This window comes from Grimontia hollisae CIP 101886, assembly GCF_000176515.1.
Lineage (GTDB): Bacteria > Pseudomonadota > Gammaproteobacteria > Enterobacterales > Vibrionaceae > Enterovibrio > Enterovibrio hollisae.
In genome coordinates, this window is the sequence record NZ_ADAQ01000009.1 from 115011 (window position 1) to 172681 (window position 57671).

Consider the following 57671-nt stretch of genomic DNA (forward strand, 5'->3'; position numbering starts at 1 on the left):
ATCCCATCCTTGATGGCAACGTGAAACGCACCCTGTCCCGACACTTTGCGGTAGAGGGCTGGCCGGGGAAAAAACCGGTGGAAAACCGCCTTTGGGAACTGGCCGAAGAAAACACGCCCGCCGAGGGCGTGCAACGCTACAACCAAGCGATGATGGACATGGGGGCGATGATCTGTACCCGCAGCAAACCCAAATGCTACCTCTGTCCTGTCAACCACAGCTGCGAAGCCAATGCCATGAGTCGCCAGAGCGATTTTCCGGGCAAAAAGCCAAAGAAAACCCTGCCGGAAAAAGAAACCTGCTTTGTCCTGTTCCAATACCGGGATCAAATCTGGCTGGAGCAACGGCCACCAGCAGGATTATGGGGTGGCCTGTGGTGCCTGCCGGAAACATCTGAGCAAACCGCAGCCAGTTTTGTTGCCAGTAAACTGGCTGCCAGCAGCTTTGAAACGCCAGAACACCTAACCGCGTTTCGCCACACCTTCAGCCACTTTCACCTTGATATCGTGCCGATTCGCGTCAAACTGCACCATAAACCCGATAACATTGGGGATAACGGGATCATGGAAGGCAACCGCGGGCTTTGGTATAACTTAAACCAACCGGCGAAAGTCGGGCTGGCAGCACCGGTACAAAAGCTGCTGGAAAGCCTGACCCGAGAACTCAATAACTAGGAGCTTAATAATGAGCCGCACTGTATTTTGCCAGCGTCTGAAAAAAGAAGCAGAAGGTCTGGATTTTCAACTGTACCCGGGTGAGCTGGGTAAACGCATTTTCGACAACATTTCCAAAGAAGCCTGGGCGCAATGGCAAGGTAAACAAACCATGTTGATCAATGAGAAGAAACTCAACATGATGGAACCAGAACACCGCAAGCTGCTGGAAGACGAAATGGTGAAATACCTGTTTGAAGGTCATGACACTGTGATCGAGGGCTACATGCCACCTTCTGAATAAGGTTTTCTGCACATAACGTGCACTTATCATTTTGTAAATAAAGGCATCCTGATTACGCTACTCAGGATGCTTTTTTGTTTTTAACGGAATCTACCGCCTTGCGCTACTTACTCACCATTTTACTTCTGACAATCATCACATCTGGCTGTAGCCGTGAAATGGTTGAATCGACCTTCGGTGTCAACTACGAAACCACCAACCGCTTTGCGAAAAATCTCGCGCCGCTTCCCGGCCAGTTTGAAAAAGACCATGCCGCGCTCGATCGTCTCATCAACAGTTTCACTGGCGATATCGAAGCGAAGTGGGGTAAAGATGAAATCTATGTCTCGGGCAAAAGTGATTATGTAAAGTACACAGACAATTACAAAAGCCGTGCCCGTGTCGATTTCGCCAATGGCCTGGTCACCATTGAAACCGTCGCCACCACAGAACCTAAACAACACCTGAAACAAGCCATTGTCACCACCCTGCTGACACCGAACGATCCTGCCTCAGTAGATCTTTACTCCGCCGCAGAAGTCACGTTGTCGGGGGCACCTTTTCTGCAGGGACAAATTCTCGATCATGACGGCAAGGAAATCGCGTGGGAGTGGCGTGCCAACCGTTACGCTGACTATCTGATTGCCCACAAAATGAAAACGAAATCACTAACGTTCCAGAAAGTCTTCTATGTCGAAATCCCCATGGTGCGCGATCACTCCAGCAAACGCCGTTATCAATATGCCGATATTATCCGTGAGGCTTCCAAACGCTACGGGATACCGGAAGATCTGATCTACGCCATTATCAAGACAGAAAGCAGCTTCAATCCTTATGCTGTCAGCTGGGCCAACGCATACGGTTTGATGCAGGTAGTCCCGAGAACAGCAGGGCGTGATGTGTTTAAACTGGTAAAACAACGCCCCGGTGAACCCTCACCCGAATACCTTTTCGATCCGGCCCGTAATATCGATGCAGGCACCGCCTATTTCTATATACTGAAAACCCGCTATCTCAAAGACGTGCGTGATCCGCTGTCAAAACACTACAGTATGATCTCTGCCTACAATGGCGGGACAGGCAATGTGCTGAAAACGTTTCACCGTTCTGACCGTAAACGGGCGATGAATGATTTAAACCGATTGAATCCCAGCCAGGTTTACTGGGCGCTGACCAATAAGCACCCCTCTTCAGAGTCAAGACGCTACTTGCAAAAGGTCACTAAGTTCCAAAAAGAATTCCGGACTATGCAATAAAAACGTGGGAAATACCGGAAAAGCTGAGGTTTTTTAAATCAAATAGATGAAAAAGACACCAAACAGACTTATTTGACGTTTTTTTTTAAAAAAAGGTGTTGACGGTAAGGCTCAAAATCCGTTTAATGGCGCTCGTTGCCTCGATAGCTCAGTCGGTAGAGCAGGGGATTGAAAATCCCCGTGTCGGTGGTTCGATTCCGCCTCGAGGCACCATATTTCAGCAATCGATAATTTGGTTGCAAGGAAATGTGGCTCAGTAAGAAGCAACGTTTCCACAGTTTGTGTGCCGGCTTAGCTCAGTTGGTAGAGCAACTGACTTGTAATCAGTAGGTCACCAGTTCGACTCCGGTAGCCGGCACCATTTTTTAATATAGAGTCTTGCGCTTATAAAGTTGCCTCGATAGCTCAGTCGGTAGAGCAGGGGATTGAAAATCCCCGTGTCGGTGGTTCGATTCCGCCTCGAGGCACCATTACGCTTCCCCCTTAGTTCAGTCGGTAGAACGGCGGACTGTTAATCCGTATGTCGCTGGTTCAAGTCCAGCAGGGGGAGCCACTTAAGAAAACCTGCTATCGCTAGCAGGTTTTTTTTCGTCTGGTGTTTAGAAAAAGAAAGCTATACGTTGTATTCCATGCCAGCAGCGAGACGGAAAGTACCGCGGGCGGTACGCCCTTCATCCTGATAGGTAAAGTTTTCACAAAGTTCTGTCACCAGCGCGATCCCTCTGCCACACCGGGCCACAGCATCTTCCAGAGTGCTATCGGCGTCCTCAAAATAAAAACCTTCGCCGTTATGTGACACATAGAATGTTAGCTCCCGTTTGTCGGGATTAAAGGAAATACCCACTTCCATAAAAGCAAATTCGTCCAGCGCGTCCAGCCGCGCCTGCCTTTTGAGGTAATAATCAAGGAAACCGTCGCTGTCCACCTTAAGGTTGGACGCCAGTTTCAACAGCCCATGTTCAAGGGCATTATTGGCGAGTTCGGACATAATAGTACACATCAAATCCAAATCGATGTTGCTACCAAGGGTGCCTTTGAGCATGCGCCTGATCTCCCCCACCAGGTTCACTTTTCTCAACTCTTTCGCACCGAAGTATACGGTCAGTTGGGCGGGTGAACGGCGCGCATAATATTCTGGTTCACCAGGCTGATGCTCTACGCGGCTGCGGATAGGCGCGGTCATCTCAAGCATAGACATATCGTCACCAACACCACCGCCTTGAGTGAAATGGGTCACATGATCACGGGTTGCTTTGATCATGCTGGAAAAGTGTTCGCCAAACATGGCCTCCAACCCTTCTTCACCAAGCTCCCTGCCATTGGCATCACGTGCTTCAATTACGCCGTCAGTAAAAAAGAACAGTTTGTCCCCTTCAACCATTTTCAACGCGACGACATTGGCTTCAAACTCGTCTGAATTCATCGCACCCAGTGCCATATGCGCTGATGGTAAACGCGTTTTTATCTCGCCGTTTTTATCCAGCAGATACCCATCGGGCATTCCTCCCCCCCACCAATTCACATCCAGACCGCTGGCAGACACTTCAAACAGGTTTGCGGCCACCAGCATGCCGGGCGGAAGAAATTTCTTCAGCGTCTCATTCATCTCTTTCACGATATCACCGAGAGCGAAACCGTTTTTGGTCATAGCAAAAAACGCTTTGGTGGCAGGTATGGTCGAAATAGCGGCGGGAAGACCATGGCCAGTGGCATCAGCCAGCATGGCATAAATCCCCCCCTGTGGTCTGGGAGTGACGAGGATGACATCACCGTTAAAGTTGGTAAAGGAGCTGGTATAAAATTCGACCCCTTCTGCTTCCTGATAACACGCTTGCATCAGGTTACTGAAAATGGTTTCGGCCATCGTATGTTCATACAATGTATGTGCCTGAAAATGCTTAAGCTTGTCACGCTGGATCGCAACTTCATTGTATAAACGGATGCTGCGACAGTGTGCGCGCACTTTAGCGACAATGGTGGTACGGCTGACCGGTTTGGTGAGAAAATCATCCCCCAGCGTCATACAGCGATTAAACGCATCGTTGTCGACGATGCCGGTCAAAAATACGATCGGTAAATAGTGGGCTTTGTAGCGCATCCGGATTTGCTTTGCCGCCTCAAAGCCATCCATCACCGGCATCAACACATCCATGATGATCAAACTGGGAAGCTCATCGAGTGACGCCAATATATCAAGCGCCATTTGGCCATTGTCTGCAATTAACAGCTCATCAAATTCATCCTTAAGCACATGCTCAAGAAAACATTGCAGCGAGACTTCATCTTCAACGATTAACGCTTTCACCCGCTACCTCCATCAACCGGCTTATTCGATCACAAACTTCTTCTCAAAACGGGCAATAACCAAAACACGTTTGATTTGTGGCATGGTGTTGATCAGGCGGATGTCCCTTTCTTTTTTGTTCAGGAAACTTTGCATATTCAGCAACATCCCTAACCCGGCACTGTCTATATATTCGGCGCCCCGAAAGTCGACGACTATCTCTTTACCGTGACAGCCCTGATACGCATCGCGAAATTCCTGCACAACGCTGAAGTCAAACTGCCCATTCACATGGATTACCACTTCCTTACCGTCACTTTTTTCTTCACGACTGATGGCCATAGTGTCTCCTAAAACAGTTCTATGTCGCCCTCATCTGCGGACATTTGTTTTGCCGGGGCTCGCTCCGCTGAGCCAGCCATTTTTTCAATATCGTCCACGGCTTTGTGCAGTGCGACCCAGTCCACATTGCCAGAATCCAGACTCGCCATGATAAGCGCGTTCAAATCTTCCAGAATATGGAGGTTATTTAACACATGCTGACCCTGCTGGGACACAATGTCTGCAAACTGCAGGCCCTGAATACTCTTGGACACTTCCGCCCGTACTGCTTCCCCTTGCTCGGTCATCTTGCCGATTTCCAAGGTCACTTGATGATTCACTTCCTGAACCCCTTTTAACAGGGATTCGATTCGGGTTTTAGACTCAATCGAGGACGTCATGTCCAACGTGGCTATCTCACCCACAATAGCATTGGTTTGTTTGACGGTATTCTGCGCCAGATTGATGTCTCGGTGGATTTGGCTATTGAGTGTTGATGCCCGGTTGGCAAGATCCCGTACTTCTGAGGCCACAACGCCAAAACCACGCCCCTGCTCACCAGCCCTTGCCGCCTCTATTGCCGCATTCAATGCCAATAGGTTGGTTTGATCTGACATCGCCTGAACCTGGTCGAGCAAGCCAAATACCGCTTCAAGCTTTTCTGACATGTCATGGATACAGTGGATGGCCGTGATGGACTTTTCTGATACCTTAACCAGTAAATCAATATATTTATCAATCGCTTGCTCTGTTTCAGGCAGGACTTTAGTGAGGTTAAACTCACTCTCTTCATTATTGAGAAGTTCGGTCACCATGTGCTTGGCAAGCGCTGCCTGCTCGCTGACCGCGCGCTCCATACCAAAAAAGCTGGCATTGAGGTTTTGTACAGAGTTGTTAATCACTTCCTGTTGGCGGTCAAGCTGTTCACGAATTGGAATGAGCTCAATGTTGAGGATGCTGTGGATCTTGTGCAGAATCGCCGTAGATTCATAAGACACGGTCAAATCGTCCTGGAGAGCATCCTGCACGTCCTCACCACCTTGCGATGAGCCAGAACTGCCACCCTGCCTTACCAACATCAAAATAGTCATAATGACAATGGTTGATGCCACAACATTTGTCAGGCTTTGTTCAACCAATAATGGGAACCCGCCTGCTGCTATGCCCAGCAGCGCGATAATGATGCTTCTATTTTTTCTAGCCATACACTTTACCTACGAGGTAAGTCGCAATTTTTTCTAATGGCAACACGTGTTGTGCTGCTTCTATTTCTATCGCCGCCCTTGGCATCCCCCATACCACAGAACTGTTTTCATCCTGTGCTACGGTCACGGCACCGGCCTGCCGCATTTCCAGCATACCTTCAGCCCCATCCCTCCCCATACCCGTCAAGAGAACAGATAACGCCTTACTACCTGCGGCATCCGCAATCGAGGAAAACATGACATCCACGGAAGGTTTGTGCCGCTGTACCGGTTCAGCGTCATTTTTTACGCAATAATAGCGCCCGCTATGCTTAACCACCTGCATATGATGATCGCCCGGGGCCACGTAAACACGCCCAGTGACCAAAGGCGCTTTGTCGGTTGAAAGTTCTTCAACGTGTAGGTTGGAGGCTCTGTTTAGCCTTTCTGCAAAGGATTTGCTAAACACGGCTTTGATGTGCTGGGTAATCACGATAGGTGGCATCACGCCTGGCAGGGCTTCCAGCACATGACGGATAGCTTCAGTGCCGCCGGTTGATGCACCAATAGCGATGATATCGAAGTCAGACTGCAACTGTCGGCCAGAAACACTGACTTCACCAGAGGAGTAACGCGCCGCACCAGTGATGTTTGCCGTTGCAGCCATCTGGACTTTTTCAATCACCAACTGGCGGTATTGCCCCATTTCTGCCACCACGTTCTCCGTGGGTTTGGGGAAGTAATCAATCGCACCAATATCCAGCGCTGCCAGCGTGGCATCGGCACCGTGCTGGGTCAATGTCGATATCATCACCACAGGCATAGGGTGTAAGCGCATCAAATTACGCAAAAACTGGACACCATTCATCTTAGGCATTTCGATATCCAACGTGAGCACGTCAGGTTTCAGTTTTTTAATTTTTTCCCTCGCGTCATAGGGGTCAACGGCAACACCCACGACCTCGAGTCTAGGATCTGAAGCGATAATTTCACTGAGCAATGCTCTAAAAACGGCAGAGTCATCAACAATCAGTACTTTATGTACCCGTTTTCCCATTAGAAAAGCTCCGCGCTGTTGCTATTATCCTGTTCCGCCTCATGTATCAGGCGTCGTTTGTAGCTGTTTTCTTCGGCTTCTACCTCACCACGATACCCACGCAATTTTTTTACCCAGGCTTTTCCCGTTATCGGGTCAAACACCACTTTTCGTGGATATTCACTGCCAAGATCTTCGCTGACTAAATGCAATCCTTCGTTTTTGATGTAGTTTTTAATGAATTCAATATTCTTTTGGCCAATATTGGCTTGTTTACCCATGCCCATTACCATGCCACCGCCAAATAACTTCACTTGCAGGCGACTTTTAACCGCCCCTTGCTGGATCAAGGTGTTGATCAAAATCTCCATGGCATAGTTGCCATACCGGGCAGCCTTCGAGCGCCATTGGGTCGGATCCCAGTTATCGATATCGTCTGAGTCTCCCAACGGCAGCATAAAGTGGTTCATTCCACCCAACTCGATGAACGGATCCCACACGCAAGCAGAAATACAGGATCCCAGCCCTGTCGCAATCAGCTCTCGTTCTGAAGTCACATAGACTTCACCGGGCTGGATTTTGACCATCATCATTTGCTTACCAGGATGGAAGAAGCGTTTCGCACCCGCTCCAACCGGACATCCCGTAAGCTCTAGGATCTTATGCATACCAAGCTCTGTTCGCAGTAATCAGGACGGGGAAATCAATACCTCAGGGTTTACGGAACATTGTTTGTCCCAGATTCTCAAACCTGCTTCCCATTTGCCCGATACTTTCTGAGTGACCGATAAAAAGAATGCCGCCGCTCCCAAGCTTTTCCCAGAAACGGTGTATGAGCTGCTGCTGTATATCTTTTTCAAAATAAATCATGACATTGCGACAAAATATGGCATCAAGCGGACCTTTGTGTGGCCAATGTCCCATCAGGTTTAATTGCTTGAAAGTGATTGCCTGTTGCAGCAAGGATTTGGCTTTCAGCAATTCCTGTTTTTTGCCTTTCCCCCGGATAAACCCGTGTTTGAGCTCCTGAGCCGGGATCGCCTTGGCAGCCTCAATGCCGTAAGTGCCATTTCGGGCAACATCCAGCACCTGGGTATCAAGATCAGTAGCCAAGATCTTGCAGTCATAACTGGGAGAGAGCATGCCACCTGCAGCGAGTGTCGAGGCGATGGTATATGGCTCCTCACCGGTTGAGCAGCCTGCTGACCAGATACGGATGCGGTGCCTATGTTGCTGTTGCCACGTTGGGATCAGGGTATTTGCCATATAATCAAAATGGTGCTTTTCACGAAAGAACTGGGTTTTATTCGTGGTCAACGCATTGATAAATGCCACTCGCTCATCCAGTTCTTTTTCCACCCTAGCAAAGTAATCTTTGAAGTTACTCAACCCGGTACGACGAAGCCGACGCGCCAACCTGCCATACACCATGGCGTTTTTACGCTCAGAGAGAGAAATTCCCGTCTCCCTGAGCATAAACTCCTGAATGAACCTGAAGTCCTTGTCAGTGAACTCAAACTCGCGCTGCTCTTCAATTTGGCTTAGCGCCTGAATTGCGCCCACCGTTAGAACTCCTCCCAGTCATCTTCATCGGTCATTGGCGATGGACCGTTGGCGACTTTTTTGATTGGTTTGGCAGGACTACTGGTTTTGGGTGTGGGCACCGTTCCTGAGAAACTCTTTATTGGCTCTTTACCCTCGCCAAGATTAGCTTTGCTGCTGTCGACCTGGAAAAAGCTGATCAGATTCAGCAGTTCACTGCCTTCATCACGCAGTGACTGGCTCGCGGCAGAGGCTTCTTCCACCAGCGCAGCATTCTGCTGGGTCATCTCATCCATCTTGACCACCGCTTTCGAAATTTCATCAATACCGGTTGCCTGCTCCTGACTTGCCGCATTGATCTTGCCAATCAGGGTGCTCACTTCTCCGACTGCATCAACAATTTCGTTGAGCATGGCACCGGATTCATCTACCAGTCTTGAACCTTCCGAAACTTTCTCGACACTGTCTTTAATCAGATCTTTGATTTCTTTCGCTGCCCCCGCACTTCGCTGTGCCAGGTTACGCACTTCGCCGGCAACCACGGCAAAACCGCGGCCCTGCTCCCCTGCGCGTGCTGCCTCAACGGCCGCATTCAACGCTAACAAGTTGGTTTGGAAAGCAATTTCATCAATAACACTGATGATGTCAGAGATGCGCTTGCTCGCTTTATTGATTTCCCCCATGGCTTCCACTGTCTGCTTGACCACTTCTCCACCTTTGTGGGCTTTGGAACTGGCATCTTGCGACAGACGGTTGGCGGCATTGGCGCTCTCTGCATTCTGTTTCACGGTCGAGGTCATCTCTTCCATACTGGCAGCCGTTTGCTCCAGGCTCGCAGCCTGTTCTTCAGTGCGCTCACTGAGATCCGAATTCCCTTCAGCAATTTCCCCGGATGCAGAAGCCACACGGGCTGATGAGGCGGTGATCTTCTCTACCATGTCACGCAGGTTGGTGATCGAGGTATTAACGGCATTACTCAACTGGGCGAAATCCCCCTTATAGTCATCAGGCATGTTGATCTTGAGATTGCCGGCTGACACTTTAGACATCACATCCTTACAGTTGTTAAGGGGTTCAACCATGCTGTCGAGCAGGCCATTGATGCCATCACTGAGGTTAGCCATAAAACCGGTGTACTTGGCAGTATCCATCCGTGTGTCCAGCCTCCCTTCAGAAGCCGCGGTGATCAGGCTCTGAACATCACGTTGGCCCGCCATTTGTTCAGTAATGTCTTCCCACTGGAGTGCCGGGCCAATGTAGTTACCCGCCGAGTCATACATCGCGATACAGGTGAGGGAGAATTCAAGATCACCCACCTTGATTTCAGCGGTATAAGGCAGGCGATCAGGATTGCTGATAATGTTGCGCTGGTGCGAAGGGTTTTTATGAAAAATATCAATATTCTTGCCCACCAGGCCGTCAGCCTGGAAACCCGGAAAGAAGCTGCGAAGATCGTTTTCGCGGTTGCGCAGCAAATTCTTTAGCGCCGGGTTGTAATAGGTAATGTTTCCGTCTTTGTCCGCCATCATGATGTTGGTGGTCATCCCTTCTACAGCGGAAACCAGACGCCCCACTTCAACCTCTCGGTCGCGAACCGCGGTCACATCCCGCCATTCCAGGCTGTTGCCAATATAGTTACCGCTGGCATCAATGATGGCCGCAACATTCAGTTCAATGGTGATACCCGCAACTTGAATGTCCGTTTTGTAGGGCAGGTTGTTGGGATCAGACAACAGTTTGCGCTGATGCGCCGGGTTCTTGTGAAACTCATCAATACAGCGTCCCATCAACCAGTCTTTAGTGGCCGTAAAGCCCGGCCAAATCTGTCTGAACGATGCCTGATGGATCTCAAACAGTTCCACCGTTTGTTCATTGACATAGGTGATAGCAAAGTCCCGATCAATCAGCACCATTGCCGTCAGAGACTGGTCAATCGCAGCTTGCAACCGAGCACGCTCGTTGTTTGCTTTCAGCTCTTCTGTGATGTCATCCCACTCAAGAGTATTCCCGATGTATTCACCGTTTTCATCCGTGACCGCGCCTACGACCAGCTTTAAGGTGACATCTTCAACCTGGATGTTGGTTTCATAAGGAAGGTTGGCAGGATTCGACAACAGCTGACGCTGGTGTGCCGGGTTCTTGTGGAACATATCAATACAGGTGCCTTCAATCCACGCCTTTTCTGCACGGAAATTGGGCCATTTGGAACGGAACAAGGTTTCATGTGTCTGCAACAGCTCAACGGATTTATTGTTGACGTAGAACACCTTGAAGTCCCGATCGACCATCATCAAAGCGGTTTGCGCCGTATCCAGAGCGGAAACAATATGCGCTTTCAATCCTTGATCTTTTTGTGTGTTTTCAGTGACAACTGCTGTTTCTTTTTTCCACCACGACATAATTGCTAACCCTCGCTCACGAGATCTGGCTGCGTTACTTCCTGCAACTCTTCAAAATCAAACAGGTTTTCTAACCGGATAAGTACCACATGCTTGCCATCCACCGACGCGATCCCTTCGATATAGCGCTCGTCGATCTTCACAAAACCGGGGGCTGGTTTAATGTGGTTTGCTGAAAGCTGGTACACCTCAGCAACAGCATCCACAATGATCCCCAGTAACTGCCCTTTGGCGTTCCTGACAATCACCACCACAGTGGTTTTACTCAGTACCGATGGATCCATGTTGAACCGTTGCCGGAGATCCACGATAGGGATGTATTCACCGCGAAGTTCAAGCACACCCAACAGATAACTTTCACTGTTGGGCAACCTGCGCACTTCTGACCACCCGCGTACTTCTTTAACGTCAAGGATATTCAACCCATATTCCTCGTCGTCGATAAGAAAGCTGAGGTATTCCATGACTTCGTCAGACATAACGCCTCCTCAATGCACCAGACTGTCAATGTCGAGTAAGGCATCAACATTCAATAAGCTCATCACCTGCGTATCAACATTCAGTAGCCCACTGACAAAAGGCATCACCACAGAGTCTCCGATCGGTGGCATCAGGCCGTTATTTCCCATATCGATAACATCTGACACCGCATCGACCACAATGCCCATCATACGGTTGCCCGTCTCTGCCCCTGATTTGAGGATCAACACCACTGTCGTCGGCAGGTATTCGACGTTGCCGATGTTGAAACGGACACGAAGATCCATAATGGGAACGATCATCCCGCGAAGGTTGATAACCCCCAGAATGAATGCCGGCGCGCGTGGGATCAGGGTAGGCTGCTCCCACACGCGGATTTCCTCAACCGTCTGGATATCAACACCATACAGTTCATGGGCCAGATCAAAACTCAGGAAATCAGACCCCTTGAGCCTGTCTTCACTGCCAATCAATGTGTCCGAGCTTTCTGCAACAGCCAGAGCTTGTTCACCCATGTATGCCTCCTATGCTGCTATGTGCGTGTTGCCGTCGCCAACACGACTGAGAAAACCGGCCATCAATCCCTGCACGTCCAGAATGAGCGAAACAGATCCATCACCCAGAATCGTCGCCCCCGAGATGCCGTTAACCCGGGTGTAGTTGGACTCCAAGCTCTTAATCACCACCTGTTGCTGGCCTAATAATTCATCCAGCAGCAACCCAATCCGGTTTCCCCCCGCTTCCACCAAACACAACAATTGCTTGTCGAGCGCACCCGAACCGCCGAGACCAAACTCTTCCTTAAGCCTGAGGATAGGAATGTTTTCGTCTCGCAGCCGATAAAGTTCTACGCCACCGGTGGCGACTTTTACGCGTTCTGATTCAATCTGAATCGATTCGATGATAGAGATAAGTGGCACCACAAATACTTGGTCAGCCAGTTTCACCAACTGTCCGTCGAGAATGGCCAGGGTCAGTGGCAGGCTGATACGGAATACACTGCCTTTATCCGGCTTGGAGTTCACTTCAATGTGACCACCGAGATCTTCTATGTTGCGTTTGACGACATCCATGCCCACACCACGCCCAGAAACATCGGACACCACCTCTGCGGTTGAGAAGCCCGGCGCAAAGATCAGGTTGTAGACCTGATGATCAGAAAGATCGTCCAACGCGATATCAGCGTGAATAAGCCCTTTTTCCAGCGCTTTCTTCCAAACCCGTTCTTTGTTGAGCCCTGCGCCGTCATCACGCACTTCAATCACTATCGAACCGCCCTGATGATAGGCAAAAAGATCCACTCGCCCCGTTTCTGACTTACCCTTGTCGCGGCGCACTTGCGGCAACTCTAAGCCATGGTCTACCGCGTTTCGTACCAGATGAACCAAAGGGTCGGTAATCCTTTCCAACACGGTTTTATCCAACTCTGTCTGCTCACCTTCAATCACCAGTTCAACACTTTTTCCTAACTGGGAAGAGAGATCGCGGATAAGACGTGGGAAACGGTTGAAGGCAAAACTGATGGGTAGCATGCGAATATTCAGCACGCTTTCCTGCAATTCTTTGGTGTTTTGGAGAAGCTGATCAAGGCCCGCCTGTAAACGTTCCAGCTTGTTTTCAGAGAAGTTCTGGCTAAGTTCAGTCAACATGGATTGGGTGATCACCAACTCGCCAACCAAGTTGATAAGATTGTCGACTTTGTCAATTTCCACCCGGATAGACGAAACCGCATCCACTTTCGCTGTCGGTGCTTTAGCTTTTGTAGCACTGGGCGGAGCTGAAACGGCAGGAGTATTTACCGGAACGTCTTTCGATGGGGAGGTATCCTGTGTCGGTTGTGATTCAGTCTCTAAAGATTCTGTGTCTGAAAGACCAGTGGACATTTGCTGAGAAATGTCGAGCTCACACTCGTCTTCGACCCATTCGAAGATCTCTTCAATCTGTTCACGCCCAACAATGCCATCCACCATGATCTTCCAGCTGAGATAACACATCTCTGGCTCAATTTCATGAAAGGCAGGAAGCGTATCCTGAACACATTCGATGACACAGTCTGCGCCCAGATCAAACATTTCCCGAAGAATCCGTACTGGATCATTGCCGGAGAAAAACATGTCTTTATGCGGAACAAATTGCACGACCCAGCCACCGGCATGCGTATGGGCTGTCTCTGCCGGGGTGTCTTCACCAGCTGGGGGCGATGCGACACCAGAGCTGGCTGGCAAACCGTCATTAAGCAAGATATTGAGCTGTTCGGTTAATGCATCCCTAAGCGCATGATCGAAATCGGACTCGGTCTCATAAGCCACTAACATGCTGTTGATGCAATCGCCCCCTTTTAGGAGCAAATCTATGGTGCTGGCATCGAGGCGACGTTTTCCTTCTCTGGCTTCATCAAGCAATGTCTCCATGACATGGGTAAACTGACTGATTTCATTGAGATTAAAAGTAGCCCCCCCTCCCTTTATTGAGTGGGCAGCCCGGAAAATCGTATTGATGATGTCAAGGTCAACGTCAGCATCCGGGTCCAGGGCAAGCAGCTCACGCTCCAGAATTTCAAGGTTCTCACGACACTCCTCGTAGAAAATCCGACGCAGTTGGTCCATGTCCAAAGCCATAACGGTCTCCCAGATGGAACACTAAATAACGCGTTGCAAGGTTTTCAACAGGGTGTCGGGATTGAACGGCTTAACAATCCAGCCGGTCGCACCGGCGGATTTCCCCATGCTTTTTTTCTCCGCTGATGTTTCAGTGGTCAACATCAGAATCGGTGTAAATTTGTATTGCGGCACGGCTCGAACCTGGCGGACGAACTCCAGACCATCCATGTTCGGCATATTGACGTCTGAGATAATGACATCATACTGACCGGATTTGGCCTTTTTCAGCGCCTCAGCACCGTCGTTAGCCGTTTCAACCTGATAGCCCGCTTCTTTGAGCGTATGGCTTACCATTTGACGAATAGATACCGAATCGTCCGCAGCTAGAATTTTTCGCATACTGTCACCCTGATTGAACTACCTAAGAACTACGTGAAAAAACTCACTCAGCAAAATCAGTCAAGCCAAGCAGCTCGACCATCCCTAATGTCTTTGCGGCTCCTACCAGTTCGCTGGACGCCCCTTCCCACGTCCAATCGATGGACTGGCTGAGACACTGCTTTTTGGCGGCAAGTAGAAGCTGTAATCCCGGCGCATCAACACGTGATACATCGCTACCATCGATCAGCAAGCGGTTGGACTGCTTTAACTCAGCTTGCAGGCGACCTTTCAGGTCCATCACCTGTGTAATGTCTAATTGCTCCCCCAATGAGAATCCCATCGCAGAATTCCTTCTTTTGACGATTGACTTGCGTCGAAAAGCTTCCGTACCACTAAGTGTAGCAACAATGAGAGAAATGAAAGTTTTTTAACCAATTGGTTTTAAAGTGAGACACCGTGATAAAAATACTGACGAAGCCAACCACAGCATCAATCTAAGTTTTGGAATGAAATACGCTTTATGAGCAGAACGACGAACTAGAAAGTACGGTTACACCTGTCGCAATACGGTTAATAGGTTTCAATAAGAAACCTATGTGCACAATTTCAAACCGTTATAGGTAAAAAAGCAGCAGTCATGCGCTTGGGATGATAAATTATTTTGACAAGCACCCAGCTCTGCTATTTAATGGCGCCCGTTGCCTCGATAGCTCAGTCGGTAGAGCAGGGGATTGAAAATCCCCGTGTCGGTGGTTCGATTCCGCCTCGAGGCACCATATTTCAGTAATCGATGATTCGGTTACAAGGAGATGTGGCTCAGTAATCAGCGACATTTCCACGGTTTGTGTGCCGGCTTAGCTCAGTTGGTAGAGCAACTGACTTGTAATCAGTAGGTCACCAGTTCGACTCCGGTAGCCGGCACCATCTAAAAACAAAAAGGCCTCGTCAATTGACGCAATGCAGTTCACTTAAGCGGAGCCGCTTTGCGATTAATCGGATAACGGGTCTTTGACATTTTAACTGCCCTAGGTCTTGATGGTCTGGGGCGTTTTTCTATGAACAGGACAGATAAGTCTCCTCTCAATGCCTTAAGCCTCTTAGGCGTATTGCCCGGAGATAAAGCTTTGCTCATTATCCTTAGTTGACTCGCAATATACTGGCAAGCGTATTTGAAGCTTATTTCATTTGGTGCACGACCATGAGCTACCGCGGCTTGGCTGGCCTCTCGTCTCACCAGGTTGTATCCAAGAAGCAGTCCCCATAACTCCTGATAAACAAGCTCGACTGTCTTACTTCTCAACGTCATGGCATTGTGCTGCATAGAGCTTTTGATGTCTCGATATCCCAACTCTATCTCCCACCGCTCATGATAGAGCGTGGCCACTTGCTCAGCGCTGTACTTCTCTCGTGGCAGTGAAGTAAACACGGTCTTCTCTTTTCCATCCACTTCATAAGTCACCGCCCTGACTTGCCACTTCTCAGGTAGACTCGGATTCTTTTTTCTGGCCTGAGGGGAGACTTTCATTTCGATAAGATTGTCATTGGTTTCTTCCTCATCGAGAATCGTGTACACCAATCCCTTTCGAGCCGGAATGAGCCAGTGACGGTTTACACCGCTAGCCGATAGGCTCAGCAACAAATCTGCGCCATAGAACCCTTTATCCAACAGCGTTACCGAGTTATCAGGAAGCGAACTAATGAAGGGCTGAGCGAGGGGGATTTCACCTCGACGGTAGGGACTGATATCCGCATCAATGATGATATGAGAACGCACATTCATCATGGTAACAAGTCGGAGAACTGGGTAGGGTGTTTGACGTTTACCCGAGGTGTTCCCAGAGCCGAAGTGTTCGCGAAGCTCTGGAGTGTCTGCCGTTCTGAATAATGCACCATCAACAGCAAAAACCTGGAGGCCATGCCAATCATCCTCTGGGTATCTTTCTTTGCCCCATCCCTCACTACACTTTTTAAACAACCATTTAGGTGCTTCAGAGCCGAGTCGTTGACGAGCCTGAGTCAGCGCACTTTTGGCGAGAAGCGCTTCGTCAGCAAGCCCTTCAGCACAGATGTTCATCCGACGGGCTACCTCAGCAATCGGTTCATTTCTGAAGAATGCCATCCCCACGATTAACCACAGGACCATATCGCTGGGTAATCTTCTACGCCTGATGGTGGCTTGAGTAGAGAGGGATGCGGCTGCAGCAACCCATTCTGAAGGGACATGCTCAGCAAACGTCGTGAGTTGGGAAACATCAACGGGTGATTCTTCGAGAAAATCACTTAGATATGAGGTAATAGGCATAAAAAATCTGAAATCAATGAATGATTTCAGATTCTGACTCATCAGAAGGATCGGTCAACCGATCCTTAACTGATCAGCATTGCGTCAATTGACGAGGCTTTTTTGTTTTTGGCAGCCGCTACTGCACAAAGAAAAGGGCCGAGCGCTTGTCCAACCCTTATCCTTCATACTGCCTAAGGGCTGTTGACCTTTGGTGGTTAAATTTTGTTCTAGCTATAAGCGTTTTAGGCGCGGCGAGGTGTGTGCCGCCTAGTCATTCTAAGCAAATACACCTCAACAAAGCATAAAACGCTTAGAGCAGAACCCTTCGGGCAGCGTTTGTGGGGAATTTCTGCTGCGTTATCAGCTTCTCATGTAGGCTAGCTACACATCGAAGCCTATGCCTTGCATAAAATCCCCACAAACTGCTGCAAAAATCATCACCAAAGGTCAACAGCCCCTAGTTGAACAGCGATTGCAGCCAGCCTACCGGGTCTGGCTTGTCACAGCGCTTGCGCCAGTAACCATCCGGATCCCACATCGGCAATTTACTGTCACTGAAGCAATCTGTCACAAACTGTCCGTCCCGGACCTGATACGGCACGCTGGCAAGTTCAGACGGCCAGTTCAGTACCAGAGGCTCAGGCTGCCTTGCCTTGATATAATCCGCATACAGGCGCAATGCACCGGACGAGCCGGTCAGTTTGGTCGATTTGTTGTCATCACGCCCCAGCCACACCGTCACCACTTCGCGGCCATCAATACCGACATACCAGCTGTCGCGGTTGTTGTCTGTGGTGCCGGTTTTCCCCGCAAGCCCTGCCCAGCCAAATGACGGATTGAGATAACGGCCGGTGCCGCTTCTCACGACTTCTTTCATCGCATACATCGTCAGCCAGCTTGCCTGCTCGGACACCGCCTGGCTCGATTTCGGCCAGTTCCGGTAAAGCACTTGCCCATCCTGAGTAACAACGGCACGGAGCGCAGTCAACTTGGCTTTCCTGCCGCCGCTGCCGATGGTCTGGAACATTTGTGTCACTTCCATCGGTGTTAAGGTAAATGCCCCCAGCAACAACGAAGGAACGCGGGTGATTTGATCAGGATCGACACCCAGCTTTTCATAGGTTTCTATCACTTTGCCAAGGCCCAAAGACAGACCAAGGTTCACTGTCGGGATGTTGTAGGAGTTCGCCAATGCTTTCAGCAGTGGCACCTGACCGCGGAATTGACGATCATAGTTCCGGGGCTTCCATTCACTTCCCCGATCGCCCTTGAGTACAATCGGTTTATCCTCCAGCGGTGACGCCAGATTGTATCTGTCCGGCTGCGAAAGCGCCGCCAGATAGACGGCAGGTTTGGAGAGCGAACCAATCTGTCGGCTCGCATTCAGTGCCCGGTTAAAACCGGCATACCCCGGACGGCTGCCGCCCACCATGGCGCGGATTTCCCCACTCAGGCGATCGGCAATCACGACCGCCGCTTCCAGATCCTTGCCCGCCACTTTCTTCAGTTCATTCACCTTGTTAACCACTGTCTTATCGATGAGGGACTGCGACAGCGGATCCAGAGTACTGAATACACGAAGGCCACTTTCCGGATTGAACTGACTGCCAACCCGTTCACGGATTTCACGGGTCAGTTGTTCAAAGTAGGCAGGCTGGCGGCTGCTAAGACTGGGTGACGTCTGAACGCCTAGCTTACGTGCTGCCGCTTCCGCATATTGCCCGGAAGTGATGAAGCCATTTTCCATCATCATTCGCAGGATGAGATCTCGCCGTTCCAGTGCGCGTTCAGGATAGCGCCAGGGGTTGTAATATGATGGCCCTTTCACTATGCCCACCAGCATCGCCAGCTGATCAATACTCAACTCCTCAATGGGGCGGCCAAAATAGAGCCTCGCCCCCAGCGGGAAACCGTGCACGGCCTGACCACGTGCCTGACCGAGATACACCTCATTCAGGTAGGCTTCAAGAATACGGTCCTTGCTGTAACGGTAATCCAATAATAAGGCGATGTAAGCTTCCTGCGCTTTTCGCCACAGGGTGCGGTCACGGGTCAGGAACAGGTTTTTCGCCAGCTGCTGAGTGAGGGTTGAGCCACCCTGAACGGTGCGGCCCGCTTTCAGGTTCACGACCAGTGCCCGGGCAATAGCCAGTGGTGATACACCGTCGTGATGATAGAATTCCCGGTCTTCGGTGGTCAGTAAAGTATCAACAAGAAACTCAGGGAAGCGCTCACGCGGCAGGAAAATACGCTGCTCATCGGTATTGGACTCCATCATGCCAAGGAGCTTAGGCTCAATGCGCAGATACCCCAGTTGTTTACCACTATCAAGCTGCTTGAGGCTCTGAACCCCTTCATCGCTGAACGACACCATGACATGCTGGGCAGCCTCTGGGCCATCTTCAAACTCAAACGGGCGGCGGATGATTTCCACCCGGGTCTTTGATGCCGAATACTCGCCAGGGCGTTTCGGACTGCGTACCCGCTTGTAGTTAAGCAGTTCAAGTTCACGCTTGAGAGTATCAATGCTGACTGCCTCGCCCGGTGCCAAATGGAGAATGCGGCCGTAGACCACCGCGGGCAACTGCCAGATCTGGCCATCAAAGCGCTCACGGATTTTGCCATCCAGATAAATACCCCAGATAGCCATAGCGGCAACAAAGACCAGCGTGCATTTCAGGCCAAGGGAGAGCAACGTTTTACCCCAGTTTTTTTTCGTCGGGGCCGCTGTCTTGTTGTTACTGCGCGGGCTGGCTTTACGCCGCGTGCGCGGTTTGGTGTTTTTAGTTTCTTTTGTCATGAAGTCTGTTTCAGGCTTCCGGTTTAAAATGTTTTTTAGTTAAGCGTGTTGGCTGGTGATTGGCCGGATCGTCTGGCCAGACATGCTTTGGATACCGGCCTTTCATCTCTTTCTGGACCTCGCGGTAAGCGCCTTGCCAGAATCCGGCTAAATCCTGGGTAATTTGCAGCGGCCTTTGCGCCGGACTCAACAACTCGACCACCAGGGTTATCTGGCCATCGGCGATGGTTGGTGAGGTCGCCTGCCCGTACATTTCCTGTATCCTGACCGCCAATACCGGTTTTTGCTCCGGCTGATAGCGGATGGCATAACGCGAGCCGGTCGGCACCTCGTACGTTTCCGGTAACAGCCGGTTCAGTTGCTTGGTAGACTCCCAGCCAAACCAGGCTTCCAGCGCACTGTAAACGTCGATTTTTTTCAGATCCTGCATGCTGCGCAGCCCGATCATGAAAGGCGCCAGCCACTCATCCAGTGCATCCAGCAATGAAGGCTCATCCAAGGGTGGTAAGGAAACCGGAAGCGCCCAGTGTTGCGCGCAACGGGCACGGTTTAAAAGACTCTGCGCTTTCTCCGACATCGGCAACGACGCTTCCCCCTTCCGCTTTATGGCCTGGACCAGTGCGCGGGTCAGCATGTCGTCACTTAAGCGGGAAAGCACTTTCCGTGTCACCACAATTTCGCCACAGCAAAGGTGATGCTCCGCCACTAACGCGCCTTTCTTTTCATCCCAGTCTACCCATTCCCGCTCAGAAAACAGTGAGGGCAGCCTTGTTTGCAGGGTTGCGAAGTCTGTACTGCAAGCGGTAAAAATGCGGCTGTCGCCCTGTGTCACGCTCATCAGGTCCACGGCAACCAGCGCCTCTTCACCAGCCAGCGGGTGATCGCTATCAATCTGCGCACCATGACCGTTACTCAATAGAAAGCGACCATTATTGCCACGGGATTTAGCCACGCGATCCGGCCAGGCAGCCGCCGCCAGTACCGGGAGCCAATCGGCAGACAGGTCAGTGTCCAGTGTCACATTGAGCTTGACGGCCAGTTGCCCGGCACGCTGACGGTAAGAGGGCTTTTTCATCGCCATAGCAACCTGAATGCGAAGATCCGGATCAACATTGCCCCTTAAGGGTTCTTCTGCCCAGGCGGCCAGCCAGCAGGCGGCAGATACGGCTTCAGCACCAAAGTCCCGCGCAGCCGCCAACATCGCCCCAAGTCGGGCATCAGTACCCAGCCCGGTAACGTATTTTCCTCTGGCGGTAAGCGCGTCGTTTTGATCCAGTATCCCCAACTGGCGCAGGAGGGTAACAGCCTGTTGCCAGTGTTGGGTAGGCGGCAGGTCAAGCCATTGCAAATCTTTGGGCGAACACCCCCACTGCACCACTTCCAGAGCCAGTTGCATCAAATCGCTGGTGACAATTTCCGGCTCCGGCACCGCGCGCATTCGCTGGAACGTTTCTTCACTGTACAGGCGAAGACATATCCCTTCCGACAAACGCCCGGCCCGGCCCATACGCTGTATTGCTGATGAACGCGCAATCTGCACCGTTTCCAGTTTGGTGATCCCGGTTTTTCGGTTAAACCGCGCCACACGTTCAAAGCCAGAATCCACCACCAGCCGGATACCTTCGATCGTCAGACTGGTTTCGGCAATATTGGTGGCCAGCACGACCTTACGCTGCCCTTGCGGCGCCGGTGCAATCGCGGCCTGCTGCGCTTTCGCATCCATCTGACCGAACAACGGGCAAATCATCACCGTATCCTGCACTTTCGTTGCCAGCGCGTCCGCTACCCGGTTGATTTCTCCCGCTCCCGGCAGGAACACCAGCGCGGAGCCTTTTTCCTCCTGCATCAGCGTTGCGATGGCAGAGGCAACGTCGTTCTCGTAGCCAAACTGGCGGGAAACCGGCTGATAACGCACGTCCACCGGAAAGCTCCGCCCCTCTGAGCTCAACACCTTGGCGTCAGGCAACAGTTCGGCCAACGCTGCATCATCAAGAGTGGCAGACATCACCAGAATAGTGAGGTCATCACGCAGCGCGCCCTGAACATCCAGTGACAGTGCAAGCGCTAAATCAGCATGAAGGTTGCGCTCATGGAACTCATCGAAAATCAGGAGACTCACGCCTTCAAGGGCTGGATCGGTCTGGATCATCCGGGTCAGCACACCTTCAGTGACAATCTCCAGACGGGTTTTGCCACTCACCCGGGTTTCCCCCCGCACGCGCAGGCCAATGGTTTCACCCACGTTTTCACCACGCTGCGAGGCCAGAAACCGGGCGATATTTCTCGCCGCCAGCCGACGCGGCTCGAGCAGGATGATCTTGCCGTCGACGACATGTCTCTCCAGCAACGTCTGGGGAAGCCGGGTCGATTTACCTGCACCGGGAGGGGCTTTCAGGATCACTTGTGGGGATTGGGACAATGCCGAAATTACGTCATCCAGGACGCTGTCGATAGGGAGCTGTGACAATGGAAACGCCTTTATGTCAGAATTACCCGCACAGTATACCCAAACAGGCTGAAGATGCTCGAATTCAGAAGCCATCAATGTGTTCAACGACTTGCCTTAAACGCTGGACATTTGGCCGTTAACCACTTTCAAGGGATCCCATGAAGTTTGACCCGCCTTTACAGCCTGCCACCTTGCTCCGCCGCTATAAGCGTTTTCTTGCCGACGTGACATTGGCAGAGGGTTCTGAAGTCACTATGCACTGTGCAAACACAGGTGCCATGACAGGCTGTGCCACACCGGGGGATACCGTATGGTATTCCACCTCTGACAACCCCAAACGTAAATATGCCAACAGCTGGGAGCTGACAGAAACCCGTCATGGGCACTTTATTTGCGTAAATACTGCGCAGGCTAATCGTCTGGTGGTAGAAGCGATCAATGAAGGGGTGGCCAACGAACTGCAAGGTTACGATACCCTGAAAACAGAAGTGCCTTACGGGGAAGAGAAGAGCCGTATCGACATTTTGCTGCAATCACCGGACAGGGAAGACTGTTATATCGAGGTGAAAAGCGTCACTTTACTGGAAGAAAATGGACAAGGTTTTTTTCCGGATGCTGTCACTACACGGGGTCAGAAACACTTACGGGAACTGGCAAGTCTTGCCCAACAGGGGAAGCGTGCCGTGCTCTTTTTCGCCGTGCTTCATACTGGCATTGAGAAAGTCTCTGCGGCAAAACACATAGATGCAGTCTATAATCAGCTACTTATAGAGGCTCAGGCACAAGGCGTAGAAGTGATCTGCTATCAGGCGGCACTTTCACCCGTCCAGATGAGCATAACGAAACGGGTCCCGTTCTCCCAGAATTGAGAAAAAATGTAGACATATTCACACTGGGATAACATGAGGCAAAAACAAAGATTGCCTCGTTATAGGGTTTCTGATATAGATACCGCCCTCTTTTGACCGAGCAGGTCAGGGTGTATTTAGGAGAACGCTTAATGCCAGAAAGCAAAGTAAAAAAATCGCTGGGCATCCTGGCTACCGCCGGGTTAGAACCTTACCAAGAGAAGGCTGGCGAGGAATACATGAATGATCAACAAGTTGATCATTTCCGTAAAATCCTCCAAGCGTGGCGCAATCAGCTCAGGGAAGAAGTTGATCGTACTGTACATCACATGCAAGATGAAGCGGCAAATTTCCCCGATCCTGTTGACCGTGCGGCACAGGAAGAAGAATTTAGCCTGGAATTGCGTAACCGCGACCGCGAACGCAAACTGATCAAAAAGATCGACAAGACCCTTCAGCGTCTGGAAGACGATGATTTCGGTTTCTGTGATTCTTGCGGTGTTGAGATTGGCATTCGCCGCCTGGAAGCACGCCCAACCGCTGATCTATGTATTGATTGCAAAACCCTTGCAGAAATCAAAGAAAAGCAAATGGCTGGCTAAGCCTACCGCTTTACCAAGTTTCATGGCAAAAAGGGAGCTTAAGCTCCCTTTTTCCTTTTTCAGAGACACAGAGAATGCAATATATCGGGCGGTTCGCCCCTTCCCCCTCTGGCCCACTCCATTTTGGCTCTCTGGTTGCCGCCCTGGGCAGTTACCTGCAAGCCAGGGCCAATAACGGGAAGTGGCTGGTTCGTATTGAAGATATTGACCCACCACGGGAAGTGGCCGGTGCGGCTGACGCGATCCTAAAAACGCTGGAAGCCTATGGCCTGCACTGGGATGACAGCTTACTCTATCAACATGACCGTTATGACGCCTATCAGGCCCAAATTGATGCCTGGCTCGATACTGGCGCAGCCTATTATTGCCAATGTACGCGACGTCAAATCAAGGATGCAGGCGGCCTCTATCCCGGCACCTGTCGCCACCGGACGTTAGGTAATGAAGGATCTGCTGTGCGGGTCTGCATCGATAACCCTGTTACTGAGTTTGTTGACATCAAGCACGGTGTCATGTCGTTGGACCCTGCCATGGCGGCAGAAGATTTCATCATCAAACGCCGCGACGGCCTGTTTGCCTATAATCTGGCAGTGGTATTGGATGACATTCACCAAGGTGTCACGGAGGTCGTTCGGGGCGCAGATCTGATTGAGCCGACGGGAAGACAGGTTTCTCTATATCAAAAACTGGGTGCCCCCCAGGTGAGTTATTTGCACTTGCCACTTGCACTCAACAGCAACGGGAATAAGCTTTCTAAGCAAAACCATGCTCCCGCCATCGACAATGCCCGTCCCGGTCCGGCGATGGAGGCAGCATTGGCATTTTTAGGCCACCCGCCGCCAAAAGAGTTGTACGGCGCACCTGTGACCGATTTGCTCCAATGGGGCATTGAAAACTGGCAGATCTCCAAGCTGCCAAGCAAGACGGAAGTGATTACAGCTTTCTAAAATGTAAAGCTGTGATATATGATATGCCGTCGTTTTTATGGCCCGACCTGTCAGATACGAGGTGAGTTATCTTTAATCGAGTTACCAGCTTTTGCCGTAAGGTATTGAATCGCGATAATAAAACACGCGCGATTGACGACCTGAAGCTAGAGATTATTCCACGCCAAGAGCACGGTATATCAAGAAAAGATATCAGCGAAAATGCGCTGAAGGTGCTCTATCGCCTGAATAAGGCTGGCTTTGAGGCATACCTCGTCGGCGGGGGTGTGCGTGATTTGCTGTTAAACAAGCAGCCAAAAGACTTTGACATCGCCACCAATGCCACCCCGGAAGAAGTGCGAAAACTGTTCAGAAACTGCCGTCTGGTTGGGCGCCGTTTCCGGTTGGCGCATATTCTGTTTGGTCGCGACGTGATTGAAGTTGCCACATTCCGTGGTCACCATGCGGGCGATAAAAGCGACAAGGCTGCCGCCCGCTCCAATGACGGTATGCTGCTGCGTGACAATGTCTACGGTACTATTGATGAAGATGCCGAGCGTCGCGACTTCACCATCAATGCCCTTTATTACAACATTGATGATTTCTCGGTACGTGATTATGCCGGCGGTGTGGAAGATCTGAAAAACCGCACCATCCGCCTGATTGGCGATCCGGAAACCCGTTATCGCGAAGATCCGGTGCGCATGTTGCGCGCTGTACGTTTTGCCGCCAAGCTTGATATGCGCATTAACGAGGCGACGGCTGCGCCAATCCCTGCACTGGCTCACCTGCTTCGTGATATTCCGGCAGCCCGTCTGTTTGAAGAAAGCCTGAAGCTGTTGCAATCCGGTCAGGGTTTAGCAACGTATCGATTGCTTCGTGACTTTAATCTATTTTCGCCACTGTTCCCGCTTCTTGATGAGCACTTCACCGAAGATCACAGTAGCAAGTGCGAGAAGATGCTGGAACTGGTGTTAAAATCTACCGACGCCCGTGTCGCGAAAGATCAGCGGATCAATCCTGCCTTTATGTTTGCCGCTATGCTGTGGTACCCGCTGGAGACCCGCGCGGAAGAAATCGCCTTCGAAAGTGGCCTGAGCTATTACGATGCCTTTATGGTAGCCGCGAACGACATTCTGGATGAGCAGGTGAAAAGCATTGCCATCCCGCGCCGCTTCACAGCGATGATCCGCGATATCTGGCAATTGCAGCTTCGCCTCAGTCGCCGTTCGGGCAATCGCGCCTACAAACTGCTGGAACAAAACAAATTCCGCGCCGCGTTTGATTTTCTGGAAATGCGCGGAGAGATTGAAGGCGGCCAGTTAAAAGAGCTGGCAACCTGGTGGGATGAATTCCAGAAAGCCGATCGCGATGGCCGTTACGAAATGGTTCAGTTGCTCAACAAAGCGAGTGCAGCGAAAAAGATCCGCCGTCGCCGAAAGAGTAAGCCACGTAGCCGTAAACCAAAATCAGAATCATGATCCGTGCATACATTGCGATAGGCAGCAACCTTGGCAATCCGGCAGAAAAAGCCCAATTGGCGATTGAAGCCCTTAAACAGTTGCCGGACAGTCGGTTTGTCTGTGTCTCATCGCTTTACACCAGTAAACCGATGGGCCCTTCAGACCAACCGGATTATGTCAATGCGGTTGCAGCCATTGACACCAGGCTACCACCGTTAGATCTTCTGGATCATACTCAACGCATTGAGCTGGCGTTTGGTCGTGAACGTAAAGATGAACGTTGGGGCCCTCGGACTCTTGACCTGGATATCCTCCTTTACGGGGATCTCCAACTGGAAAGCGAACGGCTTACCGTTCCACACTACGGGATGAAAGTGCGTGAATTCGTGCTTTACCCTCTCGCCGAAATCGCCCCTGACTTGCAGTTGCCGGATGGCAGTGCTGTCGCAGAATTGGTCGCCGTCACGGACAAAAACGGCCTGACCATCCTCGCATAAGCACACCCGCCTCGGCACTTTAGCGAAACAAGCAGGGTTTGGGAGACAAGATGAAAAAAGTGACGATTAACACCTTGATGGCATGGAAGCAAGAAGGACGTAAATTTGCCTCGGCAACGGCGTATGACGCCAGTTTTGCCCAATTATTTGAAGAGCAGGACATGCCGGTGTTGCTGGTTGGCGACTCCCTTGGCATGGTTTTACAAGGTAAAGGTGACACCCTCTCCGTTACGGTGGATGAGATTGCCTACCACACCCGCAGTGTGCGTGCTGGCAGTCCCAATTGCCTGCTGATGGCTGACATGCCTTTTATGTCTTATGCTACGCCTGAACAAGCCTGTAAAAACGCAGCGGTACTGATGCAGGCGGGCGCAAATATGGTCAAACTGGAAGGCGGCGCCTGGTTGGCTGAAACCGTTACCATGCTGACCCAGCGAGCCGTGCCAGTGTGTGCACACCTTGGCCTTACCCCACAGTCCATCAATATCTTCGGCGGTTTTAAAATCCAGGGTCGCGACGAAGACCAAGCAGAACAAATGGTTCAGGATGCTCTGGCGCTGGAAAAAGCCGGTGCGCAAATCATCTTGCTGGAGTGCGTGCCAAAAGCATTGGCAGCGCGCATCACAGATGCTGTCGGCGTCCCTGTCATTGGTATTGGTGCTGGTAATGTAACAGACGGTCAAATACTGGTGATGCACGACATGTTTGGCATCTCTGCCAACTACATCCCACGTTTTTCCAAAAACTACCTGAAAGAAACAGGCGACATGCGTCAGGCGGTGTCGCGCTATATTGAAGAAGTGGCAAGCGGTGAGTTCCCTGGCCCTGAACAGACGTTTAACTAAGGAATGCCGATAAAATGCAAGTAATCGCTGAGATTGCCCCATTACGTGAACAGGTTCTGCAATGGCGACGTGAAGGGCAACGCATCGCGTTTGTCCCTACGATGGGCCATCTGCACGACGGTCACCTGACCTTGGTACGACGGGCACGTGAAAATGCCGACGTCGTTGTTGTCAGCATCTTCGTCAACCCCATGCAGTTTGATAAAGCCGACGATCTGGCGGCATACCCGCGCACACTGGATGAAGACATTGCCAAGCTGAACTGTGAAGGTGTTGAACTGGTATTCACCCCCACCGCCGAGGTGATGTACCCCAAAGGCATGGACAACCATACCTTTGTCGATGTGCCGGGCGTGTCAGGTGTGCTGGAAGGCGCATCCCGTCCGGGTCATTTCAGGGGGGTGGCAACGGTTGTCAGCAAACTGTTCAATATGGTGCAACCGGATGTTGCCTGTTTTGGTGAGAAAGATTTCCAACAGCTCGCGGTGATCAGGAAAATGGTGGAGGATCTCTGCCTGCCTATCGAGATCATTTCTGTTGCCACCGTACGCGAAATGGACGGACTGGCAATGAGCAGCCGCAATAGCCGCCTGACCGTGGATGAGCGCCAGCGTGCGCCAGTCCTTGCGAAAACCCTGCGCTGGATCAGCAGCCAGATGCGCGGTGGCCGCAATGATTACAGTGAACTGGTATTGGACGGAAACGACCAACTGCGTGCTGCCGGTCTGGAGCCAGATGAAATCTTCATCCGTGATGCTCATACCCTGCAGGCCATCACCGAACACACCAGCAAAGCCGTGATCCTGGCTTCAGCCTTCCTGGGGCAAGTCCGGCTTATCGACAATCTGACTGTCGATTTGACACCACAAGTCAGCGACGACAGCGAAGAATAAGCCTGTAAAAAAAAAACCGCCAGCGGCGGTTTTTTTTCGTCTGCACTGTCTTAGCTTCTCAGACCAATCCCGCGGCTGATGAGGTACCAGGCCAGGCTGTAAAGCACGACAACAAACAGTCCGAGCACTGCAAAAGATGTTGTGATGTTCACATCCGATACGCCAAGGAATCCATAGCGGAAGGCATTGACCATATAGACAATCGGGTTCAGCTTGGACACCCCCTGCCAGAATTCAGGCAGCAGCGAGAGCGAATAGAATACGCCACCCAGATAGGTCAGCGGCGTCAGCACGAAGGTCGGGATAATGCTGATATCGTCAAAGCTATTGGCAAACACCGCATTGATAAGACCACCCAGGGAAAACACCACAGATGTCAGGATCACGGTGGCAACAATCACACCAAGATGGGCAATGTTTAAATCGACAAAGAACAGCGACACCATAGAGACCATCAGCCCGACGGCCAGTCCACGCGCAACGCCACCGCCAACATAACCGCCAATAATGATGTAGTTGGGCACCGGTGCAACCATCAGCTCTTCAATATTGCGGTGCATTTTGGCACTGAAAAACGACGAAGCGACGTTGGAATAGGAGTTGGTGATCACCGACATCATAATAAGGCCCGGCACAATGTAGGCCATGTAACTGAAGCCCCCCATCTCACCAATCCGGCTGCCTATCAGGTTACCGAAAATGATGAAATACAGGGTCATGGTGATCGCCGGTGGCACCAGCGTCTGTACCCAGATACGGGTGAAGCGGGTCACTTCTTTGATGATAAGGCTCTTAAACGCTACCCAATACAGTTTATTCACGCTTTGGCCTCCGCATTTTCACGAATCAGAGTCACGAAAAGCTCTTCCAGACGGTTGGCTTTATTGCGCATAGAGAGCACCTTGATGCCCTGGGCTGACAATTGTTCAAACACTGTGTTCAATCCAGTATCTTTATGGACATCCACTTCCAGGGTATGGTCATCAAGCTGCACCCATTTCACCCCTTCCAAGTGCTCTACCCTGCTGTCCGGCACCAAATCGAGAATAAAGGTTTCCACATCGAGCTTTTTCAGCAGCGCCTTCATCGAGGTATCCTCAATCAGCTCCCCCCGGTTAATAATGCCAATGTTCCGGCACAGCATTTCCGCCTCTTCCAGATAGTGGGTAGTCAGGATGATGGTGATGCCCTGTTTGTTGATATCTTGCAGGAATGTCCACATCGAGCGACGAAGTTCAATGTCTACCCCGGCTGTCGGCTCATCCAGAATCAATAGTTTCGGTTCATGCATCAATGCACGGGCAATCATAAGCCGACGCTTCATGCCGCCGGACAAGTTGCGGGCAGACTCGTTGCGTTTATCCCAAAGATCCAACTGGCTGAGGTACTTTCTGGCGCGGCGTTTGGCTTCGTCACGCTCCACACCGTAGTAACCGGCCTGGTTCACCACAATTTGCTCAACTTTCTCAAATTGGTTGAAATTAAACTCCTGTGGCACCAATCCAATTTGTTTTTTCGCCTCAACCAGATCGGTATCGATGTCATAGCCAAAGATTTTGACTTTGCCGGCGGTTTTGTTAACCAGAGAGCTGAGAATGCCAATGGTGGTTGATTTTCCGGCACCGTTTGGGCCGAGCAGAGCGTAAAAATCGCCTTCCTGAACAGAAAGAGATATCCCCTTCAGCGCTTTGACATCTGTGCCATAGGTTTTGACCAGATTGTCGATTTCTATTGCTTTCATTGCGTTATTTTTCTTTTAAGGCATGACTTCCGTTAACCGCTTGGCGGCATAAAGTGCATCATAACGGGAATCGAACATATGTGTGTCAGCAACCCAGTTGCCAACATGGAGACGCTTAAGTTGCTCGGTGGTCTGCTCATGTGGGCTGAGCAAGAACACCGTACAGTTTGCTTCGCGGGCATCAGCAATGGCGTTTTCCAGCGCCAGCCCCACGGTCATGTCAATCAAAGGCACATCACTCAAATCCAGAATCATTACGCGATAATCGCCAATCCGGGTATGTTGTCGGGAGATGGCTTTGGACACGCTGAAGATCATTGGGCCTGAGAGATAGAAAAACAATACCTTGCCATCAGATTCATCCAATAATGCCCGTTCTTCATCTGACAGGGGAACATCATCGTCATCTGCATCACTGATGGCTTTCACCTGTTTGGCCTGCTCACGGCTAAGCCGCTCTATCACAATAATGTTTGAAATAAAGACACCCAGTCCTACCGCCACAATCAAGTCAACAAATACTGTCAGCGCCATCACACCATACATGATCGCGGTTTGATGCAGGCTTACTTTATGGGCGCGTTGCAGGAAACTCCAGTCAAGAATGTTAATCCCCACATACAGGGCAATACCCGCCAGCACCGCCATCGGAATAGGTTCAGTGAGAAAGCCCGCGACCAACACCACGGCAGCAAGGATAAGCGCCCGGACAATACCCGCCAAAGGTGAGCGCGCGCCAACCTGCACATTGACCACGGTTCCCATGGTGGCGCCGGCGCCAGGCAGCGCTCCAAACAGGCCGGAAATCATATTGGCAATACCCTGGCCGCGCAGTTCTTTATCCGAGTTATGCTCTTCCCTTGTCAGGGAGTCGGCAATCACTGCGGTCAGCAAGGTATCAATACAACCCAACGTCCCCAGCACCAAGGCATCAATCACCATGGTAGTGAGTAACTCGGGCGTGAAGGTCGGCAGGACGATAGAAGGAAGCCCGGTTGGAATTTCACCGATGCGGCGAATACTGCCGGGATCAAAAAACAGCACTGAGAGCAGAGTGACTGCCACCAAAGCGACCAGTTGTGCGGGAACATACTTACGGTATTTTTTCGGGAAATAGAACAAGATCCCCAACGTCAGCAGCCCCAGAAACAGCTCCCTGACGCTGAGGTTAGATACCGTTTCCGGTAATGCCTGAATCGTTCCGAGTACCCCGCCCGGAGGGGCCGCGTGTCCAAGCAGCGGGCTGATTTGCAGCAAAATCAGAATCACACCGATGCCTGACATAAAGCCCGACACCACGCTGTATGGCATCAGGGTAACGTATTTTCCGAGCTTCAGCGTGCCCAAAAGAATCTGGAATGCCCCCGCCATCATCACTACGGTAAAAGCCATGGCAATGCCAGTTTCCGGGTAACGGGCCATCATCGAGGTCAGGACCGCGGTCATGATCACTGTCATTGGGCCCGTCGGTTCAGAAATCAGAGTGGACGAACCGCCAAACAGCGCAGCAAATAGACCAACAAGAATCGCGCCCCACAAACCAGCTTCCGCACCTGCGCCGGATGCGACACCAAATGCCAGTGCCAGGGGAAGAGAAATAATGGCAGTCGTGACACCGCCGAAAATGTCGCCTTTCAAACTCCAGTGTTTAAACCGGTCGAAATTCACAACGTGCTCCCTTTTAATGCTTCCTTTTTTCGGCGAATTGCCGGGTTACCCAGTCAGGCTTGGGACTGTTTTTTTGCTGCCCGCCTTCACGGCATGAAAAACACCGTTTGCCACGGTCTATTACCACGCATTGCGAAAAGGTCAGATATTTTGCACCCAACTGATTGAAGGATAGGCAGTTCAGCGTCCTCAGTATACCGTTCAACGGTGCAACAAGGGATCCGTTATATCAACCATGTTGCTGGTAGGAGGAGTTAATACGTTGCGTGGAAATGGTTAAATTGTATCTAATTATTATCAGTTGTGGTGTATAGTCTCGCTCAGCATTTTTTAGGGGGCACCATGGCACAAATCAAGCAACTTTTCTCTAACAATGTGAAATGGTCGAAAACCATCAAGGAAGACAACCCTGCCTATTTTGCTGAGCTGGCCCAATCCCAACATCCCGAATACCTCTGGATAGGGTGTGCTGACAGCCGAGTACCGGCAGAGCGACTGACCGGCTTGGACTCTGGCGAGCTTTTCGTGCACCGAAACGTTGCCAACCAGGTGATCCACACCGACCTCAACTGCCTGTCAGTGGTGCAATACGCCGTTGACGTGCTCAAGGTAAAGCACATTATCATTTGTGGCCATTATCGCTGTGGTGGCGTACATGCTGCGATTGAAAATCAGGAGCTGGGGCTTATCAATAATTGGCTGCTGCATATCCGCGATCTCTACCGTAAGCATAAAAAATACCTGAGTTCACTGAGCCTGGAAGAACAAGGTAACCGACTGTGTGAGATCAACGTGGCAGAGCAGGTCTATAACCTGGGAAATTCGACGATACTGCGCTCAGCATGGGAGCGCGGGCAGGACGTTAAGGTCCACGGCTGGTTTTATGACATCAGTGATGGCGTACTGAAAGATTTGGGGATGACGGCGAACAACCTGCAAACGCTGGAAGCCGGGTATGAAGCGGCCATGGCCGAACTGGTTCCCAACTAATCTGCCATAACCGCGCAGATGCTTTAAATAGCCAAAAAGCGATCCGGAGATCGCTTTTTTCATGCTTTGCAGGAGAAATCAATCTTCCAGCGGAACCACTTTACCGATATACGGCAGATGGCGATACTTCTGCGCATAGTCGATACCAACACCGACGACAAACTCATCCGGGATCTTAAAACCATACCAATCCACATGGACATCGACTTCACGGCGTTCAGGCTTATCAAGCAGTGTGCAGATACGGATCGAGTTCGGCTCGCGAATAGACAGGATGTCACAGACTTTGCTCAGGGTATTGCCCGTGTCGATAATGTCTTCCACCAACAGCACATCTTTTCCTTTGATGTCGTCGTCCAGATCTTTCAGGATGCGTACATCGCGGCTGCTTTCCATTGCATTGCCGTAGCTGGATGCGGTCATAAAATCGACTGAGTGTGGGCGATCAATAGCACGCGCCAAGTCAGCCATAAAGACGAAAGAACCACGTAACAGGCCAACCAAGACCAGGTCCTGAGAATCTTTATAATGTTCAGTGATTTCAGCACCCAACGCTTTTACACGCTGCTGGACTTCCTGCTCTGAAATCATCACTTCTACGGTATGTTTCATTCTAACCCTCGACGGTTATCCGCCAGACTACCTGTGTAATGAGGTCGCACATTCTATCACTGCCCCCGTTTTGATCCTACTCGATACACGTCAAAATTTCGTCGACCAATTATGCATGGTCATTGTTAAGCAACTGGTTGCTGTTGTACACTCATCAAGCAGTTGTAAAGAAAGACCCTAATAGAAAGATTGCCATATTGAGGCAATTCTGTTTCGAAACAAGTTGGCAGGAACCAGGATGACTACATCAAATGGACGTACCAGAACCCGTTTGTCGCCTGAGCAGAGAAAAGAACAACTGCTCGGCTATGCGCTGGAAGTGTTTTCCAAACGCGGCATCGGGCGCGCAGGACATGCAGATATTGCCGATATAGCACAGGTCTCAGTCGCGACTGTGTTTAATTATTTTCCCACCCGTGAAGACCTCGTTGATGCAGTGCTAAAAGCCGCAGAAATCGAATTCCAGCAAATCATTACGCGCCATCTCTATCTGGGTAAAAACAATGTTCGTAATTCACTCTCTTTTGTTACCTCGGCATTGATTGACGCAGCACTGGCTGACGAAGAATGGTTAAAGGTATGGTACGAATGGAGCACGTCAATTCGTGAAGATATCTGGCCGAACTTCGTGGAAGGCAAGAATGTGGTGCTGGACCTGTATACGGCACTGTTTGCCCATAGCATTGAGGAAGGCGCGCTCCCTGAGCGCCGCTCTGCTACTGAACTGGCACGCCTTTTTGATGGTGTCTGCTACATTCTTTATCTGCAAACCCACCAGCAACCGGATAAAGACGCACTGATCCGCCAGGCCGATGGTTATATTGATATGTTATGCGGCCACTGAGGTAAACATTGCTCCGACCAAAAAAACCGGCTTCTGCCGGTTTTTTCGTACGTCGTGATTAGCTGGCTTCAAACAGCACCGGCGGATGCGGCCTGATATCGAGACGAACTTTGTCACCCATATCGAGCAACTGGTTGGAATAGACCATCAAACACTGGCCATTGACATCAACCAGGTAACGACAGTTGTCCCCCATAAACTGCACATCACTCACTACCCCGTTACCTGCTTCATCGGGGGTAATGGAAAGGTTCTGCGGCCTGATTAGCCACTCAAGTGCATCACCATTTGCAGCTTGCTCAACCGGCCACTCCCCCAGCGGTGTGTACATTTTCCGGTCACCGTTGACAGACACCGGCACATAAGAGCCATGCCCCAGGAAATCGGCGACAAAACGGCTGCTCGGCCGGTAGTAAAGCTCAGTTGCACTGCCGTATTGTTCAATCACGCCTTTGTTCATCACCGCGAGTTTATCTGCAAATGCAAACGCTTCTTCGCGGCTGTGGGTGACGAAGATTGCTGTGACGCCTTGCTCTTTAAAGATCTTGCGAATTTCTTTGATCAGGCTGTGGCGCACCTGGGTATCAATGTTAGAGAAAGGTTCATCTAACAATAGCAAGTCTGGTTTACTGGCGAGCGCACGGGCAATCGCGACACGTTGCTGCTGTCCACCAGAAAGCTGATGTGGATAACGTTTCCCCAAACCATCCAGTTTCACCAGTGCCAGCATTTCATTGACACGCGCCTTTATTGCGACCTTGTCCCAGCCTTTGAGACCAAAGGCCACATTTTCCGCCACGGTCAGGTGCGGGAATAAGGCGTAGTCCTGGAAAATCATGCCGATATTGCGCTGCTCAGGCGGCACACTTACCCCTTCCCCCACAATCTGACGGCAGTTAATTCTCACCTCACCGGCATCCAGTGGCAGCAGGCCCGCAATGGCTTTCAGTAAGGTGGTTTTGCCACAGCCACTCGCGCCCAGCAAGCAGACAATTTCACCTTTCTCAACGCGGAACGTGAGATCATTCAACACTGCCTGGCCGTTATATCGACAAATCAGGTTGTTGACGGTCAGTGCACAACTCATGAGTGGCTTTGCTCCAGAGAACGGTTAATCATGATCAGAGGTATCAGTCCCACCAGCACCAGCAGCACCGCAGGCAGTGCCGCGTATTCGAGGTGCTCGTCAGAGGCGTAGTTAAACACATAGGTCGCTAGGGTTTCGAAGTTGAAAGGACGCAACAGCAATGCCGCGTTGAGTTCTTTCATCGACTCGATAAACACCAGCAACATTGCAATCAGGCAACCACGGCGGATGAGTGGCAATTGCACACGCTGAATCATGCTTCGCGCGTTGCATCCCATGGTTCGGGCGGCCATATCCAATGACGGCGATACTTTGGCAAGGCTTGACTCTACACTGCCTATAGCAACTGCACTGAAACGTACCACAAAAGCCGTCAACATGGCGAACATAGTGCCAGAAAGAATCAAGCCAGGCCTACCCCACCCCATCGCGTTGGTCAGATCATTCATCATGTGGTCGGCACTGGTCAGGAAAATCAGTACACCAATGGCCAACACAGTTCCTGGTACCGCATAACCCATTGACGCCATACGGATAGGGACATTACTGGCTGCATTGCCAGCAAGACGCTTATAAAAATTCACCAGCAGTGCAATGATCAGGGCGAGCACTGCTGCAATCAATGATACATAAAGGCTGTTGACACTGTACTGGGCAAATTCTTCGATAGAACTGCTGGAATGGTAATCCCAGGCATAAATCAGCAACTGGCCAAGTGGTGCGGCAAAAGCAGTCATAAACAGCCCCCAGCACCACACCGTTGCGATCACTTTGTACTTGCCACGCAATGATGACTTGGTGATGGTGTCTGGCGAAACATTCTGGCTGAAAAGCTTTTGTTTGCGGCGGCTGTAACGTTCACTGCTGATCAGAAGGAAAATCACCACCAGCATGATGGCTGAAATTTTTGCTGCGGCATTAAGGTTGGAATACCCCAGCCAGGTGTCATACACCGCGGTTGTGAGGGTGCTGACCGCAAAATAACTGACCGTGCCATAATCCCCCAGCGATTCCATAGCCACCAGGGATGCGCCGACGGCAATCGCCGGGCGGGCAAGTGGCAGGGAGACCCGGAGAAAACTCTGTGTCGGCGTACAACCCAAGAGGCGCGCAGATTGTGTCAGCGTCAGGCTTTGTTCCATAAACGCCGCTCGGGCAAGCAGGTAAACGTAAGGATAAAGCACCAATGCCAGTACAAAACAGGCGCCGGGCAAGGTACGTAAATCAGGGAACCAGTACTGGGCAGCAGATGTCCAGCCGGTGAGGTCACGGAGAAGTAACTGAATGGGGCCAGCATAGTCGAACCAATCGGTATAAATATAACCGACAATATACCCCGGCATCGCCAGTGGCAGAACCAACGCCCACTGCAACCAGCGGTCACCAGGAATCGCGTAATTCGCCAACAACCAGGCTGACGGGATCCCCATCAGCAAGGCCAGTGATACCGTGCCTGTCACCAGAAGCGTGGTGTTGAGGGCATAGGTCCCCATCACCGTCGACACCAGATGACCAAAAACGTCATCGGACTCACCCAGCGCAGTATAAAAAATCGCCAAAATAGGCAAAACCAGCAGCAGGGAAAAAGCCCAACTACTGGTTTTCAAAAATCGGTTCTGTTCTAACATTGCCTACAACATTATGGCGTCAGAATACAGCAAAAGAGGGAAGCACCTTCCCCCTTAGCTATACAGGTTTTGTGACTTACAGATCAAACTTCACTTCGTCCAGAAGCTTCATTGCTTTCTCATGGTTCTCAGCAATGCGTTCCAAAGACAAGTCATCTGCACGGTACTCTCCCCAGGAAGCAACCAGTTCAGAGCTCGCTACGCCTGGCTTCACTGGATCTTCATAGTTCAGTTCCGCGTACATCTTCTGTGCCACATCTGACGTCAAAAACTCCATCAGTTTTTGTGCGTTTTCTTTGTTCGGTGCGTATTTCGCCATTGCCATGCCACTCACGTTTACGTGGGTACCATTCGCATTCTGGCCCGGATAGTTCAGGTAAACACTTTCAGCCCAGGGAACTTGCTTCTCATCTGCTAACATTTTGCCCAGATAGTAACTGTTACCTAGAGAAACGTCGCACAGACCTTCAGAAATAGCTTTCACTTGTGCGCGGTCGTTGCCTTGAGGCTTACGTGCCAGATTCGCTTTCACACCTTCCAGCCAAGCTTTCGCTTCTGCTTCACCGTGGTTGGCGATAACAGCAGAGATCAATGACACATTGTAGGGGTGTTTACCTGAACGAGTACAGATTTTTCCTTTAAATTCAGGCTTAGCCAGATCCATATAATCAAAGTCGTTACCCAGCTTACCAACACGATCGCGTGACGAGTACACACCACGGGCACGCAATGTCAGGGCAAACCAGCGATCATTACTGTCACGGAACTGGGCAGGAACGTTGCTTTCAATCACTTCACTGTCCAGGGCCTGAACCAAATCTTTGTTATCCAGTTCTTTCAGACGTGCGATATCAACCGTCAGCAAAACATCTGCTGGGCTGTATTCACCTTCCTGTTGCAGCTTTTCTGCCAACCCCTCTTTGGCAAACTTTACGTTTACCTTGATGCCCGTTTCTTTCGTAAATGCATCCAGCATCGGCTCAATCAGAAATGGCTGACGATAGGAGTAGACATTAACTTCTTCTGCAGCTTGCGCTACGCCAGTACCCATAACCCCAAGCATCAACGCAGATGCAGACAGCAACTTTTTCATATCCTTGACTTCCTAAAGCGCAAATTTAAATGATAACGTTTATCAATTAGATTAGTATACACATCATCCCTGTGTGCGCAATAGATTGTGCAAACAGCCTATCTAAAAAAGGGCCCTGCATCATAAAATGCAGGGCCCCGATACCAACAGTGACTGTTACCGCTTATCTCACACTGACAAATTCTGGGTAAGCATCAACACCACAGTCATGCGAATCCATGCCTTCAAGTTCTTCCTCTTCAGTGACACGGATACCCATTGTCGCTTTCAATAGCGCCCACACAGCAAGGCTCGCACCGAATACCCAGACGAAGATAACCGCCGCCCCGAAAATTTGTGCACCGAATGTCGCGTCGGCATTGCTGAAAGGAACAGCCAACAGACCAAACAGGCCGCAGGTGCCGTGCACCGAAATTGCACCTACAGGATCGTCAATTTTCAGTTTATCCAGACCAACAATACTGATCACTACCAGTGCCCCCGACAGACCACCGATAGTCAGAGCGGCAACCGGAGCCGGAGAAAGAGGGTCAGCGGTAATGGCAACAAGCCCTGCCAGCGCACCGTTCAAAACCATGGTCAAATCGGCTTTACCCCACGTTGCCTTACACACAGCCAGCGCTACAATGGCACCCGCTGCTGCCGCAGCGTTGGTGTTCAGGAAAATCTGTCCCACTGCTGTCGCGTTTTCAAAGTCAGACACCATCAGTTGTGAACCGCCGTTAAAACCAAACCAGCCGAACCACAGAATGAAGGTACCCAATGTTGCCAGTGGCAGGTTTGAACCAGGAATCGGATAGATTTGGCCATTCTTGCCATATTTTCCTTTCCGGGCACCAAGCAGGAGAACCCCAGCCAGTGCCGCTGCTGCGCCCGCCATGTGAACGATACCTGAGCCGGCAAAATCACTGAAACCCGCTTGTGACAGGAAACCGCCGCCCCACGTCCAGTAACCTTCCATAGGGTAGATAAACGCCGTCAGTACCACGGAAAATGCCAGGAAAGCCCACAACTTCATCCGCTCAGCCACCGCACCAGACACCACAGACATTGCCGTTGCAACAAAGACAACCTGGAAGAAAAAGTCTGATTCAAGAGAGTGATCCGCCCCTTCGCTTTGGGTGCCAATCAAGGCACCGAACGATGGCAGCCATCCACCTTCCGTGTTGTCGACATACATGATGTTGTAGCCCACCAGCAAATACGTCGTACAGGCAATGGCATATAGGCAGATGTTCTTGGTGAGAATTTCTGTGGTGTTTTTCGAGCGCACCAACCCGGCTTCCAGCATGGCAAAGCCTGCAGCCATCCACATCACCAGCGCACCTGACATTAAAAAGAAAAAGGTATCGAGCGCATAACGCAGCTCTGTCACAGTTGTTGTCAGTTCCATCTTTACTTCCTCCCCTAACCCTTAAATCGCTTCTGCATCCATCTCGCCGGTACGGATACGTACCGCTTGCTGGAGGTCATAAACAAAAATCTTTCCGTCACCAATTTTTCCGGTCTGCGCCGCCTTACTGATAGCGTCGATAATGTCATCCACATTTTCGCTATGTGCAGCAATTTCCAATTTTACTTTCGGCAGGAAGTCCACCTGGTATTCCGCACCACGATAGAGCTCTGTATGCCCTTTCTGACGGCCAAAACCTTTGACTTCCGTTACTGTCATCCCATCCACGCCGACTTCGGCCAATGCTTCACGCACATCATCGAGCTTGAAGGGTTTGATAATTGCGTTGATCAATTTCATTGCCGTCTCCTTGATCCTGATTTAATTTCGCTCTGGACAAGAAACAAACAAATGGTGTGCCAATTTTTATTTATATTTATATTCAGTAAGTTATATGAAATTTTAAAAATAACGCACTTATGCTGCACCATTTTGGTGCTCCACTTTCACCGTGATCAGGCAGAAAAGATCCTCTCCCAAACCATGCACTAAAAAGGGACATAGGAAATAAAAACAGGAAAAAGTGAAAGGTAAACCAACGGAGATCCTTTCCGTTAGATTTTAAAATAAGGGGATTAACGTCCGTAGCGACGGATAAAGTCTTGCCAGGCTTCAAGCACTGACAAAAGGTCTTCCGGACCACACAATGACACGCTCTCTTCCTCATAAGCGTGCAAATCCACATCCGGCATCTCTTCTTCGCCACCTTCCATGACACTGTTGGCCTGCACAAGCGCCTCTTCCTGTGTCAGTTGCAGGTGAAACACCTTACCGGGACGCAACCACTCGCCACCTTGCTGCATCACCCGGTTCAGGTTTTCCAGTACCTCATCAATGGCATCATGATCGGTTCCCAACTCATCCATCAGCCAGCGCCCCAGGGCTTCATGCCCCATAGAGAGCTCAGCATGAAAGCTGTCGTCTAAAGTATTACGTCGAAATTCGTAGTCCACAGGTACCCTCCGGTTATTGAGAGGTCATTGTTGATATTCTCTTTAAAGATGCAATGCGTTTTTTCACCCATACAGGTCACAAAATTGGCTTTCTGTTGGGCGTGTTGCTATTTGCGAAAAGTAACCTAGTGATCATCGTCGACACTCATTCGCACCTTATCCATGAAGATTACGCCAGACTTAGCCAATGCCATTGTCCAACGCGCGATAAAGATTATAAATAACGCGCTCAACGTGATGGATGAACAAGGTTATATCATTGCCTCAACAGATCACTCCCGGCTTCATCAGCGTCATGAAGGCGCCATTCTCGCCTTGTCGGAAAAACGGACTATTGAGATTACCGAAGAGATGCAACACAACATGTGGGGGGTAAAACCGGGGGTTAACCTGCCAATCTTTTTTAAGGAGCAGGCCATCGGTGTGGTTGGGATATCCGGAAAGCTGGAGGCTGTCAGGCAGTATGGTGAGCTGGTTCGCATGGCAGCGGAAATGACAGTAGAACATGCACATGAACTCGATCTGTTGCGATGGAGTGAAACCAGAAAAGAAGAGTTTGTTCTCCAATGGTTATACCATGAAACCCACGAAGATCACTTACGCTCGCTGGCTGGCAAGCTGAACGTGAATTTGGATACACCCTACGGTGTCGCCCTTTGCCAGCATCCTATTGATGTTGACCAGCGCACCCTCACCACGCAACTGACACCCATCCATCCTCACATCCTCAAAGCCAGTTGCAGTGGCGTGATCTTGGTGGTTTTAGTGCCGCTTCAAGGTAAAAAGCCGGAGACACTCAACCAGTACTGGGAAAAAAATATCCAGCGACTGTTAAAACAGCTCCCCGTTGCCAACCGGTGTCGGTGGGTGTTCAGTGATCCGGTCTCTGACATTGACGAAATACGCAATACTTTTTTCGGGCTGTGCTCTGTCCTCAATGGCTTGCAGGATAACATCCACCAGGCCAGGCTCTCGGATTACCCGCTTGCCGCGTTGCTAAACCCGGTGTCAGAGTCGTGGAAACTTAGGCAGATCAACAACATCCTCAGGCCCATCGAAGGAAAAAGCCCGGATCTGCTCACGACCTTGCGCGCCTGGTTCATTCACAACAGTGATATCGATAAAACGGCGTCATCTTTGTATGTTCATCCCAACACGGTGCGGTACCGCCTGAAGCAAATTGAGGAGTGTACCGGCCTGTCGCTGACAAATTTTCAGCAAAAAGGGCTGCTTTACGCAGCATTAACGATCAAACCGACATCACAATGGATTGTTGAAATAAACAAAAAATATAATCTAGAAGGGTGATATTTTGTAGATTAAAACATAGTTTTCATCAATATCAGTCTGGAAAATACACACGATAACAACATAACAAGATGTGACAACCCTACAAGGAGACTTACTCATGGAACTCGTTATCGTGTTATTGATAGCCATCGCCTTTGTGGTGCTATCAACATCCAAATTTAAGATTCACCCCTTTCTGGCACTGCTTGGCGCTGCCTTTCTAACCGCATTGCTCTCTGGCCTCCCACTGGAAAATATCGCCAAAACCATCAGCGGTGGTTTTGGTGGTATTCTCGGTTATATCGGCCTGGTGATCATGCTCGGAACCCTTATCGGCACCATTCTGGAGCGCTCCGGTGCTGCCATTACCATGGCGGATACCATCATCAAACTGCTGGGTGAACGCTTCCCCCGCCTGACCATGTCATTGATTGGTTATCTGGTTTCTATTCCGGTATTTTGCGACTCAGGGTATGTGATCCTCAATTCACTGAAGCGGGCGATGACCAAGCGTATGGGTGTCTCTGCCGTCGGTATGAGCGTCGCGCTGGCTACCGGTCTCTATGCCACACACACCTTTGTCCCACCGACTCCCGGACCGATCGCTGCCGCGGGTAACCTTGATCTCACCAACAATCTGGGCCTGGTCATTGGTCTTGGTTTGATTGTGGCCGCAGTAACAGCATTGGCAGGCTTACTCTGGGCAAACATTGCCTCATCACGTTATACGTGTGGCGAAGATGACGAAGTGGCAGAAAGCTACGAAGCACTTAAAGCCCGTTATGGCACACTGCCGACCGCAACCCAGGCTTTTTCACCCATATTGATCCCCATCCTTCTGATCTGCCTGGGCTCTATCGCTAACTATCCCAGCGCACCTCTTGGAGACGGCATACTGAAAACCGTTCTGGCCTTCTTTGGCGCACCGCTTAGTGCACTGGTTGTCGGCCTGTTTATTGCCCTGCCTTTGGTGAAAACCTCTGAGGAAAAACCGACCAAAGGGGAAGCCCTGACAGCACAGGTTGCTGATGCTATTTCAACCGCAGCCCCGATCCTTTTGATCACCGGTGCCGGCGGCGCATTTGGTGCGGTGCTTAAAGCAACCGGTGTTGGCCCACAACTTGGCGAGGCGTTATCAACACTGGGCATCGGCCTTTTCATGCCATTTATTGTGTCAGCGGCATTGAAGTCAGCACAGGGTTCATCAACCGTTGCTCTGGTTACCACCTCCGCACTGGTTGCCCCATTGCTTGGCGATCTTGGCCTTGCCTCTGAGATGGGACGGGTGTTGACCGTGTTAGCGATTGGTGCCGGTGCCATGACCGTTTCACACGCCAATGACAGTTTCTTCTGGGTCGTTACCCAGTTCAGCAAAATGTCTGTCAGCACAGCATACCGTGCGCAAACCGTTGCCACCCTGATTCAGGGGGTGACCGGTATTATCACGGTTTACATCCTTAGTTTGATACTTCTGTAATTTGCTTTTTGGAGCCCAAGAATGCACGTCGTGATTGCCCCCGACTCTTATAAAGAAAGCCTGAGTGCCGCAGAAGTCGCCCAGGCAATAGAAAATGGTTTTAAACACGTTTTTCCTTCCTGGCGCTATACCAAACTGCCCATGGCAGACGGCGGCGAAGGCACAGTACAGTCACTGGTTGATGCAACCGGTGGTCAGATCGTCACAATCAACGTCACCGGCCCGCTTGGTACCCCCGTTGAAAGCTTCTTTGGCCTTCTGGGTGATGGGGAAACGGCGGTGATTGAAATGGCCGCAGCGTCTGGCCTTCATCTGGTTCCCCCTTCGCAGCGCAACCCGCTGGTCACCACCAGCTTTGGAACCGGCGAGCTGATCAAGGCTGCGCTGGATAAAGGGGCCAGACACCTGATTGTCGGTATTGGCGGCAGTGCCACCAACGATGGCGGCGCCGGCATGGCGCAGGCATTGGGTGTCAAACTGCTGGATGCAGACGGCAATGATATCGGTTTAGGGGGCGGCGCGCTGAACAAACTGCATACCCTCGATTGCAGTGGGATGGACCCTCGCCTGTCCCAGATAAAGCTGGAAGTTGCCTGTGACGTCGATAACCCCCTTTGTGGTGAGCAAGGCGCATCGGCAGTTTTTGGCCCGCAAAAAGGGGCAACACCGGAAATGGTTCAAACTCTGGATGCCAATCTCTCGCACTATGCAGACATCATAAAATCCGTACTGGGCAGCGATGTAAAACACCGTGCCGGTGCAGGCGCGGCAGGTGGCATGGGGGCAGCCCTGATGGGTATTTTTAATGCTGACTTACGTCCGGGCATCGACATTGTCATGGATGCTGTGAATCTGTCAGAACAGCTGAAAGATGCTGATCTGGTGATCACCGGAGAAGGGCGAATCGACAGCCAGACTATTCACGGTAAAACCCCGATTGGCGTCGCCCGCTGCGCCAAGCAGTACAGGTTGCCGGTGATTGGGATAGCCGGGTGCCTGTCCAACGATGTGAGTGTGGTGCATGAGCACGGTATTGATGCGGTATTCAGCGTGGTGCCGCGTCCGTTAGCACTGACAGATGCCCTCAAAGAAGGTGCAGCCAATGTTGAAAACATGGCAGCAAACGTGGCGAGAACACTGGCACTGAGCCTGAATCTAGGACCTAGGACCTAGGACCCAGGACCCAGGACCCAGGACCCAGGACCCAGGACCCAGGACCCAGGACCCAGGACCCAGGACCCAGGACCCAGGACCCAGGACCCAGTATCCCAAAAACCAAGAAAGCCTCCTACCGGAGGCTTTCTTTTATCTCAAAGATTGAGATTTAGCGCAGTATTAAACCGCTGTCTGGATAATCACTTCGTCCGCTTTCTTGGTGTATTGATCCATGCGGTGGAAGTTCAGGTAACGGTAAGTATCTGCTGCCGTCGCATCGATTTGCTTGGCGTATTCCAGATACTCTTCCACCGTAGGGATACGGCCCAGAATCGCACCGACTGATGCCAGTTCAGCTGAAGACAAATAAACGTTCGCACCGGTACCCAGACGGTTCGGGAAGTTACGGGTCGAGGTCGACAGTACGGTTGCCTTGTCAGCAACACGCGCCTGGTTACCCATACACAGTGAACATCCCGGGGTTTCGATACGGACACCGGCACGACCGAAGATACCGTAGTAGCCTTCTTCGGTCAGTTGGTCACGGTCCATCTTGGTTGGCGGAGCCACCCAAAGACGCGTAGACAGCGTGCCACCGAATTTATCCAGCAGTTTACCTGCAGCGCGGAAGTGACCGATGTTAGTCATACAAGAACCGATGAAGACTTCGTCGACCTTGTCACCCGCTACTTCTGACAGCAAACGCGCATCGTCCGGGTCGTTTGGCGCACACAGGATTGGCTCTTTGATGTCTGCCAAATCGATTTCGATCACTTCTGCGTATTCTGCATCTGCATCGGCTTCCATCAATTCTGGGTTTGCCAGCCAGGCTTCCATCGCGCTGATACGGCGCTCGATGGTGCGGCGGTCGCCATAACCTTCGCTGATCATCCACTTCAGCATCACGATGTTCGATTCCAGATACTCGGCCACGGACTCTTGCGACAGTTTCACCGTACAACCCGCCGCGGAACGCTCTGCCGAGGCATCTGACAACTCAAAGGCCTGTTCAACGGTCAGGTGCTCAACACCTTCAATTTCCAGCACACGGCCAGAGAATGCATTGATCTTACCGGCTTTCTCAACGGTTAGCAGACCTTGCTTGATGGCATAGTATGGGATCGCATGGACCAAATCGCGCAGGGTGATGCCCGGCTGCATTTTGCCTTTGAAGCGCACCAGAATCGACTCCGGCATATCCAGAGGCATCACGCCGGTTGCTGCAGCAAACGCCACCAGACCAGAGCCTGCAGGGAATGAGATGCCCAGCGGGAAACGGGTGTGTGAGTCACCGCCGGTACCGACAGTGTCTGGCAGCAGCATGCGGTTCAGCCATGAGTGGATAACACCATCGCCCGGACGCAGAGACACACCGCCACGGTTCATGATGAAATCAGGCAGGGTGTGGTGGGTGACCACATCTACTGGCTTGGGATAGGCAGAGGTGTGACAGAAAGACTGCATGGTCAGGTCAGCGGAAAAGCCCAGACAAGCCAGGTCTTTCAGTTCATCACGGGTCATAGGACCTGTGGTGTCCTGAGAACCGACGGTGGTCATCTTAGGTTCGCAGTACGTACCGGGACGGATACCTTCCACGCCACACGCTTTACCAACCATCTTCTGTGCCAGGGTAAAACCTTTGCCAGAGTCAGCCACAGGCTGTGGACGACGGAAGACGTCAGAGGGTTCCAAGCCCAGCGCTTCACGTGCACGGTCAGTCAGGGCCACGGCCGATGATCAGAGGAATACGGCCACCGGCACGGACTTCATCATACAGTACGTCGGTTTTCAGCTTGAAGGTCGACAGCACTTCGTCAGTATCGTGGTTGCGCACTTCACCTTTGAATGGGTAAACGTCAATCACATCACCCATGTTGAGCTTGGAAACGTCCAGCTCGATGGGCAGCGCGCCTGCATCTTCCATGGTGTTGAAGAAGATGGGGGCAATCTTGCCGCCCAGGCAGAAACCGCCTGCGCGTTTGTTCGGTACGTGAGGGATGTCATCACCCATAAACCACAGCACAGAGTTGGTTGCAGACTTACGGGAAGAACCGGTACCGACAACATCACCCACATACGCCAGCTGGTGGCCTTTCTCTTTCAGTGCTTCAATTTGTTTGATGGGGCCGACAACGCCTGCCTGATCAGGATTGATGCCTTCACGTTCATTCTTCAGCATCGCCAAGGCGTGCAAAGGGATGTCTGGACGTGACCAGGCATCCGGTGCCGGCGACAGATCATCAGTATTGGTTTCACCGGTGACTTTGAATACTGTCAGGGTCACTTTTTCAGGCACATCCGGCTTAGACAGGAACCACTCCGCTTCAGCCCAGGAAGTCATCACCTGTTTGGCAAACTCGTTACCCGCTTTCGCTTTTTCTTCTACATCATAGAAAGCATCGAACATCAGCAATGTGTGGGAAAGAGCTTTCGCTGCTATCGGAGCCAGTGTGTCATCATCAAGTAACGTCACCAACGGCTCAATGTTGTAACCACCCTGCATGGTACCCAGCAGTTCAACAGCGCGCGCTTTGGTCACCAGCGGTGAGCTCGCTTCACCTTTGGCGACAGCTGCCAAAAAGCCTGCTTTCACGTAGGCCGCTTCATCTACGCCAGGTGGAATGCGGTTTTCCAACAGATCGATAAGAGTGCTTTCTTCACCAGCAGGTGGGTTCTTGAGCAATTCAATAAGGGCGGCGGTTTGTTCCGCATCGAGTGGTTTAGGGACGATGCCCTGAGCAGCACGTTCTTCGACGTGTTTACGGTAGGCTTCAAGCACGACGTTTTCCTCATATTGCGGTCTGGCCGTCACGGCCAGACATCCTTGGAATTAAGCTCGGCTAGCAGGCACCGGGTGAAATGTAGGAGGTCACTATCTTTCTGTGGTGCCCTGCATAACGAAGCTGGCATGGTATCACTATTTAACCAAATTTTAAATTCCAGCCACGGAATGAAACATTTGATTTATCAGTAAGAACGGCGCAAATCGCACCATTCCCTGTATCCCTAGAAATGGGACCCGACTATAAAATAGAATGAATCGAGATCATTTTCTGTACGACCATAGGCGATAATGATCGGTCCCAATGGTGAATCAACCCCAGCAAATATACTGCCTGCGGTATAAAACGGTATCTCTTTTAGCGAAAAATCAGGGTTGTTCCACACTCCACCATACTCAATAGAAGTGCCTAAATACACAGGGGATTTGAACAGCCCGAAGTCATTATCCAGCAGACGATAGCGATAAACCAAAGCACCATAAGCGATATTGTTCGCCCAGAGCGAATCCCGTGGAACACCCGACAGGTTCAGGAAGCCGCCGAGTTCGTGAGGTTCAATGGCCACATTGCCCACCCGCTCATTGATGGTGCCGTATTTTGCCTTGCCGTAAAGCGTATGCTTGTCCCAGTTTCTGGCGTAAATCCCTTCCACATTGAGCACTGCCGCTTCACTCTCGGCATGTTGTCCCTGAAAATCAAGCTGATCGCGGGCATAACCCAACGACGCATCCAGATAGCCACCATAATTCGGGAATACGCGGTTATCCAGAGTATCCAGCGTCAAGGAGACGTAGGGCATTGAGCGCACATAATCGCTGGTCAGGCTCTGGCTATTCGCCAGCTCCTCTTCACCATTGACATAGCGATACCCCAGTTTAAATTCCCCCCAAAGCTCGGGTTGCCAGCCGACGCTGATGTCGCCGATCACTTCACTGTAACGGGTACCGACGGTAAAGGTGTTGGTATCCAAGACCGGCTCTTCATCGCGGAAGAACTGGACCCGATCCCGGACTTCCAGCCCCCCAAGGATTTCCGCAAAAAAGGTTTGTTCTGCGGTGAACGGTAAATAGAGCTCAACCTGTGCTTTTTTATCCGTGCCGACTTCCAGCGTCGAGCGAAGCTCGGCCCCGTAATCCGATAGCCCCGTTGTATTAATACTGACACCGGCAGAAAAATCTGTGTCTGTCTCGAAGTTGTCTTCCAGCGCCACGCGGAAGTCAACAAAGTTCGGCCCCCAGCCTTTTTCTTTCACATCCACCACCAGTACGTTTTCTTCCCCTTCCTGTTCAAGGTGGTAACGTACGGTTTCAAAGCGATCCAGTGCATAGAGGTTTTGCACCGACTGTTCCAGATTTTCCGAAGCCATCCTGCCGGTTTCAAGAGCAAGCCTCGCCTTGAGCACATCGTCAGAAAAACTGGTGGCGTTATTGAGGACAATGCGATCGACATTGAGCGTGTCACCCAACATCATCAGCCTGCGTCGCTTTTGCTTTTCTTCCAGATAAAGCTGGTAATCACCGGAGGTCAAGCTGATTCTATTTAACGTCTCACGGTTGGCCATGGCAATCTCATAGCCTTTTTGCAGCGCTTCCGGCACACGGTCGAACTCTGTGGTCTCCATATCCCCCACGTCTGGCGCCAGCAAAACGTCATGTTCATCCATATTGCCGATTTGCTTTTCAGTACTTTGGCGAACCATGAAGTTAACCAGCTGGTTCATCACCTGCAGGTAGGAGCCCAGCTCTTTGGCCGGGTAATAGTCCGTACTGATATCGACTGCGATAACGATATCTGCCCCCATAGCTTTCACCACATCCACTGGCAGGTTATTCACCGGCCCACCATCGACCAGATAGCGCCCATCCAGCTCAACCGGAGGCAATGCACCGGGAACCGCCATACTCGCCAACATGGCTTCTGTCAGTTGCCCCTCACCAATCACCACAGGCACCAAATACTCAATGTCGGTCGCGACCGCACGATAAGGCATCACCATTTGGTCAAACGACGAAAAGGCGGGGAGATTGCCCGTAGATTCTCGCAGGATACGGATCATGTTCTGCCCCTGAACAATGCCCTGAGGCGTTTTGAGGCTTTTAAAGTCGAAACCAAAATTGGTAGAGAGGTTGTAGCGATCTTCATGTTTCTTGTCACGAATACGGCGCTCGCCCCGGTATACCCTATCCTGATAACCGGCATTCCAATCAAGTGATTCCATCATGGCACCAATTTCATCGGCGCTCATGCCAGTAGCATAAAGCCCGCCGACATACGCCCCCATACTGGTACCAGCAATGTAATCGACCGGAATGTGCATCTCTTCCAGTGCTTTTAATACCCCAACATGCGCCGCGCCTTTTGCGCCGCCGCCGCCCAGTGCCACCCCAATTTTGGGTCTTTGGAAATTTTCTTCCCCAAAGGCTAAAGATGCAGACAGCGTGGCTGACAACAGTAGCACTGCAGTAACCAACCTGCCCCTTAGAAACCTCATTAACATTATTTGCTGCCTTGCAATTTCAATGTTACATGAATACAAACAAGCCGAAGCATAATCGGTACGATGGCGAAAAGCATGTATTTAACGCAGTTAACTATAAAAAAAGCGCCTCCGAAGAGACGCTTTTCTCAGTCATGGTTCAGAATTACTTCTTCTTCACAGCCTTCGCGTTTGGCAGGTCAGTCACAGTCCCTTCAAACACTTCTGCCGCCAGACCAACAGACTCATGCAGCGTTGGGTGAGCGTGGATAGTCAGTGCGATATCTTCCGCATCACAACCCATCTCGATCGCCAGACCGATTTCGCCCAGCAATTCGCCGCCGTTGGTACCCACAATCGCACCACCAATTACGCGGTGAGTGTCTTTGTCGAAGATCATCTTAGTCATACCGTCTGAGCAGTCAGACGCGATAGCACGGCCAGATGCCGCCCATGGGAAGGTCGCAACTTCGTAGTTGATGCCTTGTGCTTTCGCTTCTTTCTCAGTCAGACCAACCCAAGCCACTTCTGGCTCAGTGTACGCGATAGAAGGAATCACTTTCGGATCGAAGTAGTGCTTCTTACCTGCGATAACTTCTGCCGCTACGTGACCTTCATGAACACCTTTGTGCGCCAGCATTGGCTGACCAACGATGTCACCGATCGCATAGATGTGCGGAATGTTAGTGCGCATTTGCTTGTCAACATTGATAAAGCCACGCTCATCAACCTCAACACCGGCTTTTTCTGCATCAATCAGCTTACCGTTAGGTACACGACCGATAGCCACCAGCACAGCGTCGTAACGGACAGGCTCAGCAGGTGCTTTCTTGCCTTCCATCGTGACGTAGATACCGTCTTCCTTCGCTTCAACCGCAGTAACCTTGGTTTCCAGCATCAGGTTGAATTTCTTGCTGATACGCTTGGTGAAGACTTTAACGATATCTTTGTCCGCTGCTGGGATAACCTGGTCGAACATCTCAACCACGTCAATCTGAGAACCCAGTGCGTGATACACGGTACCCATCTCCAGACCGATGATACCGCCACCCATTACCAGCATTTTCTCTGGTACTTCTTTCAGTTCCAGCGCATCGGTAGAGTCCCAGATACGTGGATCTTCATGTGGGATGAACGGCAGTTCGATTGGGCGCGAACCCGCAGCGATAATCGCGTTGTCGAAGTTAACGGTAGTTGCGCCGTCTGCACCTTCAACCACGATAGTGTTAGGACCGGTGAATTTACCGTAGCCATTAACCACATTCACTTTACGCATCTTAGCCATGCCGCCAAGACCGCCAGTCAGTTGGTTAACCACTTTCTCTTTCCACACGCGGATTTTGCTGATGTCGGTTTGAGGCTCGCCAAATACTACACCGTGCTCAGCCATCGCTTTCGCTTCTTCAATCACTTTCGCAACGTGCAGCAATGCTTTCGATGGGATACATCCCACGTTCAGACACACACCACCCAGCGTGCTATATCTTTCTACCAGAACGGTGTCCAGACCCAGGTCTGCGCAGCGAAATGCCGCTGAATAACCTGCAGGACCCGATCCCAGTACAACGACTTGGGCTTTGATTTCTTTACTCATTCTGACCTCGTTGTAGTCTTATATCCCTGACTAAGAGTTTTATTATCGTAGACCGTTTGTTTCACTGCGCACTACATCGGCAGTCTTGCAATTGGCCTGACAGTTTACAGCCCTGATAAAAGGCTGAAAAATAAAAACCCATAGCCTGTGAGCTGTACATCAAATCAGCGTTCGCCATATGCAGACGAACGCTGATCGGGGAGTGTTACCTTACAGTACCAGACGGCGAATGTCTGACAGACACTCGTTCAGGTAAGTAATGAAGCGTGCACCGTCTGCACCGTCGATCACGCGGTGATCGTAAGACAGAGACAGAGGCAGTTGCAGGCGTGGCGCGAACTCTTTGCCGTTCCAAACCGGCTTCATTTCAGACTTGGACACACCCAGGATAGCCACTTCTGGCGCATTCACGATTGGCGTGAACGCAGTACCACCGATACCACCCAGGCTGGAGATAGTGAAGCAGCCACCTTGCATGTCCGCTGCAGTCAGCTTACCAGCACGTGCTTTCTTCGACACTTCCATCAGCTCAGCAGACAGCTCATAGATACCTTTCTTGTTCACGTCTTTGAAGACAGGAACAACCAGGCCGTTTGGCGTGTCAACCGCAATACCGATGTTCACGTATTTCTTCAGGATCAGGCTCTCACCGTCTTCAGACAGTGAAGAGTTGAACGCTGGGAACGCTTCCAGTGCTTTCGCTGCCGCTTTCATGATGAACACCAGTGGGGTGATCTTCATGCCGCTGTCTTTCTTCGCTTCAATCGCATTCTGTTCTTTACGGAAGGCTTCCAGCTCAGTGATGTCAGCGTTATCCCACTGCGTAACGTGAGGGATCATTACCCAGTTACGGTGCAGGTTCGCGCCAGAGATCTTCTTGATGCGAGACAGCGGTTGGATTTCTGTTTCACCAAACTTGCTGAAATCCACTTTCGGCCATGGCAGAAGACCCAGTGCTGCGCCGTCGCCTTTACCTGAAGCTGCCGCTGCTGCGCCAGATTCCAGACGTTTCAGTGCGTCTTTCACGTAGTTCTGAACGTCTTCTTTCAGGATACGGTTCTTACGGCCAGACCCTTTAACCTTCGCCAGGTTAACGCCGAACTCACGCGCCAGGCGACGAACAACCGGAGAGGCATGTGCGTACTCGTTGTTTTCAACGAACTCACCGGCTGCTGGCGCCACTTGTGCTGCTGGAGCCGCCGCAGGCGCTGGCGCCGCTGCCGGTGCAGAAGCTGCTGGTTCTGCCGCAGGAGCTGGAGCCGCCCCCGGAGTGCCGGCCACTTCAAACACCATGATCAGAGAGCCGGTAGACACTTTATCGCCTGCCGCTACTTTGATTTCTTTCACGGTACCTGCGAATGGTGCAGGCACTTCCATCGACGCCTTGTCACCTTCAACAGTGATCAGTGACTGCTCTTCTTCGATACTGTCACCGACTGCAACCATGATTTCGGTCACTTCGACTTCGTCGCCACCGATATCCGGTACGTGAACTTCTTTCGTTCCGCCAGCAACGGGGGCTGCCGCAGGTGCCGCTTCTGCTGGAGCCGCAGCCGGTGCTACGCCTGAACCCGCAGTTTCGCTTCCGCCTACAGAGAAAATCATGATCAGTGAGCCGGTAGACACTTTGTCGCCCGCTGCTACTTTGATTTCTTTCAGTACACCGGCAAACGGTGCAGGGACTTCCATAGAAGCTTTGTCACCTTCAACAGTGATCAGAGATTGCTCTTCTTCAATGCTGTCTCCAACCGCTACCATGATTTCAATGACTTCAACTTCGTCGCCACCGATATCCGGCACAAAGACTTCTTTCAGCTCTGCAGCCGCCGCTGGCGCTGGCGCCGCTTCAGCCACAGGAGCAGGTGCTGCTTCTGCTGCACCGCCTTCGGCCTCAAAAATCATGATCAGCGAACCGGTAGAAACCTTGTCACCTTCCGCAACCTTGATTTCTTTGACGATACCGGCCTGTGATGCAGGTACTTCCATTGACGCCTTGTCACCTTCAACGGTGATCAGCGACTGATCTTCTTCAACTTTGTCACCGACGCTCACGAGGATCTCAGTAACTTCAACCTCATCAGCACCGATATCTGGTACGTTAATTTCGATTGCCATGTGTTCTATGCCTCTTACGCGTACAGTGGGTTCACTTTCTGAGTGTCGATACCGAATTTCTCAATGGCTTCAACAACCACTGATTTCTCGATGTCGCCACGTTTCGCCAGTTCAGTCAGTGCAGCTACAACGACGTAGCCAGCGTTAACTTCGAAGTGGCGACGCAGGTTTTCACGGCTGTCTGAACGACCGAAGCCATCAGTACCCAGCACGCGGTAAGACTCTGCAGGAATGAACGCACGAACTTGTTCTGCGTAGTTTTTCATGTAGTCAGTCGCAACGATAGCAGGCTCAGTACCCATCACTTGTGCAATGTATGGGACTTGTGCTTCTGCCATTGGGTTCAGCATGTTGTGACGATCACACGACTGGCCATCACGTGCCAGTTCGTTGAACGAGGTCACGCTGAATACGTCAGACGCAATGCCGTACTCTTTGCTCAGGATGTCTGCTGCTTTACGTACTTCGTTCAGGATAGTACCAGAGCCCATCAGCTGAACTTTCGCTTTATCACCCGCGTATGCTTCCAGCTTGTAGATACCCTTACGGATACCTTCTTCAGCACCTTCTGGCATTGCTGGCTGCGCGTAGTTTTCGTTCATCAGCGTCAGGTAGTAGAACACGTTCTCTTGATCCGGACCGTACATACGACGCAGACCGTCTTGCATGATAACGGCAACTTCGTACGCGAAGGTTGGATCGTAAGAGATACAGTTAGGCACAGTACCGGCCATGATGTGTGAGTGGCCGTCTTCGTGTTGCAGGCCTTCACCATTCAGGGTAGTACGACCCGCAGTTGCACCCAGCAGGAAGCCGCGCGCCTGTTGGTCACCCGCCATCCACGCCATGTCGCCAACACGTTGGAAACCGAACATTGAGTAGTAGATGTAGAACGGGATCATCGGCAGGTTGTTGGTGCTGTATGACGTTGCAGCAGCAACCCATGAAGACATTGCACCCAGCTCGTTGATACCTTCTTGCAGCACCTGGCCTGACGTTGCTTCTTTGTAGTAAGAAACGATGTCACGGTCTTGTGGGGTGTAATTCTGGCCGTGTGGGTTGTAGATACCGATCTGACGGAACAGGCCTTCCATACCAAAGGTACGCGCTTCATCCGCAATAATAGGAACGATGTTCTTACCTACGCCCTTGTCTTTCAGCAGTACGTTCAGTGCACGCACGAAAGCCATGGTGGTTGAGATTTCACGCTTCTGCTCTTCCAGCAGAGGCTGGAATGCATCCAGGCCAGGCAGTGCCAGTTCACCGGTGAACTTAGGCAGGCGCTTAGGCGTATAGCCGTGCAGCGCTTTACGGCGTGCATGCAGGTATTCGTATTCTGCAGAGCCTTCTTCCAGTTTCAGGTATGGCAAAGACTTGATGTCTTCGTCAGACACCAGATCTTGCAGGCCAAGGCGATCGCGCAGGTGCAGAACATGGGTCATATCCATCTTCTTAACCTGGTGCGCAATGTTCTTACCTTCAGCCGCTTCACCCATGCCGTAACCTTTTACGGTTTTCGCCAGGATCACGGTTGGGCGATCTTTGGTTTCCTGCGCGCTCTTGAATGCAGCGTACAGTTTAGATGGCTCGTGACCACCGCGTTTCAGCGCGAAGATCTCTTCATCGGTCATGTCTGCAACCAGTGCTGCCGTTTCTGGGTATTTACCGAAGAAGTGTTTACGAACGTAGGCACCGTCTTTTGACTTGAAGGTCTGGTAGTCACCGTCAACGGTTTCGTTCATCAGTTGCAGCAGCTTACCTGTGGTGTCTTTCGCCAGCAGTTTATCCCAGCCGCTGCCCCAAACCACTTTGATCACGTTCCAGCCAGCACCTTTGAACAGGCCTTCCAGCTCTTGGATGATCTTGCCGTTACCCATAACAGGGCCGTCCAGACGCTGCAGGTTACAGTTGATCAGGAAGCACAGGTTGTCCAGTTTCTCACGTGCTGCGAAAGAGATCGCGCCGCGTGATTCTGGCTCGTCCATCTCACCGTCGCCCAGGAACGCGTAAACGCGCTGGTTAGTGGTGTCTTTCAAGCCACGGCTGTTCAGGTACTTCAGGAAACGTGCTTGATAAATCGCCGAAATTGGCCCCAGACCCATAGATACGGTTGGGAACTGCCAGAACTCAGGCATCAGTTTAGGGTGAGGGTAAGAAGACAGGCCTTTGCCGTCTACTTCCTGGCGGAAGTTGTCCAGTTGCTCTTCAGTCAGACGACCTTCAACGAATGCGCGCGAGTAGATACCCGGTGCAATGTGGCCTTGGTAGTAAACCAAATCACCGCCGTCCACATCGTTAGGTGCGCGGAAGAAATGGTTAAAGCAGGTCTCGTAGAATGCAGCCGAAGACTGGAATGACGCCATGTGGCCGCCCAGTTCCAGATCTTTCTTCGATGCACGCAACACGATCATGATCGCGTTCCAACGAATGATAGAACGAATACGACGTTCCAGGTTTACATCACCCGGGTATGCAGGTTCTTTGTCTGCAGGGATGGTATTCACATAGTTGGTGGTGATGCCGGTTGGCATATCAACACCGTCAAGGCGTGCCTTTTCCATCACTTGTTCAAGCAGGAACTGTGCACGTTCTACACCTTCTTCACGGACGACTGATTCAAGAGCAGCAAGCCACTCTTGGGTTTCTAGTGCGTCCACGTCATTTTTCATGACTTCAGACATGGCGATCTATCCTTTCGTTGATTGAATCATACAAAACTAATGTTGTCGCAGCTGAAAAAGCGGTTCCTGACAACTCCTCGAAGCTGTCGGGATCCGCTATTCCAACTCGTCCTTGCGTTGCTGTATCCGGCGGAGGGAGCGCTCTCTTCGGCTTTCCTCTCGACCCAAATCCAACAAGGTTTCCTCAATAAAAGCCAAATGCGCATGCGATGCCTGACGTGCCTTTTCCGGCTCTCCGGCAGTGATCGCCTGAACAATATTGGCTCTGTGCCTGGTTACTCTTGCCACGACGTCTTCACGCCGATTCAGTAACTCAAAGTTTTGTAAAATGTTTTGCTCCAGCAGCGGGGCCAGGCTACGCATGATATGCAGCAAGACCACATTGTGAGATGCCTCAGTCACGGCAATCAGATATTTCATCACGGCGGCGGCTTCTGCTTTCAGGTCGCCGAGCTGCTGGGCTTCGCGGATGCTGTCATGACAGGCACACACCCGCTTTAAATCTTCATCGGTTCCCCGTAGCGCTGCAAAATAGGAAGAAATGCCTTCCAATGCATGACGGGATTCCAGCAAGTCTAGCTGGCTTTCAGGGTGGTCGGCCAACAGGTCTATCAGTGGTTCTGAGAATCGCTGCCAAAGACGTTCACTGACAAAGGTGCCACCACCCTGTTTTCGGTTGAGCAGTTTTTTGGCTTCTAATCGCTGGATAGCTTCACGGACAGAGGGGCGGGAAACATCAAACTGTTTCGCCAGTTCACGCTCAGGCGGCAATTTTTGCCCGGGCGACAGCGTGCCTTCCAGGATCAGGCTTTCAAGCTCTTTTTCTATCACGTCAGACAGTTTGGGTTGACGAATCCGTTGTATTGCCATCGTTTTTTATACTTATCTGGCGCCGGAGTTCCTGCGCGTCCTATCCCACACACTGGCCTTGTAAATTGGTAAGACCAATTACCAAACGCAGTAAAAGTTACCAGAATGTGGCTTTACTGTCCACCGTAAACTTGATTTACATCATAGAAGTTACCGCAGAACACCCTGTTGTTATTCATCAACAAAACACAATGGTCAGACCAATTCACCGTCTTTTGAACGCAATTTTGTGTACCAAGTCTCAACTTCTTTGCAATTGAACATACAGATTGTCAACACACCTTTACGTCCTTCAGGGATTAAACCTTCACAGGGACGCACGAAACCTTTCCCAGTGAAAAGACAGCCCAGGGTCGGTTTTTCTTTCAGGCGCGATATGCTCATGACCGGTAATACGGTCAGCAGTCACCGCCGGATAATGTTTCATAATCGCCCGGGTTATCGCCGCCAATGCCTGATATTGTGCCTCGGTGTACGGTAAGTCGTCCGTCCCTTCAAGCTCAATGCCAATCGAAAAATCATTACACTGCCCGCGCCCTTCAAACGAGGACACACCCGCATGCCATGCCCGTTTATTAAACGGCACAAACTGCACCACACTGCCATCTCGTTTAATCAGACAATGGGCAGAGACTTGCACATCGCGGATCTCATCAAAAAACGGATGGGCGTCCGATGTCAGCTTGCCCTGAAAAAAGTCTTCTATATATGGACCACCAAACTCGCCCGGCGGCAGGCTGATGTTGTGTATCACCAGCAATGAAATATCACTTTCATCAGGACGCGCATTACAATGCGGTGAAGGGATTATGGTCGCGTTGTCCAGCAGATGGTTAGTAATGTTGAACATTCAGGGCTCTGACATAAAACAGGGATGGTGATATTTTAACGCGCTACCGGCGAAAACAGACACAACTTTCTAAATGCACCACCTACAAAGCGCTCTCGTCATGCCTCGCAAATTTTTTGCCTCAACGGTACACTTGCACCTATTGCCCAGGCTGAGCCTGAATGACTTAAACTCACTGTGATGGAACCACCATGTCTGATCGCCCAAACACTTCATTCGTCCACGATAGTCAAAGCCGACTGGCTTACCTGAAGGCACATCTTGAGCAAGATGTGATTCGCTGTG

The 57671-nt window shown here is 51.1% G+C and carries 47 protein-coding genes, 6 tRNA genes and 1 pseudogene (2 of these 54 cut by a window edge); 22 read left to right on the forward strand and 32 right to left on the reverse strand.

Annotation, left to right across the window (positions count from 1 at the left end):
• The 7 genes from mutY to VHA_RS03870 form a co-directional block, all read left to right on the forward strand.
• Positions 1-674: the 3' portion of an A/G-specific adenine glycosylase gene (gene mutY / locus VHA_RS03840; RefSeq protein WP_005502014.1), read on the forward strand. It extends 397 nt beyond the left edge of the window; 674 of the gene's 1071 nt are visible here — the last part of the coding sequence; its start codon lies off the left edge, out of view; it ends in the stop codon at positions 672-674.
• A 10-nt stretch (positions 675-684) separates the two neighbouring features.
• Positions 685-957 carry an oxidative damage protection protein gene (locus VHA_RS03845; RefSeq protein WP_005502015.1) on the forward strand — a complete coding sequence of 91 codons (273 nt, stop codon included), beginning with the start codon at positions 685-687 and terminating at the stop codon, positions 955-957.
• A gap of 158 nt (positions 958-1115) precedes the next feature.
• Positions 1116-2192, forward strand: a complete 1077-nt coding sequence (mltC, locus tag VHA_RS03850; protein WP_220272479.1) for a membrane-bound lytic murein transglycosylase MltC — start codon at positions 1116-1118, stop codon at positions 2190-2192.
• Between the two features lie 137 nt (positions 2193-2329).
• A tRNA-Phe gene (locus tag VHA_RS03855) sits at positions 2330-2405 on the forward strand.
• A 72-nt stretch (positions 2406-2477) separates the two neighbouring features.
• Positions 2478-2553 (forward strand) — tRNA-Thr (locus tag VHA_RS03860).
• Positions 2554-2586: 33 nt separating this feature from the next.
• Positions 2587-2662: transfer RNA gene (locus tag VHA_RS03865), tRNA-Phe, on the forward strand.
• A gap of 7 nt (positions 2663-2669) precedes the next feature.
• Positions 2670-2745, forward strand: a tRNA-Asn gene (locus VHA_RS03870).
• A 60-nt stretch (positions 2746-2805) separates the two neighbouring features.
• Here VHA_RS03870 and VHA_RS03875 read toward each other — a convergent pair.
• From VHA_RS03875 to VHA_RS03930, 12 genes are read right to left on the reverse strand one after another with little or no spacing between them, the layout of a single operon-like run.
• Positions 2806-4497, reverse strand: a complete 1692-nt coding sequence (locus VHA_RS03875) for a PP2C family protein-serine/threonine phosphatase (RefSeq protein WP_005502020.1) — start codon at positions 4495-4497, stop codon at positions 2806-2808.
• Between the two features lie 21 nt (positions 4498-4518).
• A complete protein-coding gene (locus VHA_RS03880) occupies positions 4519-4818 on the reverse strand; it encodes an STAS domain-containing protein (RefSeq protein WP_005502021.1) in 300 nt (99 codons plus the stop codon).
• An 8-nt stretch (positions 4819-4826) separates the two neighbouring features.
• A complete protein-coding gene (locus VHA_RS03885; protein WP_005502027.1) occupies positions 4827-6002 on the reverse strand; it encodes a methyl-accepting chemotaxis protein in 1176 nt (391 codons plus the stop codon).
• Positions 5995-7038, reverse strand: coding sequence for a protein-glutamate methylesterase/protein-glutamine glutaminase (locus VHA_RS03890; RefSeq protein ID WP_005502029.1), 1044 nt, complete (start codon positions 7036-7038; stop codon positions 5995-5997). The genes VHA_RS03885 and VHA_RS03890 overlap by 8 nt, the downstream gene beginning before the upstream one ends.
• On the reverse strand, positions 7038-7685 hold the full coding sequence (locus VHA_RS03895; protein ID WP_040528167.1) for a chemotaxis protein CheD: 648 nt from the start codon (positions 7683-7685) through the stop codon (positions 7038-7040). The genes VHA_RS03890 and VHA_RS03895 overlap by 1 nt, the downstream gene beginning before the upstream one ends.
• A gap of 43 nt (positions 7686-7728) precedes the next feature.
• A complete protein-coding gene (locus VHA_RS03900; protein ID WP_005502033.1) occupies positions 7729-8580 on the reverse strand; it encodes a CheR family methyltransferase in 852 nt (283 codons plus the stop codon).
• A 2-nt stretch (positions 8581-8582) separates the two neighbouring features.
• On the reverse strand, positions 8583-10958 hold the full coding sequence (gene aer2 / locus VHA_RS03905; RefSeq protein ID WP_005502035.1) for an aerotaxis transducer Aer2: 2376 nt from the start codon (positions 10956-10958) through the stop codon (positions 8583-8585).
• Between the two features lie 5 nt (positions 10959-10963).
• Positions 10964-11437: a chemotaxis protein CheW gene (locus tag VHA_RS03910; RefSeq protein WP_005502037.1), complete on the reverse strand. Its 474-nt coding sequence runs from the start codon at positions 11435-11437 to the stop codon at positions 10964-10966.
• 9 nt (positions 11438-11446) lie between these two features.
• Entirely contained in the window at positions 11447-11953 is a 507-nt protein-coding gene (locus VHA_RS03915; protein ID WP_005502039.1) for a chemotaxis protein CheW, read from the reverse strand.
• A gap of 9 nt (positions 11954-11962) precedes the next feature.
• On the reverse strand, positions 11963-14056 hold the full coding sequence (locus VHA_RS03920; RefSeq protein ID WP_005502041.1) for a chemotaxis protein CheA: 2094 nt from the start codon (positions 14054-14056) through the stop codon (positions 11963-11965).
• Positions 14057-14077: 21 nt separating this feature from the next.
• Positions 14078-14437, reverse strand: coding sequence for a response regulator (locus VHA_RS03925; protein ID WP_040528169.1), 360 nt, complete (start codon positions 14435-14437; stop codon positions 14078-14080).
• Between the two features lie 43 nt (positions 14438-14480).
• Positions 14481-14837, reverse strand: coding sequence for an STAS domain-containing protein (locus tag VHA_RS03930; protein ID WP_335596744.1), 357 nt, complete (start codon positions 14835-14837; stop codon positions 14481-14483).
• A 282-nt stretch (positions 14838-15119) separates the two neighbouring features.
• On the opposite strand from VHA_RS03930, the gene VHA_RS03935 reads away from it, so the two are divergent.
• A tRNA-Phe gene (locus VHA_RS03935) sits at positions 15120-15195 on the forward strand.
• Between the two features lie 72 nt (positions 15196-15267).
• Positions 15268-15343: transfer RNA gene (locus VHA_RS03940), tRNA-Thr, on the forward strand.
• A 40-nt stretch (positions 15344-15383) separates the two neighbouring features.
• On the opposite strand, the gene VHA_RS03945 is transcribed toward VHA_RS03940, so the two are convergent.
• From VHA_RS03945 to hrpB, 3 genes are all read right to left on the reverse strand, one after another.
• Positions 15384-16721: an IS4 family transposase gene (locus VHA_RS03945; protein WP_040528107.1), complete on the reverse strand. Its 1338-nt coding sequence runs from the start codon at positions 16719-16721 to the stop codon at positions 15384-15386.
• A 439-nt stretch (positions 16722-17160) separates the two neighbouring features.
• Entirely contained in the window at positions 17161-19503 is a 2343-nt protein-coding gene (gene mrcB / locus VHA_RS03950) for a penicillin-binding protein 1B (RefSeq protein WP_005502047.1), read from the reverse strand.
• Between the two features lie 10 nt (positions 19504-19513).
• Positions 19514-21970 carry an ATP-dependent helicase HrpB gene (gene hrpB / locus VHA_RS03955; protein ID WP_005502049.1) on the reverse strand — a complete coding sequence of 819 codons (2457 nt, stop codon included), beginning with the start codon at positions 21968-21970 and terminating at the stop codon, positions 19514-19516.
• 140 nt (positions 21971-22110) lie between these two features.
• On the opposite strand from hrpB, the gene sfsA reads away from it, so the two are divergent.
• The 7 genes from sfsA (at position 22111) to panC (ending at position 28026) form a co-directional block, all read left to right on the forward strand.
• Positions 22111-22821, forward strand: coding sequence for a DNA/RNA nuclease SfsA (gene sfsA / locus VHA_RS03960; protein ID WP_005502051.1), 711 nt, complete (start codon positions 22111-22113; stop codon positions 22819-22821).
• A 131-nt stretch (positions 22822-22952) separates the two neighbouring features.
• Positions 22953-23402, forward strand: coding sequence for an RNA polymerase-binding protein DksA (gene dksA, locus VHA_RS03965; RefSeq protein WP_005502053.1), 450 nt, complete (start codon positions 22953-22955; stop codon positions 23400-23402).
• Between the two features lie 74 nt (positions 23403-23476).
• The gene (gluQRS, locus tag VHA_RS03970; RefSeq protein ID WP_005502056.1) at positions 23477-24349 is read left to right on the forward strand and encodes a tRNA glutamyl-Q(34) synthetase GluQRS; all 873 of its coding nucleotides are present in this window, start codon (positions 23477-23479) and stop codon (positions 24347-24349) included.
• A gap of 104 nt (positions 24350-24453) precedes the next feature.
• Positions 24454-25809: a polynucleotide adenylyltransferase PcnB gene (pcnB, locus tag VHA_RS03975; RefSeq protein ID WP_005502058.1), complete on the forward strand. Its 1356-nt coding sequence runs from the start codon at positions 24454-24456 to the stop codon at positions 25807-25809.
• Complete coding sequence (gene folK, locus VHA_RS03980; protein ID WP_005502060.1) at positions 25806-26288, forward strand: 2-amino-4-hydroxy-6-hydroxymethyldihydropteridine diphosphokinase; 483 nt, start codon at positions 25806-25808, stop codon at positions 26286-26288. The genes pcnB and folK overlap by 4 nt, the downstream gene beginning before the upstream one ends.
• Positions 26289-26338: 50 nt before the next feature.
• The gene (gene panB / locus VHA_RS03985) at positions 26339-27133 is read left to right on the forward strand and encodes a 3-methyl-2-oxobutanoate hydroxymethyltransferase (protein WP_005502062.1); all 795 of its coding nucleotides are present in this window, start codon (positions 26339-26341) and stop codon (positions 27131-27133) included.
• Between the two features lie 14 nt (positions 27134-27147).
• Positions 27148-28026, forward strand: coding sequence for a pantoate--beta-alanine ligase (gene panC / locus VHA_RS03990; protein ID WP_005502064.1), 879 nt, complete (start codon positions 27148-27150; stop codon positions 28024-28026).
• A gap of 50 nt (positions 28027-28076) precedes the next feature.
• On the opposite strand, the gene VHA_RS03995 is transcribed toward panC, so the two are convergent.
• The 3 genes from VHA_RS03995 to VHA_RS04005 are packed head-to-tail and all read right to left on the reverse strand — an operon-like array spanning position 28077 to position 31435.
• Positions 28077-28847, reverse strand: coding sequence for an ABC transporter permease (locus tag VHA_RS03995; protein ID WP_005502066.1), 771 nt, complete (start codon positions 28845-28847; stop codon positions 28077-28079).
• Positions 28844-29767: an ABC transporter ATP-binding protein gene (locus tag VHA_RS04000; RefSeq protein WP_005502070.1), complete on the reverse strand. Its 924-nt coding sequence runs from the start codon at positions 29765-29767 to the stop codon at positions 28844-28846. Before VHA_RS04000 ends, VHA_RS03995 begins: the two co-directional genes overlap by 4 nt.
• Positions 29768-29782: 15 nt before the next feature.
• Positions 29783-31435: a SulP family inorganic anion transporter gene (locus VHA_RS04005; RefSeq protein WP_005502072.1), complete on the reverse strand. Its 1653-nt coding sequence runs from the start codon at positions 31433-31435 to the stop codon at positions 29783-29785.
• A 342-nt stretch (positions 31436-31777) separates the two neighbouring features.
• Here VHA_RS04005 and can point away from each other — a divergent pair, with 342 nt between their 5' ends.
• On the forward strand, positions 31778-32425 hold the full coding sequence (gene can, locus VHA_RS04010; protein ID WP_005502074.1) for a carbonate dehydratase: 648 nt from the start codon (positions 31778-31780) through the stop codon (positions 32423-32425).
• Between the two features lie 78 nt (positions 32426-32503).
• Here can and hpt read toward each other — a convergent pair whose 3' ends face one another.
• Positions 32504-33037, reverse strand: a complete 534-nt coding sequence (gene hpt, locus VHA_RS04015; RefSeq protein ID WP_005502076.1) for a hypoxanthine phosphoribosyltransferase — start codon at positions 33035-33037, stop codon at positions 32504-32506.
• A 238-nt stretch (positions 33038-33275) separates the two neighbouring features.
• On the opposite strand from hpt, the gene VHA_RS04020 reads away from it, so the two are divergent.
• Positions 33276-33881, forward strand: coding sequence for a TetR/AcrR family transcriptional regulator (locus VHA_RS04020; RefSeq protein ID WP_005502077.1), 606 nt, complete (start codon positions 33276-33278; stop codon positions 33879-33881).
• A gap of 58 nt (positions 33882-33939) precedes the next feature.
• Here VHA_RS04020 and VHA_RS04025 read toward each other — a convergent pair whose 3' ends face one another.
• The 6 genes from VHA_RS04025 to VHA_RS04050 form a co-directional block, all read right to left on the reverse strand.
• Complete coding sequence (locus tag VHA_RS04025) at positions 33940-34968, reverse strand: ABC transporter ATP-binding protein (protein WP_005502079.1); 1029 nt, start codon at positions 34966-34968, stop codon at positions 33940-33942.
• Complete coding sequence (locus tag VHA_RS04030; protein ID WP_040528173.1) at positions 34965-36596, reverse strand: ABC transporter permease; 1632 nt, start codon at positions 36594-36596, stop codon at positions 34965-34967. Before VHA_RS04030 ends, VHA_RS04025 begins: the two co-directional genes overlap by 4 nt.
• A gap of 76 nt (positions 36597-36672) precedes the next feature.
• The gene (locus VHA_RS04035; RefSeq protein ID WP_040528175.1) at positions 36673-37689 is read right to left on the reverse strand and encodes a Fe(3+) ABC transporter substrate-binding protein; all 1017 of its coding nucleotides are present in this window, start codon (positions 37687-37689) and stop codon (positions 36673-36675) included.
• Between the two features lie 163 nt (positions 37690-37852).
• Positions 37853-39082, reverse strand: a complete 1230-nt coding sequence (locus VHA_RS04040; protein WP_005502083.1) for an ammonium transporter — start codon at positions 39080-39082, stop codon at positions 37853-37855.
• 21 nt (positions 39083-39103) lie between these two features.
• A complete protein-coding gene (gene glnK, locus VHA_RS04045; RefSeq protein WP_005502084.1) occupies positions 39104-39442 on the reverse strand; it encodes a P-II family nitrogen regulator in 339 nt (112 codons plus the stop codon).
• Between the two features lie 275 nt (positions 39443-39717).
• Positions 39718-40095 carry a YacL family protein gene (locus tag VHA_RS04050; RefSeq protein ID WP_040528176.1) on the reverse strand — a complete coding sequence of 126 codons (378 nt, stop codon included), beginning with the start codon at positions 40093-40095 and terminating at the stop codon, positions 39718-39720.
• A gap of 162 nt (positions 40096-40257) precedes the next feature.
• Between VHA_RS04050 and VHA_RS04055 the strand changes: the two genes are divergently transcribed.
• The 3 genes from VHA_RS04055 to VHA_RS04065 all read left to right on the forward strand — a co-directional run bounded on the left by VHA_RS04055 (position 40258) and on the right by VHA_RS04065 (position 44035).
• Positions 40258-41403, forward strand: coding sequence for a CdaR family transcriptional regulator (locus tag VHA_RS04055; protein ID WP_081455989.1), 1146 nt, complete (start codon positions 40258-40260; stop codon positions 41401-41403).
• Between the two features lie 100 nt (positions 41404-41503).
• Entirely contained in the window at positions 41504-42862 is a 1359-nt protein-coding gene (locus VHA_RS04060; protein ID WP_005502088.1) for a GntP family permease, read from the forward strand.
• A 21-nt stretch (positions 42863-42883) separates the two neighbouring features.
• Positions 42884-44035, forward strand: coding sequence for a glycerate kinase (locus tag VHA_RS04065; RefSeq protein WP_005502089.1), 1152 nt, complete (start codon positions 42884-42886; stop codon positions 44033-44035).
• Between the two features lie 162 nt (positions 44036-44197).
• Here the strand turns inward: VHA_RS04065 and acnB are convergent.
• The 7 genes and pseudogenes from acnB to ampD all read right to left on the reverse strand — a co-directional run bounded on the left by acnB (position 44198) and on the right by ampD (position 57386).
• Positions 44198-46796 (reverse strand): annotated as a pseudogene (acnB, locus tag VHA_RS04070) (bifunctional aconitate hydratase 2/2-methylisocitrate dehydratase).
• Between the two features lie 227 nt (positions 46797-47023).
• Positions 47024-49297 carry a patatin-like phospholipase family protein gene (locus VHA_RS04075; RefSeq protein ID WP_040528178.1) on the reverse strand — a complete coding sequence of 758 codons (2274 nt, stop codon included), beginning with the start codon at positions 49295-49297 and terminating at the stop codon, positions 47024-47026.
• A gap of 145 nt (positions 49298-49442) precedes the next feature.
• Positions 49443-50870: a dihydrolipoyl dehydrogenase gene (gene lpdA, locus VHA_RS04080; RefSeq protein ID WP_005502091.1), complete on the reverse strand. Its 1428-nt coding sequence runs from the start codon at positions 50868-50870 to the stop codon at positions 49443-49445.
• A 210-nt stretch (positions 50871-51080) separates the two neighbouring features.
• Positions 51081-52985: a pyruvate dehydrogenase complex dihydrolipoyllysine-residue acetyltransferase gene (aceF, locus tag VHA_RS04085; RefSeq protein WP_005502092.1), complete on the reverse strand. Its 1905-nt coding sequence runs from the start codon at positions 52983-52985 to the stop codon at positions 51081-51083.
• 14 nt (positions 52986-52999) lie between these two features.
• A complete protein-coding gene (gene aceE, locus VHA_RS04090) occupies positions 53000-55666 on the reverse strand; it encodes a pyruvate dehydrogenase (acetyl-transferring), homodimeric type (RefSeq protein ID WP_005502093.1) in 2667 nt (888 codons plus the stop codon).
• A 96-nt stretch (positions 55667-55762) separates the two neighbouring features.
• On the reverse strand, positions 55763-56536 hold the full coding sequence (pdhR, locus tag VHA_RS04095) for a pyruvate dehydrogenase complex transcriptional repressor PdhR (RefSeq protein WP_005502094.1): 774 nt from the start codon (positions 56534-56536) through the stop codon (positions 55763-55765).
• A gap of 307 nt (positions 56537-56843) precedes the next feature.
• A complete protein-coding gene (gene ampD, locus VHA_RS04100; RefSeq protein ID WP_005502096.1) occupies positions 56844-57386 on the reverse strand; it encodes a 1,6-anhydro-N-acetylmuramyl-L-alanine amidase AmpD in 543 nt (180 codons plus the stop codon).
• Positions 57387-57577: 191 nt separating this feature from the next.
• Here ampD and nadC point away from each other — a divergent pair, with 191 nt between their 5' ends.
• A protein-coding gene (nadC, locus tag VHA_RS04105) for a carboxylating nicotinate-nucleotide diphosphorylase (RefSeq protein WP_005502097.1) crosses the window boundary here: on the forward strand, positions 57578-57671 show its 5' portion. It continues 812 nt past the right edge of the window; the window shows 94 of its 906 coding nt (coding positions 1-94); the start codon lies at positions 57578-57580; the stop codon falls past the right edge of the window.

Bases quoted from the DNA above. Each gene is read 5' to 3' on its own strand.
- sfsA (WP_005502051.1), top strand. From the start codon at position 22,111: ATGAAGTTTGACCCGCCTTTACAGCCTGCCACCTTGCTCCGCCGCTAT.
- VHA_RS03845 (WP_005502015.1), top strand. From the start codon at position 685: ATGAGCCGCACTGTATTTTGCCAGCGTCTGAAAAAAGAAGCAGAAGGT.
- VHA_RS03885 (WP_005502027.1), bottom strand. From the start codon at position 6,002: ATGGCTAGAAAAAATAGAAGCATCATTATCGCGCTGCTGGGCATAGCA.
- ampD (WP_005502096.1), bottom strand. From the start codon at position 57,386: ATGTTCAACATTACTAACCATCTGCTGGACAACGCGACCATAATCCCT.
- VHA_RS04065 (WP_005502089.1), top strand. From the start codon at position 42,884: ATGCACGTCGTGATTGCCCCCGACTCTTATAAAGAAAGCCTGAGTGCC.
- glnK (WP_005502084.1), bottom strand. From the start codon at position 39,442: ATGAAATTGATCAACGCAATTATCAAACCCTTCAAGCTCGATGATGTG.
- lpdA (WP_005502091.1), bottom strand. From the start codon at position 50,870: ATGAGTAAAGAAATCAAAGCCCAAGTCGTTGTACTGGGATCGGGTCCT.
- VHA_RS04030 (WP_040528173.1), bottom strand. From the start codon at position 36,596: ATGTTAGAACAGAACCGATTTTTGAAAACCAGTAGTTGGGCTTTTTCC.
- VHA_RS03895 (WP_040528167.1), bottom strand. From the start codon at position 7,685: ATGCATAAGATCCTAGAGCTTACGGGATGTCCGGTTGGAGCGGGTGCG.
- aceF (WP_005502092.1), bottom strand. From the start codon at position 52,985: ATGGCAATCGAAATTAACGTACCAGATATCGGTGCTGATGAGGTTGAA.
- gluQRS (WP_005502056.1), top strand. From the start codon at position 23,477: ATGCAATATATCGGGCGGTTCGCCCCTTCCCCCTCTGGCCCACTCCAT.
- hpt (WP_005502076.1), bottom strand. From the start codon at position 33,037: ATGAAACATACCGTAGAAGTGATGATTTCAGAGCAGGAAGTCCAGCAG.
- VHA_RS03880 (WP_005502021.1), bottom strand. From the start codon at position 4,818: ATGGCCATCAGTCGTGAAGAAAAAAGTGACGGTAAGGAAGTGGTAATC.
- panB (WP_005502062.1), top strand. From the start codon at position 26,339: ATGAAAAAAGTGACGATTAACACCTTGATGGCATGGAAGCAAGAAGGA.
- aceE (WP_005502093.1), bottom strand. From the start codon at position 55,666: ATGTCTGAAGTCATGAAAAATGACGTGGACGCACTAGAAACCCAAGAG.
- can (WP_005502074.1), top strand. From the start codon at position 31,778: ATGGCACAAATCAAGCAACTTTTCTCTAACAATGTGAAATGGTCGAAA.
- VHA_RS03920 (WP_005502041.1), bottom strand. From the start codon at position 14,056: ATGGCTTTGGACATGGACCAACTGCGTCGGATTTTCTACGAGGAGTGT.
- VHA_RS04040 (WP_005502083.1), bottom strand. From the start codon at position 39,082: ATGGAACTGACAACAACTGTGACAGAGCTGCGTTATGCGCTCGATACC.
- mltC (WP_220272479.1), top strand. From the start codon at position 1,116: ATGGTTGAATCGACCTTCGGTGTCAACTACGAAACCACCAACCGCTTT.
- dksA (WP_005502053.1), top strand. From the start codon at position 22,953: ATGCCAGAAAGCAAAGTAAAAAAATCGCTGGGCATCCTGGCTACCGCC.
- VHA_RS04000 (WP_005502070.1), bottom strand. From the start codon at position 29,767: ATGAAAGCAATAGAAATCGACAATCTGGTCAAAACCTATGGCACAGAT.
- mrcB (WP_005502047.1), bottom strand. From the start codon at position 19,503: ATGACAAAAGAAACTAAAAACACCAAACCGCGCACGCGGCGTAAAGCC.
- panC (WP_005502064.1), top strand. From the start codon at position 27,148: ATGCAAGTAATCGCTGAGATTGCCCCATTACGTGAACAGGTTCTGCAA.
- VHA_RS03925 (WP_040528169.1), bottom strand. From the start codon at position 14,437: ATGCGAAAAATTCTAGCTGCGGACGATTCGGTATCTATTCGTCAAATG.
- VHA_RS03915 (WP_005502039.1), bottom strand. From the start codon at position 11,953: ATGGGTGAACAAGCTCTGGCTGTTGCAGAAAGCTCGGACACATTGATT.
- VHA_RS04035 (WP_040528175.1), bottom strand. From the start codon at position 37,689: ATGAAAAAGTTGCTGTCTGCATCTGCGTTGATGCTTGGGGTTATGGGT.
- VHA_RS03945 (WP_040528107.1), bottom strand. From the start codon at position 16,721: ATGCCTATTACCTCATATCTAAGTGATTTTCTCGAAGAATCACCCGTT.
- VHA_RS03910 (WP_005502037.1), bottom strand. From the start codon at position 11,437: ATGTCTGACGAAGTCATGGAATACCTCAGCTTTCTTATCGACGACGAG.
- VHA_RS04025 (WP_005502079.1), bottom strand. From the start codon at position 34,968: ATGAGTTGTGCACTGACCGTCAACAACCTGATTTGTCGATATAACGGC.
- VHA_RS04020 (WP_005502077.1), top strand. From the start codon at position 33,276: ATGACTACATCAAATGGACGTACCAGAACCCGTTTGTCGCCTGAGCAG.
- VHA_RS04060 (WP_005502088.1), top strand. From the start codon at position 41,504: ATGGAACTCGTTATCGTGTTATTGATAGCCATCGCCTTTGTGGTGCTA.
- pdhR (WP_005502094.1), bottom strand. From the start codon at position 56,536: ATGGCAATACAACGGATTCGTCAACCCAAACTGTCTGACGTGATAGAA.
- VHA_RS04075 (WP_040528178.1), bottom strand. From the start codon at position 49,297: ATGTTAATGAGGTTTCTAAGGGGCAGGTTGGTTACTGCAGTGCTACTG.
- folK (WP_005502060.1), top strand. From the start codon at position 25,806: ATGATCCGTGCATACATTGCGATAGGCAGCAACCTTGGCAATCCGGCA.
- VHA_RS04055 (WP_081455989.1), top strand. From the start codon at position 40,258: ATGAAGATTACGCCAGACTTAGCCAATGCCATTGTCCAACGCGCGATA.
- VHA_RS03890 (WP_005502029.1), bottom strand. From the start codon at position 7,038: ATGGGAAAACGGGTACATAAAGTACTGATTGTTGATGACTCTGCCGTT.
- aer2 (WP_005502035.1), bottom strand. From the start codon at position 10,958: ATGTCGTGGTGGAAAAAAGAAACAGCAGTTGTCACTGAAAACACACAA.